This is a genomic window from Quyinboa ferrireducens (assembly GCF_042436675.1).
GTDB lineage: Bacteria > Bacteroidota > Bacteroidia > Bacteroidales > UBA5342 > JBHJHP01.
Genome location: NZ_JBHMVA010000001.1, coordinates 634,386 through 692,056, shown reverse-complemented (window position 1 = coordinate 692,056; position 57,671 = coordinate 634,386). Strand labels below are relative to the sequence as shown.

Sequence of the window (57,671 nt, the reverse complement as noted above, 5' to 3'; positions counted from 1 at the left end):
GCTTTTCAGTGGGCTAGAGAATATCACGATGGGGAATTCTGTGCGAATTGCAAAAAATGCCACAATATTTGCTACAAATGCAAAAGTAATTTTTGGGAATAAAATTGGGGCTGCGCCTAATCTTGCTATAATTACGGGGAATCACAGAATACACGATATAGGTCGGTTTATGTATGATATTACAATAAATGAAAAAGAAAAAGGTGATGATCAAGATGTTATCCTACAGGATGAAATATGGATAGGAATTAATGTTACTATATTAGCAGGAGTAACAATAGGCAGAGGAAGTTGTATTGGTGCCGGTGCAATTGTTAATAAAGATGTTCCCCCTTATTCAATAGTTGTAGGAGCTCCTGCGAAGGTCATTAAATATCGGTTCTCTGCTGAAGAAATAATTGAACATGAAAAAGCATTGTATCCAGAAGAAAAAAGACTATCTCGCGAATATTTGGATAAAATCATTTTAAAATAAATTATGCTAATTGTATGAATATACTTATTACTGCACCAAATCTTGATCCAAACAAAAATGTAAGTGGTGTATCATCTGTTGTTAACTTAATAATTAACAGTAACAGTTTACATCATTATTCCCATTATCTACTTGGAAGACCTGATAAAAAATTAACCAAATTATCTTGGCTGTATTATACTATTAAGCAAATATTATTATTCCCTTTTGCCATTAAAAAAAATAATATTGATCTTATCCATCAAAATTTGCCATTTAATTTAAACGGAGTTTTACGAGAAGTCTTTATTACTTTTTGGAGTTCTTTAATGAAAAAACCAATTTTTCTACATGTCCATGGGGGCTCATTTTTGATGGACGGGACAAAAAATATTCTTATAAACAAGATTTGTACATATATTTTAAAAAAGAGTAGTTTAATTGTTGTTTTAAGTGAAGTTGAAAAAAATTCTATTGAAAATAACTTTAATGTGAAAAATGTAAAAATATTAGTCAATTGTGTTGATACTAATATTTTCAAATTAAAAGGTAAAAAATCTTTTAATACTAAACCTAATATACTTTTCCTAGGTCGAACTCATGAGAGTAAAGGAATTCAAGATATAGTAGAAGCATTCAAACTGTTAAAGCAAAATACTGATTTTTCTTTTTCTTTATGTGGCAAAGGTCCCTTACTTGAATATTTTAAAACTGAATGTGATAAAATTCTAGGTGAAGACTTTAAGTATTATGGTGTAGTTTCAGGGGAAGATAAAATTAGTATTTTAGAAGACTCCGATTATTTTATATTACCATCCAGATATGGAGAGGGACTCCCTATAGCACTATTAGAATCAATGTCAATGGGACTTGTTCCTATTGTAACTGATGATGCCTCAATGAAGTACATTATACAAAATGAAGTAAACGGTATTATTATTCAAAAATCCAATCCTCAGGATCTATATGAAAAACTGAAAAAAATATTACTAAATATCCCGTTATCAAAAAGTATATCAGCAAATGCAGCTGAAACAATAAGAGGATCATATAATGTAAAGAATTATATTCTCAGTTTAAATTCTTTGTATTCATCCATAATTAGTTAGTATGAAATATAAAATCCGAAAATTATTAACCTACGTCATTCAGTCCCTTCGTTTTATGCTTTACAAATTTAAAGGATATGATATCCATTTTAGCACAGAAATGGAAAGAGGGTTAAATCTTGATAGGCTATGTCCAAAGGGAATTCATATTGGTAAAAACACAATTGTTGCATCACGTACCACAATTTTATCTCATAAACTGACAATGAATAAAGAATCTTATCCTTATATTCAGGTTGATACTTATATTGGAGATAATTGTTTAATAGGAGTAGGGGCAACAATTTTACCTGGAGTAAAAATAGGAAATAATTGTGTGATAGGTGCAGGTTCTGTAGTTACTAAAAACGTACCCGATAATACAATTGCTGGGGGGAATCCTGCCAAAATATTAAAAGAGAATTTCCTTTGGTCAAAGGATTTATACCTCTAATTATTTTTTATGAAAACTATAACTACATTAAACTTCAAAGTATTTTCCGATAATCTTGAATACATTTCAATCAATGATAAATCCAAAGATTGTAGGGTTATTAATACTATTAGTCCAAATTCTTATGGAATATCAACAAAGGATAAGGAATTTAAAAATGCTTTAAAAGAAACGGATTTTTTAGTCCTTGATGGAGTTTATTTTGCCTTTGCTTCCCTCTTACTTAATGGGAAGAATATAAAAAAGAACCAAGGTCCTGATGTATTCTACCATTTCATGGAAAGGTTAAATGCTGAACACAAAAAGGCATTTTTCTTAGGCTCCTCAGAGAAAACCCTTGAGATGATTAAAACAAACGCCAAATTTTCTCATCCAAACATTTTAATTGATTATTTTTCACCTCCTTTTAAAGATGAATTTTCTGAATTAGATAATCAAACTATGATATCTAAAATTAATATGTTTGAACCAGATATCCTTTTCATCGGAATGACCTGTCCAAAGCAAGAAAAATGGGCCATCAAACATAAAAAACTAATTAATGCCGGCTTAACTATATGCGTAGGCAATGTATTTGACTGGTTTGCCGGAACTCAAAAGGCTATTAAACCCATATGGTTCAAATTAAGGTTAGCTTGGTTAATAAGAATACTTATTCGGCCTGAAATATTTAAAAGAAACATAGGCAACCAATTGCTTTTTTTCTGGCATGTAATTCTAATATTTCTAAAATTAAAAAAATATGATTAAAGTAGCTCTAATTGGCCTGGGTAAAATGGGGTTATCTCATTTAGCAATCTTAGGTGCACATCCTGATGTTAAGGTATCTGCCATTTGTGATACCTCTTCAATAATTTTGAACGGATTCAAAAAATATAATCCTGACGTTAATCGATACGATGATTTCAAAAAAATGTATGAACAGGAAGATCTCGATGCCGTTTTTATTGCCACTCCAACCAAGATGCACTTTGCAATGGCAAAACCGGCAATAGAAAAAGGAATTAATATTTTTCTGGAAAAACCGTTCACCTTAACACTTGAACAGGGCATTGAACTTTCTGAACTTGCAACTAAACACGGTGTAATAAATCAGGTAGGATATCACAACCATTTCATCGGGACCTTCAGGGAAATGAAACGATTATTGACTGGAGGTATCATTGGAGAACTTTTACATTTTACGGGTGAAGCATTTGGTCCCGTAGTTGTTAAACCCAAAAGCGGATCATGGAGGGCAGTAGCAGCTGAAGGAGGAGGTTGTTTGTATGATTATGCATCACACGTATTAAATCTTATCCAGGAGGTAATTGGCTACCCTGAAAAAGTCAAAGGTACGATGCTAAAAAAATTCTACAGTAAAGAGGTCGAAGATGGTGTATTTTCTAATCTATATTTAAAAGGCGGGTTATCCGGAAATCTTTCTGTTAACTGGAGTGATGAGACTTACCGTAAAATGTCAACCAGCCTCATGGTATTCGGTTCTAAAGGGAAAATTATATGTGATGCGACTGAACTTAAAATATACCTTAAAGAAGAAAATCAATTAGAAGGGCTTCCTAAGGGTTGGACGGTAAAATATATAACGGATTTGGCTCTACCAATAAATTTTTATCTCAGAGGAGAGGAATATTCTGCCCAGATAGACTATTTTATTGCTAATGTAAAGAGTAAAATCAAAGGGGAAACAAATACATTTGAACAGGCCCTGTATACAGATAAAGTGATAGAAATGCTTATTAACGACGCAAAAAATTAAACTATGGATAAAGTACTTTTTGGAGATAATCAGTTCTTTGCTGTTAATCATTTGTCGGATGAAAAATCCAGACAGCAATCAATGCGATTTCGGGATGCAAAATCTATTATGTATGTGCTGGATCAGGCCATAGATCTGGGCATCAACACTTTTATGTGTACAACACATGATCGCATAGCGGACATAACAGATATTATGAGAAAGAATCCATCCAGATATCAGGATTTCAATATTTTCCCATGTATGCCTTACGCCCATAAATATGCGAATGCAGTAACCGAATTAGGTATGATGGGTGCGATGAAACAGTATATGCCTGGGAATATTTTTAGTGTGGCAGCAAAAGGTGGAATGGCATTTTTTAATAAAGATTACAGTAAATTTATGGAATTACTGATTGATGCTGAACTGAAAATGTTTAAAGGGATCAATACACCTGTCATATTTATTCAGAATGTTCTTGTTGATATGATTTTGGGACTTGGATTTTATGAAATATTTGCTGATTTCCATGCATATATTAAAAAGAAATATAATGCTGAAGCTGGTTTTATTACAATGAATCTTCCCAGGCTATATGATGTTCTCGAATCTCTTGGGATTGAGAATCCTGTAATTTGTGCCTCAATAAATAAGATTGGATTCAGGATGTCAGGGGGAAAAGACATTTATGAAGATTACCTAAAAAATAAAACCTTCAGGCCTGTTGCGATGCAGGTATTGGCAGCCGGAGCACTAGGACCTAAAGAAGCTATAGAATATTTAGGTCAGTTCCCAAAAATTGAATCTGTACTTTTCGGAGCAAGTTCCAAAGGACATATTGAAGAGACAAAAAATTTAATCGTCAAAAATTTACAATGAACCAACTATCATCAATCAGTATAATAGTCCCGTGTTATAATGAAGAAGCAATTATCAAAGCCAATGTTTCTGAAATTATATCTTATTTAAAGGAATCAGAATACGAAGATTGGGAAATATTAATTATTGATGACGGCAGTGCGGATAGAACTGGAGTACTAGCTGACGAATTAGCTTTAAAATGTAAAAAAATCAAAGTTGTTCATCATCCTGTTAATCTTAATTTAGGAAATGCTTTGCAGACAGGATTCAAACATGCAACAGGAGATATCTTTGTTGTTCTTGATATTGATTTAAGTTATTCTGTGGAACACATCACTAAGTTGGTTAACACACTTAAAATCACTTACGCTGACATGGTTGTTGCGTCACCCTATATGAAGGGTGGAAAAGTTACAGAAGTTCCATTTTTCAGAAGAATCATGAGTAGGTGGGTAAATCGCTTTATGAGGTTAGCTTCGCAAGAAAAGTTTTATACCTTTACCGGTATGGTAAGGGCCTATAAAAGATCATTTATACAAAGCATAAATCTAAAAACAAAAGATTATGAAGTTAATCCTGAAATTATGTATAAAGCTATGATTTTGAGAGCACGGATTGTTGAAATCCCTGCCCATCTTGATTGGTCCAAGCAAAATCAGTTTGGCGATGCGAGACAATCCGGAATTAAAGTTATAAGAGGTGTTTTCTCAGGAATAATGGCAAGCTTTATTTTTAGACCCTATATTTTTTTTCTAGCCATTGGCTTTGTCTTGATGCTTTTATCGATGTACCAACTGGTTTGGTTATTTTTTGATACGATTATTGATATGTCCATTTTCTCTGGAGAAGTTTCAAGATTTTCTCAAAGTCTCGCTCTGCAATTTTCAAAATCTCCGCATTCATTTTTAATTGGAGGTATTACACTCCTTGCATCATTACAATTTCTAGGCTTGGGGTTTATATCCCTGCAAAGTAAACGGTATTATGATGAACTATTTCATTTAGGAACATCTACTAGAAAAAAATTAAAATAATGTCACAGAAAATAGCTTTAATTACAGGTGTAACCGGACAAGACGGGGCCTATTTAGCCGAGTACCTATTGAAAAAAGATTATATCGTTCATGGCATGAAACGAAGATCTTCCTTGTTTAATACAGATCGTATTGACCATATATATCAGGATCCTCATGAGAATAACAGAAACTTTATACTTCATTATGGCGATCTAACGGACTCCATGAATATTACCCGAATCATCCAGGAGGTACAACCTGATGAAATATATAATTTGGCAGCCATGAGTCATGTGGCTGTAAGTTTCGAGACACCAGAATACACAGGAAATGCTGATGGTCTTGGGACACTCAGAATACTTGAGGCAGTTCGATTGTTAGGATTAACAGAAAAAACCCGTATTTACCAAGCTTCTACTTCGGAGCTTTATGGTTTGGTCCAAGAAGTTCCACAGAAAGAAACCACCCCTTTTTATCCTCGTTCCCCCTATGCTGTAGCCAAAATGTATGCATACTGGATAACTGTTAATTATAGGGAAGCCTATAAAATGCATGCCAGTAATGGAATATTGTTTAATCATGAATCCCCGATCAGAGGAGAAACCTTTGTTACCAGAAAAATCACAAGGGCAATCAGCCGAATTGCACTAGGCATGCAAAGTACGGTTTTTATGGGAAACCTTAGTTCCAAAAGGGATTGGGGACACGCAAAAGATTATATCAGAGCCATGCATTTAATCCTCCAGCAGGATCAACCTGATGACTATGTAATTGCAACCGGAATAACTACCAGTATCAGGGATTTTATTATTCTAGCAACAGGTGAATTAGGCTTAAAAATTGACTTTATAGGAGAAGGTAAAAATGAAAAAGGTGTTTTGAGTGGTATTGATGAGGACAAATTTGTACAAAATGTTGGCGAAGAATTTCTTAACAACATTAAAGTACGTGTTAGTAAAAACGAACATATCATTGGTGTGGATCCCAAGTATTTTAGACCAACAGAGGTAGATCTGCTTATTGGGGACCCTACGAAAGCACAGCAACAATTAGGTTGGAACCCTAAATATGACTTAAACGGATTAGTAAATGATATGATGCAGTCAGATATAAAACTTTTCAAGAAAGACGCATATTTAATTTCTGGAGGATTTAAAATATTAAATTATTTTGAGTAATTCTGAAAATAATAAAACAATTAACCTTCTTTGGACAGGTGGTTGGGATTCAACATTTCGGCTGTGTCAATTATTATTGATTAATCGCCAAAAAGTACAACCCTATTATCTTATAGATGAAGGAAGATTATCTCTTCGCAATGAGCTATTAGCTCAGAAACAAATTAAAGCTGAACTTTTCAAAAAATTTCCATTCACTAAAAAATTAATATTACCAACAAAATTTTTCACTATATCAGATCTTAAGTCAGATCCATTCATTACAAAAAAATATACTGAATTAAAACAAAAAGTTGGATTTGGCATACAATACAACTGGTTGGCTATATTTTGCAGAGATCATAATTTATATGATCTTGAATTAAGCTTTGAAAAGGCGGAAAATGGCAAGAAAGGAGACTTTTTAAGACCCCATATGGAGTCACTTATTGTAAATAATTATCCAACATTCCGAATAAAAAAAACCGCTATGGATTCTGCGCTCAACCACCTCTTTATATATTATTTATGGCCTTTATGGGAAACGTCAAGAGATGATATGATTTTTGAGTCAAAAAGATATAACTTCTTAGATATATTGAACTTAAGTTGGTTTTGCCATTCCCCTATTAAAAACAAAGCTTGTGGTGTATGTAATCCATGCAAAGATGTAGTTGAATATGGCATGAACTATAGGTTGAGCAAAAGAGCTATGTTCAGATATCATATGCGGCATTTTTCGGTTAAAAACTTAAAGCAAAAACTAACCTCAAAAGAAAAAAATGAGACCATCAGAATCTGATGCTATTAAACTTCTGTGGACAGGAGGATGGGACTCGACCTACAGATTATGTGAAATCTTGATATTATTAAAAAGAAATGTACAACCAATTTATCTCATTGACGAAGGTAGATATTCGACACGAGAAGAATTACAAGCACAAGCTGAAATAAAACTGAAACTAGGTCAAAAGTTCCCATATATAAAAGATCTTCTGTTACCTACTAGGTTTTATACTGTATCTGATATTAAAATAAGCCCGGAAATACATAAAAACTATACAGCGGTTCGCAACATAATAGGTTTAGGGTACCAATACCAATGGCTCGCAGGATTTTGTGAGCAGTATAATATATCCCACCTTGAACTAGGTTTTGAATGGACTCTGGGCAGTAGTAAACATGAATTCCTTTCAAAATATGTAATTAAAAGAAATGATGTAGACTATGAATCTTACATTCTGGATCCAATACATGAGAAGGATGCAGCTTATAATTTACTCCGTTTCTACGACTGGCCTATTTGGCTCAAAACAAGAGATAACATGGTAGAGATATCCCAAAAGTTCAACTTTTATGATATACTTCATTTAAGCTGGTTCTGCCATAAACCAATTAATGGGAAACCATGTGGAAGATGCAATCCATGCAAAGATGTAATCCACTATGGCTTTAAGTACAGGCTGGGCCAGAGAGCACTGATACGTTATAGGCTCAGAAACATATCATTATCTTCTGTTAAGAACGTATTACATCGTTATATATCTAACAATAATTAAAATGAATTTAAATAGTAAAATATATATTGCCGGGCATTTAGGACTAGTTGGTTCTGCAATAACTAAGAAACTTCGTGAAAGGGGATTTTCACATTTAATATTACGGTCAAGAGAAGAGCTCGATTTAATGGATCAAGATGCGGTAAGTAATTTTTTTCAACATGAGAAACCTGAATATGTCATTCTGGCAGCAGCCAAAGTTGGTGGTATAATTGCTAATACTACCTACAGGGCTCAATTTATATATGAAAATATACAAATTCAAAATAACGTTATCCACCAATCCTATCTAAATAAGGTGAAAAAATTATTATTTTTGGGATCGACATGCATATATCCCCAAAATGCCCCTCAACCAATGTCTGAAGAATGTTTATTAACAGATACTCTTGAGTATACAAATGAACCTTATGCAATTGCCAAAATAGCAGGTTTGAAAATGTGCGAAGCCTATAATCTGCAATATGGAACCAATTTTATTTCGGTAATGCCAACAAATCTTTATGGTCCAAATGATAATTTCAATTTGGAGACCTCACATGTCCTACCTGCAATGATTCGGAAAATTCATTTAGCAAAATGTTTTGAGAATAATGATTGGGATTTAATAAAAGATGATCTGGATAAAAGACCTATTGAAGGTATTAACGGGAGCGCCCCTGAAGATAATATCAGAAACATACTATTAAAGTATGGAATAGCCATTGATGATTTAAAAACGGTCAAATTATCTCTATGGGGTACAGGTAAACCTTTAAGGGAATTTTTATGGTCTGAGGATATGGCAGAAGCCTGCATTTTCCTTTTAGAAAACTATGATTTTAAGGATGTTATCAATTCCTTTGATCATAGTAAAACAAATAAGATTCGTAATACTCATATCAACATTGGCACTGGTAAAGAAATATCAATTATGGAACTCGCCTTTTCAATCAAGAAAAATATAGGATTTAAAGGTGAAATAGTTTGGGATAGTTCAAAACCTGATGGGACAATGAGAAAATTAACAGATCCTTCGAAGTTGCATAAATTAGGGTGGAAACACAAAACTGAATTAGCAGAAGGGATTCAATTATTATACCGTCACTACCTAAATAATTAATCTAAATACAATTAAAATATAACACGATTTTAATTGTTCGCGTATAAATCTAAAAGAGACTATACCGTAATTCTTTGAGTAATTGAAAAAATGAAAAAAAACACTCTTCTTGTTATCTTTATATCTATAGCCCATTTTTTACTTCTATTTTTCCTGGGAGAACATTGTTTTATTTGGTTAGATGAAAGCTTCTCATTATTCACTTCCGGATTATCTTTTAAAGACACTATTCACAGAGCGATTATTTTCGAAGGACAGCCACCTGTTTATTTTATGTTATTAAATCTTTGGAGGAATATCAGTACGACTTATTCTTTTGCTAGAATATTCTCCATAATGTGTACTACTATTTCCATACCTTTATTCAATAAAATAATAGGAAGCGTTGTAGAAAAAAGGAAGGGAATTTATACTGTACTTTATGCGATAAATCCAATACTAATTTGGGCTGGCCTCGAAATAAGAGTTTATGCATTAACCATATTATTAACATTGATTCTAATAATATTCTTTCAGATTATTTTTTTGGCAGAAAGAGATAATATATTTCATAAAACTTTATTTGTTATCCTTTCTATTTTATCCGTCCATACTACATACTATTTGTCATATGTACTTATTGGGTTTTCACTTTTTTTATTCTTATATAATAGAAAAAAAATTCTTGTCTACATCCAATTAATGCTAATCCCTGTTATTAGTCTAATAATATATCGCAATAATTTATTCTCCCAAATAAATATGCATATTACAAATGAGACGGGCTCAAATATCTTCTTTTTTTGGTTAAATACAATCAGATCCTTTTTCTTGCCCATTTATTCAACTAGTAATTTTTCCAGTTTAATCATTGGAATATTAGCTTTTTTTTCATTGATTCTAGCACTAATCTTGTTAATAAGTAAACTCCCAATTAAGTTATCATCATTTGAAAAATTAATTTGTACAAATATTGTATTTCTGCTTATTGCATTTTCATTTACTAGAATTATTATTGGTTACTCAAGTGTTGAGGCAAGGCATGCAATAATATTATTCCCTTTATTATTTATAAATTTAATTTGGTTAATAGAGCATACCAATAATAAGCTGTCCATTTACATAGTTATTCCATTTCTCTTATTGTTTTATATTTTGAATATCAAAAATAATCCACCATATCTGGATAAAGAATATTTATTAGTCAAAATAGATAATTATTTGCATGAAAAGAATCGAAATAATCATCCTATTCTATTTTATAGAGGCGAGGTAAGAAATATATATTATTATTTAAATACTGACACAAATATATATTCATTTCCAATGACAATACCTCTTGATATTCCATATAACCATAAGGATTGGTTTATTAAAAATAAAGAGCAAGTCGAAAATAGGTTCAATCAATTTAATTATTCAGATACTTTGTGGTTTGTGGATAATTCACTTCAAACAGAAGCCCGTAAGTACCTAGAAAAAAAATTTGGCACAAAATTAAACTATGATGTTTTGAATGGATTCATAAGCGAAAATTATTACGAATTGTCAGATACATCTTTTGGTAAAAAATACAGAGTACGAGAACTTATCAAAACCACAAACTAAGATGTGCGGCATTGTTGGGATATTAAATAAGTCAAATATGCCGGTTCAGGAGAGCATACTTCGGAAAATGGCTGACAAAATAGCGCACCGAGGTCCGGATGATGAGGGGTTTTATATCTCCAACAATGTTGGTCTGGGGCATAAAAGGTTATCCATAATTGACCTTAATAGCGGACATCAACCTATGACATCATTGGATCATACAATAATTTTCAATGGTGAAATATATAATTATATTGAGCTTAGGGAGTCACTTAAATATAAAGGTTATCGGTTTGAAACAGATTCTGATACTGAAGTGATTTTGAAAATGTTTGAGGAATACGGTACAGATTGTCTGAATTACCTTAATGGCATGTTTGCTTTCGTTATTTATGATAAAAGCAGGTCGACATTATTTATTGCCCGGGACCATTTTGGGATAAAGCCGCTATATTACTATAATTCAAAAGAATATTTTCTTTTTGGTTCAGAAATTAAAGCCTTGTTGACCCATCCTGCTGTCAAAGCAGAACCGAATTACAATTCGTTGCAGGAGTATCTGACATTTCAATTTGTAATGGGGCAAAATACAATGTTTGAGGACATTTATAAAATACTTCCTGGACATTATATGATAATGAACCTGCAAAATTATTCCGCGAACCAGGTTTCTTACTGGGAACCTGATTTTCAGGTTGACAAACATCACACTGAATTGTATTTCGTTGAGGAACTCAGAAGTCTTCTCGAGGATACCATAAAAATTCAATTGAGAAGTGACGTTCCATTGGGAACATATCTGAGCGGTGGTATGGACTCATCAATTGTTACACTTCTGGCTTCAAAATATTATCCCGGAAGGCTAAAAACGTTTACAGGAGCATTTAAAGAAGGAAAGGATTTTGATGAAACATCTTTTGCCAAAGATGTTTCAAAAGCTGTTAATGGTAAATATTACGAGACCTTCCCTACTCAAAATGATTTCACAGATACATTACATAAATTAATCTATCAGTTAGATGAACCAGTGGCCGGTCCCGGGATATTTCCTCAATACATGGTTTCAAAGCTTGCGAAAGAAAATGTTACTGTTGTACTGGGTGGACAGGGAGGAGACGAGATCTTTGGTGGCTATGCACGATATATGATTGCATATTTTGAACAGGCCGTTAAAGGGGCTATGTTTGAATCAACAGAAGAAGGTGAGCATATTGTATCACTGGAATCAATCATCCCGAATCTGCCTTATATCCACAGATATGTCCCGATGATGCGTGAGTTTTGGGAAAAAGGAGCTTTTGAGCCTATGGATCGAAGGTATTTTCATCTGTTAGACAGAAGTGGAAGCAGTTTATCATATTTCACAAAAGATTTTCAGCAAACCTTTAATAAGGAATCAGTATTTGAACGATTCCAGGAAATATTTAATCACCCTGAGACCCAATCCTATTATAATAAAATGACCCATTTTGACATGTTTGGCAGTCTTCTGGGACTTCTTCAGGTTGAAGACAGGGTTAGCATGTCTGTTTCTTTGGAATCGAGAGTACCTCTACTTGACAGAAGAATTGTTGATTTAGTTGCCAAGATGCCTCCTTCCATGAAATATAAAGGGGCTGGAATGAAGTATTTATTAAAGAAAGCAACACGCGATATATTACCTGAATCTATTTTAAACAGAAAAGATAAGATGGGCTTCCCTGTTCCGCTACACTTATGGGCAAAAAATGGCGCTTCAAACTTTATACGTGATATTTTGCTGTCTAAGAAAAGTAGAGAGCGAGGAATTTTTAATCATTCCAATATTGAAGATTTAATTGCATCTGAACGATCATTTGGGAGGTCACTTTGGGGACTACTATCACTTGAATTATGGTTTAATAACTATATTGATAATTGAAAGAGAGAAAGTACCTTTATTTACTGTTTTGTTGAATTAAATTTCTGAGAGAACACAATTAACGCTAATCTATTTTACTTAATAATAATTTTATGAAAGACTGGAATGTTGAAAAAATAGGAGTTGTAGGTCCTGGTATCGTAGGTATGCCCATGGCAGCTCTTCTTGCTAATGCAAAAATAAAAATAGGGAATAGTTCACCTGCAAAAGTTGTTGTAATCCAACGTAACTCTAAAAATTCCGGGTGGAAAGTTGATGCCATTAATTCCGGAAAATCAGTTATTGGAGGGATAGAACCAGGATTAAATGATATTGTAGAAAAAAGTGTCAAAGAAGGTATTTTGAGTGCTTCGCATGACTTTAATGATATCGCAGATGCTGATGTGATTCTGGTTTCAATACAAACAGATAAGAAAGGTCTTGAACCGGATTACGGCCCAATGTTTGGAGGATTAACCAGTCTGGCCGAAGCACTCCAAAACAAACCTGCACATAAAAAGCCAATTATTGTTTTTGAATCTACATTAGCGCCATCATCCATGATGACTGTTATGAAGGATCACTTTGCAAAATTTGGATTAATTGAAGGGAAAGATATTTTATTGGGAAACAGTCCTAACCGTGTTATGCCGGGTAGATTGGTAGAACGTGTTGCAGCCTCAGATAAATTAATCGGAGGTCTACAACCGGAAACGCCTCAAATGATTAAAGAAATTTATTCGCACATCGTAAAAGAGGGTACCTTATTTACTACAAACAGCCTTACTGCAGAGATAGAAAAAACACTTGAAAATGCGTATAGAGACGTAAGAATTGCTTTCTCTGCGGAGATTGTAAGATATTGCGACGATCACAATATAGACTTTTTCAGGTTGCGGGATAAAATTAATGAACGCCTTTCTCAATCCGATAATGCCACTACAGATCCAAATGCAGTTCCTTCAGGCGGTTTATTGATTCCAATGATTGGTGTTGGAGGACATTGTCTGCCCAAAGACGGCATACTTCTCTGGTGGAGAAAAATTGAAAAAGAACAGAATACAACTAATAGTCTGATTGTGGGTTCAAGAGCCATAAACGATGAAGCACCTCAAAAAAGTATAGAACTCGCAGAAAGAACATTTGGATCATTAGATGATAAAAAAATAGCTCTTTTAGGTGCCGCTTATCGCTTTAATTCTGAGGATACAAGGAATTCTCCCACACTTGAACTTGCTAAATTGCTGATCGAAAAAGGTTGTGATGTAAAAATACATGATCCATTTGTAAAGCCTGATGATCAAAACATTATGAAATACGGATTCGACAGCATTTTTACAAATGACTTTAATGCGGTATTAAATAATACCGACTATATATTTCTATGTACTTCGCATAAATATTATATGGACGATTCTGAAAAAATAATTCATAATAAGACTATTAAAGGAGTTTTTGACGGATGCAATATATACCATTCTGATACGGTCAGCAAAATTGAAGTACCTTATTGCGGCATAGGAAGAGGTGTGGAAGAGCCATCCGATGAATTTACTCAATTTGTTTATGATAGCTTTATGGCTTGTGAAAAAGGTGTGGCAAATGAGGTAAAATCTTTGATAGAATTTTTCAACGGGAACTACGCTCAAACTGATTTCAATAAAGCTAAATTTGAAGATGTACAACATCTCGCCTCGACATGTTCAACTGGTTGTGAAATTGTTAATCCTGGTCAAATTGAAAAGATTTATTCCTATAACGGATTTCAGTCAAAACTTGTAGAGTATGCATTTAATGCGCAAATTTTACCTGTAAACGAAACATTATAGTTACCACCACTCCCAATCACCTCCTGGTCAACAGGAGGAATAAAAGGAGAAAATCCTGGTTATGAAACAAAAAACTTTTGGAATAATTGGAGGAGGAATGTTAGGTATGACCCTTGCATTCCGTCTTTCTCAAAAAGGTTATAAAGTCACCCTGTTTGACGCAGCTCCCAACTTCGGAGGCCTGGCAAGTGCCTGGAATATTGATGGAATTACATGGGATAAATTCTACCATGTTATTCTTTTGTCTGATACCTATACCAGAAATCTTTTAAAAGATCTGAATCTTGAAAACGAAATGAGATGGGTAGAAACAAAAACCGGTTTTTATACAGAGGGGAAATTGTATTCGATGTCGAATACGTTCGAATTCTTAAAATTCCCTCCTCTTAATCTGCTGGATAAGCTGAGATTAGGCGGAACTATTTTCTACACTTCAAAACTTAAAAACTGGAAAAGACTTGAGAGAATAACAGTCGAAAAGTTTCTCAAACGCCTATCCGGTAAAAATACGTTTGAAAAGATCTGGCTTCCTCTATTACGTGCAAAATTGGGTGACACCTATAAAAAAACATCTGCAGCATTTATATGGGCAACTATACAACGTATGTATTCAGCCAGAAAAAGCGGCTTGAAAAAGGAAATGTTTGGTTATTTACCGGGTGGCTACGCAAGAATACTTGATGTCTTTATCACAAGGTTAAAAGCAGAAAATATTGAGCTAAAATCAGGATTTAAAGCTAAATCTATTTACAGAGACGATGATCAGGTGAACATTGAATTTACCGACGGTTCAAACTATAAATTTGACAATATTATTAATACAATTTCATCTTCGTTCATTCCCGGAATGGTGCCGGATTTAACTGATGAAGAAATTCAAAAACATAGTGATATTGAATATCTTGGGGTAATTTGTCCAAATGTAATTCTTAAAAAAGCTATATCACCTTACTACGTGACCAACATTACAGATTCGGGTGTTCCTTTCACTGGTGTTATTGAAATGACAGCTCTGGTAGATAAAAGAGATCTTAATAATAAACATCTAATATACTTGCCAAAATATTTACAATCTAATGACCCATATTTTGAAAAGACGGACAAAGAGATTTCAGATAAGTTTTTAGATTATTTATTAAAAATGTACCCGCACCTGCATCTCAACGACGTTGAACATGTAGAAATTGCCAGAGCCAGAAATGTATTTGCATTGAATAAAATAGGATATTCAAACAGTCTTCCTCCTGTAGAATCATCTGTAAAAGGTCTGTACTTGTTAAATTCCGCTCATATTACCAATGGGACATTAAATATTAATGAGACTATACAATTAGCAGAAAATAAATTAAGTGCCATCCTTTCTGGTATTAATGATGTAGAATAATAATTAATACCCTGATTAATTTTACTTCATTAAAAGAGATTGGTAAATAAATTTCGGATTCAGACAAAAAAGGATTGTTGTATTAAAATTCAATGTGAACTAAAAGCAATGTCTACCAACAAAATATCCTTACGATTTAATACAAAACTTATTCTACTTTATTTTTAAACAAGTGTAGCGTGTATTACGAAGAATACTCAAGAGGATTTAGTTTTAATATTTCAAAATATTTTGCAGAAGGCGAAAATATTATCAGGAATGGCGAATATTATGCCGGAATTCTTAATAAATATACTAACCCAGGCAAAATGCTTGATATTGGTGCTGCCGGAGGATTTTTTATGCAGGGTTTTTCAAACAACCGATGGGACGTTATCGGAATAGAATCAGACAAGAACATGACTGATTTCGGAATCAGAGAATTAAACCTAAGAATAATAAACTCTTGTTTCGAAATTTTTGATGTAAAGGGGAAGTATGATCTGATCTCCTTTATTCAGCCTGTCTCTCAATTTTTCAATTTGAAAAGTGCAATCTCCAAAATGTACAATATTATAAATCCAAACGGTTACGTACTCATTGAGAACTGGAATCTTGACAGATTTATTAATGGACATCTCAATGATATCGAAATCGATTCACACAATGATAACTTTCTGGGTTGGTTATCTCAGTCCACGCTGACCGAGAGCTTCTCTAATTCAGGTTTTAGTCTGATTGAAACCGGGTATACCAATAGTAATATCATGATTGATGTTGCTATTAATCTGCTGGAGAGGCACCATTCTGATAATGACTATATGCTCCGGTTAAAAGAAATGATAAGCCAAACTTTAAGCAAACCGTTTCAAACGTATGAAATAAACATTTCATGGAACCTTTTTCAAAAGATGAGTAATGATTTCACTACACCATAATCCATTATCTGCAGTTTCACAAAATCAGGAACATAAAAATGGAGAACGTGGCAACATTAAAACTCTTCAACATTAAAACATTCTAACATTGAAACACTCTGACAGTAATAAAAAACCAATAGCCAGTATATCTCTTGATCTGGATAACCAGTGGTCTTATATGAAGATACACGGGGATAAAGGATGGGAAGATTTTCCTACCTATTTGGACATTTTCATTCCGCATGTTTTAAAGGTTCTTGATGATCTCAATTTAAAGATCACGTTTTTTATCGTTGGACAGGATGCGATATTACCCAAAAATGAAAAATATCTAAAGATGATCACTGACCGTGGGCATGAAGTTGGCAACCACTCCTTTCATCACGAATCCTGGTTACATAAATACTCCAAAGAAGAGATCAGAAATGAATTGGTAAAAGCGGAAAAAGCAATAATACAAGCTACAGGAGAAAAACCGATTGGTTTCAGAGGACCCGGATTTAGCTGGAGTAATGATGTACTTGAAGTATTGAATGAAATGGGCTATATCTATGACGCTTCAACGCTTCCAACCTGGATTGGACCTTTTGCCAGACGGTATTATTTTATGACGGCTAAACTAACGAAAGAAGAAAAAAAGGACAGAAGTGACCTTTTTGGAAATCTGAAAGATGGATTCTATAAATTAAAACCTCACACCAAACATTTAGATAGCGGTAAGGAAATACTGGAGATACCGGTAACAACCATTCCATTTATAAAAGTTCCATTTCATTTGAGTTACCTGTTATATTTGAGTGGAATATCCAAAGCATTAATGCGATTGTATTTAAATATCGCTTTAATCTTGTGCAAAATAACAGGGACCCGACCCAGCTTTCTGCTTCATCCATTGGACCTCATAGGTGGTGATCAGATTAAACAACTAGCCTTTTTCCCTGGGATGAATATTTCCAGTGATGTTAAAGTAGATGTTTTTAAGGAAGTTATTCTGAAACTTGGCAAGCATTTTTCCCTTGAAAATATGAGTAATCATGCCATAACAGAGTTAAATGATTAGCATTAAGGAGCGTTACAAAAAACTTGAATGGATAACAGTTGCCAAAGCAATTGCAATTCTTGGTATCATATTGAACCATTTTGTTGAGGCATTAGGGTCCTACAACTGGTTCACAAATCCATCAGATAACTGGCCCGACCTGGCGACCAGATTGGGGAATATTCTGCCACAAGGACAGTTCCTTATTGAAAGAATCTTTTATCTCCTGGGATGGCTTGGAGATAACTTCGTAGGTGTCTTTATTCTTTTAAGTGGTTTATTACTGACGCTTTCAAGCCTTAGCAAACCACAGTTTCTGGTGTCAGATTTTTACAGGAAAAGGCTATTACGAATTTTCCCGGTTTATATCAGTATACATTTGATCGTTATATTTGGATCTTTGTTTTTTAAAAACAAGGCAATAGATGTAGGATCCCCTGATGTCCTGTTAAGTTTATTAGGCCTACGATTTTCAGAATCGCTTTTTTACTTTATTAATCCTTCGTGGTGGTTTATAACATTAATTCTGCAATTGTACGTCATATTTCCTGCTTTATTTATACTGCTAAGGCGAACAAAACCATTAATATTCCTAATGATTACAATCGGATTTACGATGCTGTCAAGACTTGTTGGAATTCTTGGATATTACCCCTTTGGTAACATGTACATGTGGATGAACGGTTCATTCTTCGGAACACGTTTAGCGGAATTTGCCATTGGAATGTTTATTGGACAATATATTGCCTCAGGTAAAGCATTACCCCAAGCTACATCCATATTATCAATGTCGATATTGAGTTATGTGCTTGGGTTTATAGGCTCAATATTTGTCGCTACAACACTCTTTTCAAACTTCTTAATAGCATTTGGCTTAACTGGTTTATGCTATTCCTTTTATGTATTTATATCAAAAAGATTTAGGACTCTGAATAAAATGCTTATTTGGATAGGAACATATTCATTCTCCATTTATTTAACCCACCAAATGGCTTTTGTCTGGGCTTATACTTTTAATACCCCTGAATCAATGATCATTGCAACAGTCCTAGTGTTTGTACTAATTATCGCCACTGGTATCTTTGTCGAATCACACATAACATCTCTGCGTCTTCCTCGTATAAATATAAAATCTCGTTTTACCTTATTTATGTTTATAATTTACTACTGTTTCTTAATACTTCTGTTCTATTTTCTTGAACCAAGAATTCAAACTTCTTATCAAACAGATATTTTTAATGCCTTTCTGGGAATAAACGGAATATTATTAATCTCAGTTATTAACCAAAATAAAGGAAACTACAAACTGGCTAATAACATTACAATTGCTTCATTTGTAACTATTTTCTATTCTTTGTTTTTTGTGGCTCCAGGGAATGGGAAAGCTATTTCTCTTTTTTTAATTCTAATCCTGCTAATTCTTTTAGTTCCTGGGAAAACACGAAATATCTGGACAAACAGTATAGTAAGTACTCTAATAGCGATTTTTATAATTGTAGGTGCAGAAAGTTGGATCAAAAAAAATTATCCGCTTGAAGCCGGATCTTGGGGAGAGCTTCCTGCACTGGAGGTTAATCCAACAAGAACATATAGTCTGATCCCAAACAAAGAAACACACCTGAAATATAATAACTATGATTATATACTAAAAACAAATTCGATGGGATTGGCATTCCCTGAAGAATTATTAAATCGAACTAAGGACAGTACATATCAAAATATTATTGTTCTGGGTGATGCATTTACCATGCCCGAAGCATTTGAATATGAGAACAGCTATGTTGGGTTATTGCAAAACAAACTGGATAGTACAGGTCTTAATTATAACATAATAAATGCTGGTGTAACTGGATATTGCCCTAATGAAGAGTTGGCACAGTTAAAAGAGTTAATACCTATAATTAAACCTTCGAAGGTGATTCTACAGTTCTTCGCCAATGAATTTATTGAAATTAATTTTACTCCGAAAGAACGATTATCCGAAATTGGTTTAATTTCAGAATCAGAAAATAGAGAAATAAAAAAATTAAACTTCCCTCAGTTAAGAGCCAATATTAACAATTCTATTTCAAAAATAAAAAAAATTGTAGACCCGTCATTCATCCCTCCATATAACTTTAGAAAATCATTCATGTTTCTTTATGAAGATACAGACTATTCCTACTATGCTGATTCTACATTATACAAAATTGCATTAGTACTAAAAAAAATGGATAACCTTTGTAAAAATATAAATGCTGAATTCTTAGTCTTATACACTCCATCTCAAATAGAAATATCCAAACCGCAAGATATAACTTTCTTCCCTTTCAATAATAGTAATGAATTAAACAATTTTAATCTTAATAAACCATTCCAAAAATTAGAAGAAATTTGTCAACAAAATAATATCCATCTCTATAATTTAAAACCAGTCCTTAAAGAGTATCCTAACCAGCTCCTATATTTTAAAAACTCCTGGCACTGGAATGAAAATGGTCACATCATTATTTCACGTGATTTATATAAACTATTATTCCCCTCTCAAACTCCCCCCTAAAGTAGAAATTAATTATACTTGTTAATAAATAACAAGAAGCATGGGCTCGAATCATTCTTTGAACACTCGAAATTCAAGTTGGTAATACACTGAGAGTTATCGGAACAATACAAGAAGAATTTTATAAAATGGTATCTACATTTTAGAAATTCTTCGAATCCCAGTTTTTCTAAGCCATAAGCAAAACGAATCAGAGAAACCTTCTATCACAACCAATTAAAGGCTCTTGTTCCAATTGGTAGAACCTGATATAATGGACAAAAATAGTTGGTAAAAACTTCTAAATTGTCAGTATTATCAATATTTAGAGAGAAGTTAATTGAAACACGTTTCAATTAACTTTTTTTGTTTTAAAAAGATGCCCAAAAAGTCGTGCTGGGCATGTGGTAGTTTGGATGTTATTCGCTGGGGGTTTCAATCAGGTAAGCAGCGATTTTTATGCAAAAATTGTGGTACTTATTTTACCAGAATCAACAAGGGAGTATCTGCATCTAATCGTTTTATATGGTTTCGGAACTTGTTTCTCCAAAAGCAAACACAGGAAATCATCTCAGCTGAAGGTGGGTATTCTGTGCGGACATTGAAGCGATACTTTGACGGATATTTATCATCGAACCCCAGGTTTTCTAAGCCATAAGCAAAAGGAATAAGAAAAGACTTCCATCACAAACGATGAAAGGCTCTTATTCCAATTGGCAAACCTTATTGCTGACAGGTTGCTCCTCCGCAGAGCCTGTTTCCTCTTTGGGTTTGTTCTCGTATTTTACAAATAATTTTTATCAATTCCACCAACTATTTTGGCCCAAGTATATTAATCTCATAACTTAAACAAACAGTAATAATATAATCTTTTTAATAATTTTGAAACTGGCAAACTGTTATAATATTGATCAAAATCCAAATTTATTTTGATAGTTACTTTATCCTATTTGTATAAATCTAAATCAAAATTAGAACGAGAGATTAAATCCATAAAGATCTATTCCCTTCAAGTATAACATACCTGCAAATTAATTATAAATACTTTATAGTCTGGCTAATTTTTTAGAATGCTCCTTTTATAAATATTATCATCAGTAACAATTCTTAAGATATATATTCCTTCTAACAAAGAACCCAAGTTATAAGAAATATGCAATTGGCTATTTACATTATGATATATTTCTGTAAACATAATATTCCCATTGATGTCTGTAAGATCAACACTAACTTTATCCGATCTAATATCAAGGTTTATATTAATATATTCCTTAAATGGATTAGGATAAATTAGTATATTATAATTATTAGTTATATCATTTTCGAAAGTCTGCTGTCCCCCATCAATCTCATTGTTTAACTTTGAAGATTTATTACTGATTCCCTGTATAATTGTTATCGTAGCTAAAGAAAATTTTACTGGTGTTCCATTATCTGTAACCTTAATAACCAAAATACCACTTAAGTTATCTTGAACTGGATCATATTTGGAGGTAGTATATAATCGTCCACTACTAGAACTTAACCAGAACTTACCCGTCTCATTACCCGTTTCTATAGAATAGGTTAAACTTTGCCCTTCATCGGGATCACTCGCAAGGATTGCCCCAATTAAATCACCTTGTCCTAACTGATCTATTACAAACTCTTGTTCTGATATTATAGGAGCTTCATTTGTAATTTGGCTTATTATTATATGTCCTGTTGTTGAAAGTACCGGGGTTCCGTTATCTGTAACTTTAATAACCAAAGTACCACTTAGGTTATCCTGAACTGGATCATATTTAGAGGTAGTATATAATCGTCCACTACTAGAACTTAACCAAAACTTACCCGTCTCATTACCCGCTTCTATAGAATAGGTTAAACTTTGCCCTTCATCGGGATCACTCGCAAGGATTGCCCCAATCAAATCACCTTGTCCCAACTGATCTATTACAAACTCTTGTTCTGATATTATAGGAGTTCCATTTGTAATTTGGCTTATTATTATATGTCCTGTTGTTGAAAGTACCGGGATCCCGTTATCTGTAACTTTAATAACCAGAGTGCCACTTAGGTTATCCTGAACTGGATCATATTTAGAGGTAGTATATAATCGTCCACTACTAGAACTTAACCAGAACTTACCCGTCTCATTACCCGTTTCTATAGAATAGGTTAAACTTTGCCCTTCATCGGGATCACTCGCAAGGATTGTCCCAATTAAATCACCTTGTTCTAACTGATCTATTACAAACTCTTGTTCTGATATTATAGGAGCTTTATTTGTAATTTGGCTTATTATTACATATCCTGTTGCTGAAAGTGCCGGGGTCCCGTTATCTGTAACCTGAATCAAAATAGTTCTGCTTAGATTACTATTGGAGTTATAGTTATTATTATTTGTGTATAACTTCCCTGAACTAGGGCTCAAATATAACTGCCAATCCTCATTCCCGCTTATAATTCTATACGTTAATGATTGATCTGATTCTATAGCACTTGCCTCTATTTGCCCTAAGTACTCACCTGGTGCAACACTATTCTCAATACTAATCTTATCTGTAAATATTACAGGAGGAACATTATCTATCCCATCCTTATTTTGAATAATTGCCACGTAAGCAGTATCAAATATGTCTGGATTTTCATTTAAATTTACTTTAACCAAAATTTCCCTACTCAAATCTTTCGTTGGATCATAATTATTATTATTAGTGTACAATCTACCAGTTACAGGATTTAAATATAATTGCCAATCACTATTCCCATCTTCAATTGTATATGTAATTGCTGCTCCGTCACTCTCCGTTGAAACATCAATCTGCCCAATAAAATCTCCGGGTTGGATATCTCCAACAGTAAAAGTTTGTTGATCTATGGTCACATAATTGGGATTCAGATTCAATTCTCCTTTTCTGTCAATCAGAACAATTGATGAATACGGTTGCAAAACAATTTGTGTACTATAAGTATTCCCGAAGCAGTCCTCTACCGGATATGGCACATAAATATTTTTTATATTATTTGAATTATTATATTCTAGCAAAATATTTTTTTCAATACTATTCTCAGTTACCTCAACTTCATATAACTCAAAGTTATCCCAATATATTGTTTGATCATTCTGGTTCCAGGTAAAATATAGGATACAATCATCAAACGAATCTGTAGGAGAAAAAACTATTTCATGTTCAGATCTGGTTTTATTTACTCTAATATTTCTTATCTTAGAAATTCTTTTGAAGGTACCGTATCTTTCTCTTAAGTTAACCTGTATTAGTCGCTCATCTACACTCCCAATTGTTGATACTCTAAATACGTACTTTTTGTTTTTATCAATAGCCCCTATCCGTACATTCATATGAGAATCCCCGGAAATATAACTCCCTGTAAAATATGTTTTTAGAACACCCCCATCCAAAGAATTATTATATTGCCATTCTTCAAAAGAATTAACTGATGTATTAACAGAAAAACCATCAATATTCGCATCTAAAGTTCCATTGCCTATTTTATTATTCCCAATAATACTATTTACTGTATAATCACTAAATTCAATATCTGCTAAATGAGAATTGGAATCATAGCCTTGGCTCTTCCAGTCATCAAAATAATAATATCCTCCTTGACCTACCCCATTATTATATATATACGTTTTAAAGTAATCTGGGCTACTGAAAGGAATAACATAGGTATTACTATCAATGACACCAAAATTTAGAATATTATCAGTATATCCATCTAAAAGCCTCACCGGCTTTTGTGATTCATCTGTAGTAACGACCAAATTTGAAAATATATCTACATCACTTACGTTAACTTCTGGTATTGTATTTACAATGGAAAAATGATTTGTTTTAATATCAAATAATGTATTATTTGATATTAAACAATTTCTGGCCTGATTTAAATGTATTCCCATAGTATTCATATGAGCAATTGTATTACCTGTAATTTGAAGATTATTTGCCATTCCGTCACTGTAAATCCCATTAGGCGTTGTTCCTTCTTTATTTCCATTAACAATTATATTATCTGTAATTTTGCTAGCCTCTTCTACTAAAGAAATATCTCCAAAATCCTGAAAAGTATATATTCCTCCTCCATCGTCTAAAATCCAACAAAAATCACTAATAAAATTATTTCTGATACTATTTCCTTCTCCTGCAAAATATATCCCCAGGTAACCAACATTTTTAATATAATTATTTATAATTTGCCCCCTATAACCATAAAAGAATATTGCTGAATATCCTCCCGTTTTGCTTCCCATACCTTGATAAATCCCGGTATTTTTTATCGTATTATTACTTATGACTGAATTATTGAACACACCCCATTTCCCAAAACTTAAAGCTTGTCCATTGGTCCAATAAATAACATTCTCACTAAAATTAAAATTTGGACAATCACCAACTCCTGAAATTGCATCTGTTCCTGAATATGAAACAGAACATTTTTCAATTTTCAGATTTTCACAATTCATAAATTCTATTGCCTTTTCATTAGCCCCTTGGAAAGATATATTCCTAACGGTAATATTGGGAGAATTTTTTATCACCAGAAAGGAATTAACATCAGATACTTTTATGTTAAAAAGATCTGGATTAATATCGCTAAATATGTATAAATAATTTGTTTCCTGATTATAATACCACTCTCCAAATTTGTCCAATGTTTTTATACTCCTTTGAAAGAAATAACCATAATCCGTTCCCACTCTAGGACTAACACCATCATTAATAGAAGGAACATAATAAATAGTATTATTTTCTATCTTGCTAATTTCATTTCTTGAATATGTCCAGTTATTTTCTTTAATTACTAATTCAGCATCTTGCCAGCTATTATCAACGGGCAACTCGTCATCTGTAATTGAAGTCTTACCATTCACCGATTCATATTTTAAGATATCACTATTTGGATATCTACCCACATGGTAAACAGAATCATCAATAGTAAGCAGATTCAAATTAGGAGCTGCAGCAATATTTGTTTTCCAGATACTTGAACCAACATATTCCCATGAATTACGAATTTCTATAAATCCTGAAATAACAGGCAAGTCACCCTCACCATATGAATCAATTATAACACCGGATGTATTATCACCAATTCCACTCAAATATAAAGTACCATGAAAAAGACTTCCCCTATTAAATAAAATTATGTCTCCAGGTTTTAAATCTAACAGATTAATTCGTGCTATAGTCTTGAAAGGTGTAGATGGACTTAAACCATTATTGGAATCCTGCCCACCATTACTAACATAATAAGTCTCTGAAAATAATCTGACTACAAAAAGGAATAATAATATATTTAATACTAATAATTTCCTAACAAAAAATCTACCGCTCATATAAAACTAACTATTGGTCAACAAAAACACATTAGTGACATTCAATAATTAATATATACGTACTATAAAACATCAAAAATTATTCCAAAATTAAATTACTATATGTGGCATTCAACTTTACTTCAGACACGTTATGAAGATTATCATTCAAAACATCACTGATCCATTGAGTTTCTGAATAATTAATATCATATATCTCTTGATCGATTAATCTTATTTTTTCTACTTTTTGTTCTTTCAATAGGCTTTTTAAAAGTACGACCTTGAATGTATCGTTATTTGCAAACGGCAAAATATTCCAACCCTTTTCAAGATTAATCTCAAAAGGATAATTATTAGTAGATTTAATCATCCCTTCATATTTTACCTTGACTGGTTCGCCAACAATAATTTTTAAAGTTTGGAAGTTCTCAAGTTCATTTGAAAATTCATTATATATCTCATTATCTACAGCATTCTCAAAAACCCGGCCCTTCTCATCCATAATCTTTAAACTTACTCCGGATTTAATTATATCTTTAAAAATTTCACTTAAATTATCATTCAATGAAATATTATCAAAACTAACATAATTTAAACCTTTCTTTAAACTCAGTGTATCTATCACAACTGTACCCGTTGAAATTGGTAACAGCAATAGTCCCTTAAAAGGATTTAACTTAACAGAATTATGATGCATGTCTCCATCTGGATCTACCATGTATCCTGCAAAAAATTTCTCCTTAATTATTTTATCATTGTTGTAAACAAGTTTTGGTTTTACTTCATATAACTTTGAATTCTTATCATAATTATATTTTTCACTCCAAACACTTAAAGAATATTCATTTGAAGTCTTATCAAATATGTCTCTAACATGAAATACATTTTGATTAATGGGTATAAAATAACTATTACTATCAATTATGCCAAATTGCTCAATTTTATCAATATTTTCTCCCGACTCTCTCCAAAATCTAAATCTGACAGCTTGATCACTAGCAAAAATAAAATTTCTCTTCACTACATTTCCTCTCATGGACCAGTCCTCAATATAATCTGATTGAGCGGATATCCCATATCTACAATTATAAACAATATTATTTTTTATTATATTTTTATTGGCATCGTGAATAAATATACCACCATTTGTTGCATTTGTAATGATATTATTTTCAACTATTATTTCGGTTGATTTATTGTCCAAATAAATTCCATGATTATAATGTTCTGTATTATATTTGTTGTCAATTTCTTCAGGAATATGTATTATATTCCCTAATACTCGTCTGTTATTTAGATTATTTATCGATGACCCACCACAATAAATTCCTCCTCCATCATTATTCCTAATGCAATAGTGGTTGACATAATTATTTTTTATTAAGATATTGTCGCCTCGAAAATGGATTCCTGACCAAGCAATACTATCAATATAATTATTTTCAAGAATACAATTAGGATAGCTATAAAATACAACTCCAGCAACACCTTCTTCTCCTGAAAATCTTGCCATTCCAGGGGATAAACCGGCATTGCAAATATAGTTACCTTTAACAATTACATTACTTGCATACACGACCAATGACCTATCATGTGTATCTCGTATTTTACAGTTAATGATCAGAGAATTATTGTTACTAATAGTTACACCATACCCTCCAGAAAATCTTATTTCACAATTCTCAATCTGTGCATTTAAATTACCATTCCCATTGATTATTTTATTATTAGCTCCTTCAAAGATTAAATTTTCCAATTTAATATTATCAGCACCTCCAAACTCCACAAGATTATTAACCACACTATATTTAACTCTGTGATTATACGGATCTTCGCTCCCGAAATACATGAATAATGTATCATTAGTAAAATACCATTCGCCTAATTGATCAAGTGTATTAATATGATTTTGAATAATAAATTTTTTCTCTCTGATATTTGTTCCCAAATTATCAAAATAAATTTCGTTATTACTATAAGCGGTAATTTTACTATTCATCATATACCACTCTTTTGCCATAACTGATATCTCGCCACCGTTAAAATTTAAACCTTTATTAATAGAATTAACGTAAATTTTATTATCATTCAATGAAGAATCAAAAGTGCAATAAGAATTATTTGGGAATTGGCCTATCCGCTGTAATTTATCATCAAATAATACACAATTTAAATCTTCAACTGTTTTTATTGTTGAAAAGTAAATACTATCGTTTAACTTTCCCCATTTAGATATTTGATTAAATCCACTAATTACAGGCTTTTCTTTGTCTTTATCACCATAAGAACTTAATACAATGGGATTCTCAAGCGTACCATCTTTTCCATAAAAACTCAACATTTCATTAAAATTATATGTAAAGATATCTCCACGCCTAAAAAAAACTGTATCTCCTGCAGATCGTTCATGCAGTTTATATCCTTTTAAGGATTTCCAAGGTGTTGACTCTATTTTACCACTATAATAATCATTACCAGCATTGCTAACGTAATAATTTATTGCAAAAGTTTCTTTTGCTATGAGAGCTAAAGCAACCAATATGATGATTTTAATCTTCATAGTCATATATAATGTAAATTATCAAACAAATTTATGTTAAATTATAGTAAATTCAAAGTAATTCTGCTAAATTAACATTAAAATTTCACTGATTCTTAACCAGATGTTTTTATAGTATATTATTTCTATACCTATTAATATTATTAGTAAGATGCTTAATGATACTATCAGAATAGAATGCATTTAACTAATCAATGAATTCCAAAAGATTTTTACAAAGATCACTTATTCCTTTTTCAAATTAATATAATGCATTATTCCCCAGCACGAAATAATGGTAAAGATTCCGTAATTACGTTATTTAAATCATCTTTAACATAAAGATAAATTCTATAGGGAACATTATCATCAGGCAACGTTAATGAAAAATCCGTTCTACCATATTCAAAATCAGATTCTGTAATCTTGTAAAATACTTTAGTTTTGTCAAAATAATGATCGGTATAAACAATATCAGTATATACAATCCATTTATACTGTAATTTCATACTATTAACATTTTTAACAGAAAAAGCTTCAACATCTACTTTATTCTTTATAGCATTATTAATGCGAGCATAAATCTTAAATTCAGATATCGGAAATTGATTTCGCAATTCTTCTTCGGATAAACTTGAATATGCTTCTTTTAAAGCATTGTAGGCTGGTTTTTTATTCCCAAAAATATCAATTATTCCATACCAGGTTGCAAGGTATTCATACTTATCCTGCCAACAGAATGCGACTCCCCCAAGATTATTTTTCCTGTCAGCAGCGATGATATTCCAACTTATAGCGTATTCATTTGCCTTTTGCATACTTGTTGGTTCTAAAATTCGATGATTAACATCAAAATCATTTAATTCTGTATTCCAATAACCTGTGTTCCCATATTCTGTAACTAAATAAGGCATCCCGTCCAGATTGCGCTGGGCCATCTCCTGTAACTTATCAATACTCCCATAATACGAGTTTATTCCGAAAAAATCAATTTGAGGGGCATATTCCGCAATAGAGTACATACTTGCAGAGATCTGGTTTTCAACAGTGTAAACTGGTCTGTCAGGATCAATTCGCTTTATTTCGGTTGCAAGCTCATTTATAAACTTAAAGTAAGATGTCCTAACTACATTCAAATAGGGCTGCCCAAACAACCTGTTCAAAAAATACCACGTTTCATTTCCCAACTCCCATGCTAAAATAGAAGGATTATTTTTATACTTTCTTACAGTTTTTAATATCTCCTGTTTTCTTTCTTCTAGTTTTAGTGTATCATTGAAATAGTTGATTGTACTAGCAAGAGAAAATCCATATAAAACATCAAGATCAAACTCTTTTACAGTTTTTAATATATTATAATTATAAATTGATTCATGTGATATCCTAATAGTATTGCACCCCATTTCATTGATCAACTCAAAATCTTTTCTCAATTTATTTACTGTCAGAGGTAATGTTGTACTATTGTTATTCCAACCATTTCCGGAATTATAAACTACCCCTTTAACATATTTAGTGACTTTTACCTCATCTCGTTCCTTTTCTTCTGGTCTCTTAAACACCTGAGTTAAATTGTAGGCTAATTTACCTGAGTGCTGATGTTCGGGTTGAAGTATGGCAACAACATTACCCCTCTTATAAATACTATTATTTAATTTATTTTCTTTATTTCTTAGAACATTTGAACCCTTTATCAACAATGGTTTTGTAATATTCGCTCTTTCCATTCCATAATAAATACTATCTGAAAAAGTAGCAACTTCATGGTCATCAAATATCCAGTCAATCATATTCTGATTATCTCTATTATTACAATAATATATTAACCTACTGTCTTCATCTATATTGCTCGAATGCCAAACCCAGGTAATTATAGTATTTATAGCCATTGAATCAGCCATAAAATAGGATTGTTTGAACATCCTATCATAAACTTCCGGTGATACTCCTTTCATGTTACGGTCAAACATAATAACTATTGGAAGGTAACGATATTTAATCTCATTATAAATTTGCTTTAAAGTCAGGATATTGCTATCTCCACCAGCAAACACTACATTTGATGTATCCACTGATAATGATAAAAACGGAATAATATTGTTAGAGTAGCAGCTATCAAGAAACTGTGTTAAAGAAGTTTTATTGTCCTGATTCAAATAGAACTCACTTTTAATAAATGCAACCGAAGAATCATAAAACCTAAGCCCTTTTTCGTTATTTATTCCATAATATAATTGTCCGTAATTTTTTTCATTTGTTGAGCTGTACTTTATTCCAATAATAGCCAAAGCCTTTTGCCCAATTTTAGTATCTACAATGAAGTAAGGCAATCTGGAAAACTCTACCTTTGAAATGGCAATATTGAAAATAACTAAAAAAAACAGGCCTCCAAAGACTAAATAATTCTTACTAAATATGTTATATGCATAATGCTTCACCTTAAATGTAAAGCGTCTTGTAGAACTGTTCTTTGTGATAAATGATCCCTTCAGCAAATTATGTACAAACACGATTTGTTTTTGCATAGCCATTAAGTTCCCAAAACTCAATATCAAAATATTTAAAAGGGCCAAAAAAGCCATAAACAAAGAAAAAGGAGTAAAGTCGTGGATAAGACCATAAACAATTGCAACGGATGACAAAACAATTATTGAAAAATTCGGAATCAGCAGCTTCCATGGTGTTTCAAGCCTGTTATCTTTTGGTGTAGGAATATAAGGAACCTTTCTTTTTATAAGAGAATAAATAAACCCAAGCATTGTGGCCCACCATGTGGATTTGAATAATATGCCGCCGAGAATTGCAGTCCCTTTTTCATGCTCTTCAAAATACCATCTTTGATGATAGAAACGGATAATCTGAGAAATCGCAAACAATGGGACGTAATAAATAAAAAAATCAAATACATGTAAATTAATCGGTATCAACCCTGCCAATAATGCAAACACTGGTATTAAGAAATCAAAAAGTGCAACAATACCAGAAAAGTAGAATAATGGAACGGTAAGAAAGGCCAATCGTTCAGCCCATGAAAGATTTTTTGCCACTTTTGGAAAAACGTTGAATAAAAGATCAAAAGAGCCCCTTGACCATTTAAGTTGTTGTAACGAATATCCTGAGTAATTCCAGGGAACCAGTCCTTTCGCAACAATTACCGGATCATATACAGATTTCCAGCCATTTGCCTTTAATCTTAATGCTGTATGCATATCCTCTGTTAGGCCAGGTGCATGACCTCCAATACTATCCAGAGCTGCCCTTCGAAAAGTACAGTTTGCACCTATTGCCGGAACAGCACCATAGCTATTTAAAGTCATCATAGCAGGTCCATAAAATTGATATGTCTGCTCTGCTGCTGCCTTAGCAATTATTGTTTCATATTGGTTATAGTAGGCCTGAACTACCTGAACAAACCCCATTTTCTCATCTTCAAAATATGGAAGAACTTCATCCAGGAAATTAGGATAGACAACATGGTCAGGATCAAGAATTAAAACAATATCACCTTTTGCAACTGTTTGTAACGCATTATTTATATTCCCGGCTTTTGCGTTTATCTTCTTTTCACGCGTTACATGATGTATATTGTGTTCAGCACAAAATTCCTTTAGGTCAGGATCATCGGCCTCATCACACAAAAAGGTTTCATGAGGATAAGTTATTGATTTAATTGCCAAAAGGGAGTTCCTAACCATGTCTTTGGGTTCCCCTTTTACGTAGGTTGTTAGCACATCAACAGTGAAATCTGTTTTTAATGCCGGCTTATCAGGAATTGACGGGTGCCAGATTAAAAACCATTCAATAACTAATAAAGTAACCTTATATGCAAAAGACAAAATGATAATAACATATAGGAAATTATTCTGTCTGAACGAAGCATCCATCAACCATATCATAAAAAACACAGCAGAGTATATCCCAAATATTATCAGCAATTTAGAGATTATAAGCTCTTTAATTTTTGGTTTAACCTGCCTGTTAACCTTGTTTGTCATCATTATATTAAAAAACAAATCCTATACAAAAATCAATATTTTATGAACTCATTGTGCAAATCTACGAACAAATATTGCAGCGAACGTTCCTGATACATTCTATGTCTTTCATTTAAGATCACCTCTTAAAACCTCAATAAAATGGTGAAACGATTCAGCGCTTATACTCCAATCCGGTGGTTTGATATCTCCCCATGCTTTTGGAGTATCAGACATGTTAAAATAATTTATTCCAGCTATCTGAGGATTATCCCGAATTACTCTTGCTGCTCCTTCCAACCATTTCGTTTGATAATCTTCCGGCCCTTTTACGCCAAATTCAGTAATAAAAAGTGGCTTATCTATAGACCGAAGACGCCAGAATTTTCGGTTAAATATAGCTGAAAAGGTCTCCTGTTTTTCCGGATCCGTAATATTCTTATCAGGAAGACCATATATTGCAATACTCAAAAAATCAACGACATCATTACCCGGATACCATTCAATTGATCCTCTATCACCTGCCGGTCCCCATACCCTTTTTATATTATCTGGAAAAGGATTCATAAAATTCATAAAATATCTGAAGGAATGGATATAATCAACCGGATTCTGACTTTGCCATGGATATCGTGTAATCGGAATTTCCATTTCATGCGCATACCTCAAATAGACACGTGCTTTCGTTTGTGTCAGAATACTATAAAGATGTTCTATCTCTCTGTCATATCTACCTATAGTAATATTTTGGAGTACATTCAAATCAGTTTTACCATCAGGAAATCGGAATGGCTCAAACGTTACAATTACATTATGCCCTCTTTTTATGACTTTCTGAAATTCTGATTCAAACTTTCCATTATCAAGGCTGCCAAAATCAACAAATAGGTGTTCCACAGTAACATGCTCATCTGTATTTAACAACGCTTGAGGATCATACAGGCCAATCTCAAATTTTTCAAAATTACCTTGTGCTTTATCAAAAGCATGTTGATTAAAATTTACATTGGAATAAACAACGTCGCGTTCCTTATTAATAATATTTGATATGTTATAAATCAATTCCCAATTAACTGAATCGCTCATATATTGCTTCGAACCAATTATGTAAACAGGTTTATCAATAAACCTAAGCCTGTGTAACCTCCGAAAAATATCGTATTGATCCGGATAGTTTTTGGGATATACATTAAGAAATTGTTCTGAATCACTTTTCACAGTCACACTTGTTACATCTACAACATCATCACCAGGATAGAATTCCATGCTACCCGGATATCCCGCTGGCCCCCAAACTATTTTAACCTGTGGAGAAAACAGTTTACATTGCTTCGTAAAATAACGAAACGCATTAATATACTCTCCCGGACCCTGAAATTGCCATGGAAAGTATTTTACAGGCACTTCCATTTCCGGATCAAACCGGATATACACATTTGACCTTTTACCAATTAACTCTTTGCAGAAACTTTGTATAGCTTTGTTATAGTCCCCTTTTACCAATTTACCCAAAGGAGAAGAATAATGTGTTATTGTTCTATTTCCACCCCAGGTTTCAACAGTAATCATAACAGGAATGCTATCTGCGAATTCCGTAAGAAGGGTATCATTATGTTCCCATTTCCCATTATCTGTTAAAATCACCTTTATGTGCGAAAAAGAACTAATAAGTTGATTTTGAACATCACCGTTAAATGAGAATACAGCCAAAACGGGTTCGGATGTGTTTAGTTCAATAGAATTTGCTTGCTCTTTTTGTAAAAGATAATATACATATCTCCGGTTCTTATACCCCAATAAAACCACTAACGATAATCCAATAATAATTATATAATAAATAACCTTTTTTTTCATCAAGCTAATAACTTTCTTCTTTTTATCTGATGTCACCTTTAATAACCTACTTTATAGTATGCAATTTACTTTTAAAGAAGGCATCCTGATATTGAACCCAGGCTGCTACACGGTTTCTAGCATACTCAACTTCAGGATATAAATCCTGATCAATTAGATTTAATTCTTCTTTGGGATCCAAATTCAGATCATATACTTCAACCTGATTCAGGCTTTCATTAAAAACAAATTTCATATTGTCCTTGCGATAACCAAAAAGATAATCGGACCACGGAGCAAAGAAAAAAGATTCATCAGAAACTGTATTAACCAAATTTCTACCCTGCCATTCATTTGGGACATCAACTCCAATTATTGAAAGGGAAGTAGTTGCCAAATCCTTTAACGCAGCAATGTCATCCTTCTTCTGTCCACTAAAAAGTTCACCACTAATAAAATAAAGCGGTATTCTTAGATTTTCCTCATATAAAGCAGTTCCATGCCCATATTGCCCATGTTGTCCAAATGCCTCTCCATGATCACCAACGACAACAACCAATGTGCTTTTATCCAATTCTCTTCTTTCAAGTTCACGCATTACTCGCCCTAACAATTCATCATTGTGTCTCAAGGAATTGAGATAACGGTTAAAGTTAATATCCTGAACACCAAAATCTTCTTCTTTTCCTGCAAAAAAATATGGATAATGTCCCTGAACGGTCCAAATCAGAGAGAAAAAGTTTTTGGTCGTATCTTCATCCAACCATGACGTTAAACAATCCACTAAACACATATCATCAATACCGTCTCCCTCAGTATAATTATCGCTATCAAGGTTAAACTTCTCACCACAGTCAATCATAGAAAAGTCTAATATTTGATCAAAACTACGATAGGATAAAAACTCCCGGCAATTTTGAAAATTGAGATTTGCAGATGAAAAAAAAGATGTTCTGTAACCTTCCTCCTTTAATACGGAATTTATTGTTGGATGTTCAAACTGAGGACTTTCCTGTGTTAAACTTTTATACGATAAATATGGATAAATCGAGCCTAAAATTGAAACCAGCGAACGGTTTGTTGCCGGGGCATGCGCATAAACCGTTTTGAATGTTAGTGCGTGAGCACCGTACCGGTTTAAATTCGGGCTTATGTTAAAGGCGCCACCATAATCATCAAAATATAAGGCCCCTGCCGACTCAAGTATTACAAACAGAATGTTTTTTACTCTATGATTTTTCGGAATCGAAACAGAATCTAAACCAACAATTCCTTTCGGGTCAAATGATTTCATATCATCTGGTAATGCCATTGTAAAAAAGGAAGAATTCGAATTAATGTCAATGATAGATTGCACCATACACAAAATTGCATTTTCCGATTGCCCCCTAGTCCATGTAGTATTCGCGGTTTTTGACTTAAATCCAATAATAATGGTAAATAGTAAAAGAATCGAATAAATAATATATTTCACTTTTTTTTGTGATCCTAATAATCTGTTTATTCTTGTAAGGATACCAGAAAGCAATAGCATCGAAACACAAAACGAAACCATATTTGCTACAGTTTTTAGCGATAAATTAGCAGAAACAGCAGATTTTGAATCATCGCTAAGCAGGAAATCAGAATAATAAAGCCACTGATAATTAAAAGGTTTCCCAAGATAAATGACGGTTTTAATATTAGTAAATGCTATTAATGTAGAGAATATTACCAGAAACATAAACATTCCATAAATCCATGTGCTTAGTCTATGATTCCTAACAAACAAAAAGAACAATAAAAAAGGAATGACGAGATAACCCAAATATAAGTAGTCGCTTATACTGGCTTTTATAAGTTTTGTTAAAATAACAGGATTATGTATAACGTTGAAAGGATAAATGCCCAGTATTTCCGAACGAGCGAGTGCCTGAAAAATTGCAAAACTAATACCAGTGAAGATTACTTTTTCAAATTGTGATATCCTTTCGTTATTATTTATCTTTCCTTTATATAGTTTCAGTACAATCCAGTATATGAAAACTATAACCAATAAAATTAACCAGCTTTTATTGGTTATATAAGTGATTCTTCCCGTTTCTTTTTTCGAATAAACCGCATCTTTTATGATTGTACCGTCAAATTCAACAACAATTTTTCCACTGGATTGAAGATCCCAAAGATCCTGATAATGTCCTTTTTTGCTTTTAGTTATCCAGAAATAGTATTGCAGAACTGAACCTTTTGGAAGATTCAAATGTAGAATAAAAGTATCACCCTGGGCAACCATCGGCGTATAAAGCAATCCGTCATTAAGTTTTGTATCATTTATCCAATTAACTGCATTTTCCAATTCATAATTCTCTACTTTCCATACAAGGTAAACACGATCTGAATATGGAGCAATATATCTGATTTCCTGATCAATAAATGAATCACATAATAAAGTATCTTTTAAACCACTATCTCTGTTATAATGCTCATACTGAATTTCAACATCATTTTGGGAGTTACTATAGTCCTGTGCCGCTTTAACACCCTGATTCAGGGCAATAACAATTAATATAACTACTACAATAAAAAATTGCTTCCCCCTCATATTTGTTTATCGTTGTAATTTATACTAGCAACACACTAAATTAACAAAAATATATTAAGTTAATCTTCTATATAATAGGTTGAATATTACATAAAAGCAGGTTTACTGAAATCTAAATAATCAATTTTCAGTACTATTGGCAGATCATTCATTTTGTATTGCTTCGAAATAAAAAAACATTTTTGCCTGGTTTATTGTTCTATAAAGTCAGAATAACAATTTATTAAGATAATAATGTTGAACGGGTGCTGTTCCCCAAAAGGGAAAATCTACTTCATTTTATGTCACTAATTTCAGTTCTTACAAAAACGTGTGCTTATAAATTGTAGTATTTCATATTTCTTATACGACCGAATACAATAATATGATTATTTTGTTCTAATTTTATTTTTACGCATTAGGTTAAGATAATCATGTAAAAGGAAGTTGACTAAAGAAAAATATTTAGAGACTCCTTGTAAATTAAAACAACTAATAGAATTTAAATTGGAATTATCTAAACAAAAATCTTAATTATGAAACGTATACTTGTTACAGGAGGAGCTGGATTTATTGGATCCCATCTTTGCGAAAGGCTATTAGATGAAGGAAATGATGTTATTTGTCTTGACAATTTCTCCACTGGTTCAAAACAAAACATTCTTAAATTAATTAATAATCCTTATTTCGAGGTAATAAGGCATGACGTTACGTCCCCATATGTGTCAGAAGTTGATGAAATTTATAATCTGGCCTGTCCTGCCAGCCCTATTCATTACCAATTTGATCCCATACAGACAATTAAAACTTCAGTTATGGGAGCGATAAATATGTTAGGATTGGCAAAACGCTTAAATGCAAGAATTTTACAGGCCAGCACCAGTGAAGTATACGGAGATCCCTTGGTTCATCCTCAACCTGAAAGTTATTGGGGGAATGTAAATACTGTTGGGCCCCGTTCCTGTTACGATGAAGGTAAACGTTGTGCAGAATCTCTGTTTATGGATTACCATATTCAACATAAAGTAAAAATAAAAATCGTTCGCATTTTTAATACCTATGGCCCTAATTTACACCTAAACGATGGACGTGTTGTTTCCAACTTCATTGTTCAGGCATTAAAAGGAAATGATATAACCATTTTTGGCGATGGAACACAAACACGTTCATTTCAATATGTTGACGATCTGATTGAAGGCATGATACGCATGATGGATAGTCCCGACAGCTTTACAGGTCCGGTTAACCTGGGAAATCCAAATGAATTCACTATGCTTGAACTGGCACAGGAAATAATCAAAATAACTGGCTCAACCTCCAAACTGATATTTAAGCCCTTACCTCAGGATGATCCTAAGCAACGGAGACCTGACATATCTCTTGCAAAGGAGAAGTTAGATAAATGGGAACCTAGAATACAATTAAATGAAGGATTGACTAAAACTATTCAGTATTTTGAAAAGCAACTTCAATCAAAATAAAAATCCGTAAGAGCACACTAGCCCTTACGGATTTCTCAGCCAACTGCCGAAATTTCGTTATTAAGTATCAAACAAATCGGGTTGAAAAAACTTATGAATTAACAACCGGTTCGTTCTGATATATTGAATTCTCCTTTACTGTGCTTTCAGTAAAACTAATTTTTCTGAAAGCATCTCTGACCATTAATCTAAGTCCCAGATTAAACAACAAAAAATAGCTCACAAACTTTTCCCGTGTTCCCCTCTGATCCCAAATAATAAGCTGACGTTGTTTTTGATTGTAAATCATGATCTCTTGTTTTAATGTTAGCAAAAGTGTTATTCCCTCAATACAAAAAATTAAATTCTTAATAATAAAAACACATTTAAATCCTAATACTAATTAATAGTTCTTTAAATGTTAATTCAAAGATAAATATAAATTTAATATAAACAAAATATTTTTTTATTATTACCCCTTTCGTTCAGTATTTAAGACAACATACCAGAAAAAAATGCGTACTTTTTACACTATAAATAACGCAAAAGTGTTGTAGAACATATAATTACTCGCCTTAAGACTATAAATTCCCATCCGGTTTCTATTTACATTCTCACTAAAAGATATGTTATAAAACATGATTTTATTTATATTCATTTTACATAGACGAAAGCTTATAATAATTATTTCACCAATTTATGTTGTAACCAGGGCAATTACTGAATTACAAAGTATATTAACAAAAACATTATACACAATAGAGGATACTTGCACATAAGCACAAGCCTCACTTGCGAAAGGTTTTCATACAAACGACCAATACAGGTATCTTTTAGAAAAATCTTCACGAATGACACTGTTAATAATAAATTTGAGTTTGAGGGCGAGTATTGAGGGAAAAAGCAAGAGCGTGATCACTCTCGTTCTCACGCTCTTGCTTTTTTGTGGGCCCACCTGGGCTCGAACCAGGGACCACCTGATTATGAGTCAGGTGCTCTAACCAACTGAGCTATAGGCCCGTTTAGTAACATTTTATGCTTCAGGTTTTGATTTATACTGACCACCTGTCCCGAATATTCGGTAAAGTCAGTCCCGATAGCTATCGGGATAACCAACTGCCCCGAACTTTCGGGGATAGGCCCTAAATTTTCATTGAAAATTTCGGAGTGCAATATTACAGAATTAGCCCAAATTTACCAAATAAAACATGCACTATTGATTGGCTAATAACTGAAAATCCAGCTGTTTCTTTTCCAGGTTAGCGCTGGCGACCTTAATCCTTACCGCATCTCCCAAACGGTATGTCTTATTTGTTCTTCTTCCGGTGATACAATAATTGGCATCATCGAACACGTAAAAATCATCATCCAGGTCACGCAACGGAACCATCCCCTCACATTTATTCTCTTCCAGTTCTACATATATCCCCCATTCGGTAACGCCTGAGATAACACCGTCAAACTCTTCCCCAAGCTTGTCTTTCATAAACTCCACCTGCTTATATTTTATGGAAGAGCGTTCAGCCTGTGCTGCCAGTTGTTCCATATCGGAACTGTGCTGGCACATGTCCTCATACTGTTCTTCATTTACACTACGCCCACCATTCATGTAACGATCCAGAAGCCGGTGAACCATCATATCCGGATAACGCCGGATGGGTGAGGTAAAGTGTGAATAATACTTGAATGCCAGTCCGTAATGCCCTATATTGAATGTAGAATACTCAGCCTTTGCCATAGAACGGATCGCAATGGTTTCAATCAGATTTTGTTCCGATTTACCTTTTACCTTAATCAGTACCTCATTTAATGAAGCAGATATGCTTTCCTCACTGGCTGCATTAATTTTGTAACCAAACTTCTTTATAAACTGTCTGAAGGTATCAAATTTATCCGGCAAGGGTTTGTCGTGAATCCTGTAAACAAATGTTTTGGCCTTCTTCCCTTTCGGAACTTTACCAATAAATTCAGCGACAGTCCGGTTTGCCAGCAGCATGAATTCCTCTATTAACTGATTGGAATCTTTGGGCTCCTTAAAAAAGACCCGCAATGGTTTACCATGTTCATCAATTTCGAACTTCACCTCGGATCGTTCAAAATTAATGGCACCATTAGCAAATCGTTTACTCCTTAATTTCTTAGCCAGACTGTTCAGGATCTTCAACTCCTGTTCAAAATCACCCGGTTTTCCCTCGAGGATATCCTGAGCCTCTTCATATGCAAAACGGCGATCCGAATTAATAACGGTTCTGCCTATCCAGCTATCTTTCACTTCGGCATTTTCGTCCATTTTGAACACAGCTGAAAAGGTCAGTTTCTCTTCATTGGGCCGGAGGGAACATATGTTATTGGATAAGCGTTCCGGCAGCATCGGGACGACCCTGTCTACCAGATAAACAGATGTTGCTCTTTTATACGCTTCATTTTCCAGTAAGGTTTTGGGTCGGACATAATGTGTAACATCAGCAATGTGAACGCCAACTTCCCATAAACCATCTTCGAGTTTCTTAATTGAGAGTGCATCATCAAAATCCTTGGCGTCCCATGGGTCGATCGTAAACGTAGTGGTCTGTCTGAAATCCCGTCGTTTCTTTATTTCCTCCTGTTCAATCTGATCACTGATCTTTTCTGCGGCCTGAATAACATTTTCGGGATATTTATGCGGTAATCCGTATTCAGCAAGAATAGCGTGCATCTCCGCATTGTTGTCCCCTACATTTCCAAGCACTTCAATAATCTTCCCAATCGGGTTTTTAGCTTTTTGCGGCCAGTCCACAATACGGGCTATGGCCTTTTGTCCCTGCTTCGCTTCACCCAACTTATCCAGCGGAATAAAAATATCGTATCCCAGGCGTTTGGTATCCGGAACTAAAAAAGCGAAATTATGCGATACCTCCACTACTCCAACAAAATCGTTTTTACCCCGCTTGATGATCTCAACAACTTCACCTTCAGGCAGGCGGCGCTTACGTCTGGCGTATACCACAACCTTCACAGTATCGCCGTTCAATGCTTTATTTAAAGCATGATCCGGGATAAACACTTCTTCTCCTCCTTCATCAGGAACCAGATATGCAGCACCACTTCCATCGCGGGAGAGTGTCCCGGTAATAAAAGCACCCTGATTGTTAAGCCTGAATCGGCCGGTTGAGATTTCATTTAAATGTCCGGCATCAGCTAGTTCTGTTAGTACAACATTCACCAGTTGCTTTTCAGACATGCGTTTCAGATCCAGCTTTTTAGAAAGCTGCTTGTAATTCATAACCTGCTTAGGGGTCTCAATGAATTCATTCATGATTAACCCTGACAGGTTGCGTTTATTAATTTTGGGCTTTTTACCTTTTTGTTTTGGCATAATGTATATTTAATGTATAGTAGCGGAGCAGAAGAAGTATTGCTAAAGATTACATTCCTGAAGCACACATGGCTTCCACTTCCTCAACAGTTATCGGAATACGTTCACCAAGCAGCTCGCATCCGTTTTCAGTCACCAGAATATCATCTTCCAGCCGAATACCACCAAAATCGCGGTAGGAATTGATTTTATCGAAGTTCAGAAATTCCGCGTTGGTTCCATCTGCCTGCCAGGCATCAATGAGATGTGGTATAAAATAACACCCGGGCTCATTGGTGATCACATAACCGGTTTCCAGTTTCTTTCCTAAGCGCAGACTTTTTAAACCAAACTGCTGGCTGCGCTCTATGGTTTCATCATAACCAACCAGGTTCTCTCCATAATCTTCCATATCATGCACATCAAGCCCCATATGATGGCCCAGTCCATGAGGGAAAAACAGTGCATGTGCACCTGCTGCCACAGCATCGTCCACATTGCCTTTCATCAATCCCAAATCCTTTAGTCCGGATGCAATAGTTTTAGCTGCAATCAGGTGACATTCCCTGTAATATACACCTGCACTGGTCGCCTCTCTTGCAGCTTCATTTGCGTTCAGAACAATCTGGTATATCTCCTTTTGCTTTTGAGTAAACTTACCACCAACAGGAGTTGTACGTGTATGGTCTGTTGCATAATTCAGAAATGAAGAACAACCGGCATCCACCACCATCAAATCGCCCTGTTTAAGCTCATTCGGATGAACGTGATTATGGAGAATATGCCCGTTCTTTGTTAGAATTATGGGAAACGAAATCCCTGCCGCATCACTGGCAGCAATGCCCTCAATACGTCCTGCTATTTCACGTTCAAACAATCCCGGTTTAGCCATCTTCATGGCAGTTGTATGCATGGCATAGGCAGTTGGCATGGCACTCCTGATTTCCTCTATTTCGACTGTTTCCTTAATGGAACGCATTTTAATACATGCCTTCAGCAGCTTTTCTGAAACAAAAGTCTCCACTTTATTCGGATGAACATTTAGCAACTCTCCCAGCCAGATTTTACGATCGGCACGGTAAGGTGGTAATATATGAATGCGTTGTCCTTTTTTTAATGCGTTGGCTATCAGCTCCCCGAATGCTTTCATCGGCATATGTTTGGCACCAACTTTCTGTGCTTTTTCTGCCATGGTTTCCTGCGATCCCATCCACAGAATCATCGTAGAAGTGAATTCATCGGCAAAGAAGATATCCTCATTATTGTCCACATCTATTGCGGCTGTAAGTCCGGCCTGATCATGCCCAAAGAAATACAGAAAAGTGCTGTCCTGCCTGAATCTGTAGGTGTTATCCTCGTAATTCATTGGCATTTCGTTGTTCCCTGGAAGCAGAATTAAACCGCTACCCATCATTTTTTTCAATTGTTCTCTTCGGTTAACATACACACTTTTCTGAAACATAACTTTATTTTTTTAGCATTTTAAACATATTCAACTCTTGTTCGGTAAGGAAACGCCATTTACCACGTGGCAGGTTTTTCTTTGTCAGTCCGGCAAAATATACCCTGTCAAGTTTAACCACATCGTACCCAAGATGTTCAAACATGCGCCTTACGACCCGGTTTCTTCCGGAATGGATTTCAATTCCAATCTGCGATTTATCCTCGGGATGGGCATAACTCACCACATCGGCAGCAATAAAACCATCCTCAAGTTCAAAGCCATCCGCCAGTTGCTGAAGATCATTCTTCGTTACATCCTTATTCAGGAACACGTGATATATTTTTTTGTGGTTGTACTTTGGATGCGTTAATCGCGCAGATAAATCACCATCGTTAGTCAGCAACAACACGCCGGTTGTGTTTCTATCCAGCCGTCCGACCGGATAAACGCGTTCCTCACAGGCATTTTTAATCAGGTCGTATACGGTTTTTCTGGCATTAGGATCCTTTAAGGTAGTTACCGTATCCTTCGGTTTATTCAACAATATATACACCTTTTTTTCCGGCTTGATCCGGGTTCCGTCTACCCGAACCTCGTCAGACGGATTGACCCTGACTCCCAGTTCTGTCACCAACTTTCCATTGACTTTTACAAGCCCCTGCTCAATCAGTTTATCTGCCTCACGACGAGAGCAGATTCCTGCCCTTGCAATGTATTGGTTCAGCCTAAGATCCGATTTAGGCATTTTTTTGACAGAACGACTTTTAAAACCACCTTCTCCGGCATCTCTACGAGGTTTATCGAATCCTCCTTTTCTTTTATATTCTCTGCCGGGAGCTCCTTCTGCCCCGTCTTTCTTCCTGTAATCCCTTTTAGGAGCACCACCCTTACCTTCACTGCGCTGAAAATCCTTTTTAGGTGATCCGGCTTGTCCTTCTTTTTTTCTGAAGTCCTTTTTAGGAGAACCATCCCGGCCCCCTTTTCTGCCTCTGTCTGAATAATTTTGTTTCATGGTGCAAAGGTGATAAAAAAACACCAATAAAAACAGATACATAAATCAGGTTAGCATATTAAAAAGATTTAATTATTTCATTCTTAGAACTATCAGGACTAAAGTCCATTTTTATACTTATCACATTGTAACACGGGGCTTAAGCCCCGTGTTACCTGAAAGACATTAACGTTGGACTTTAGTCCAAATTGAAAAGGAAGTTATTATGCTTTTCAAAAAGCAGTTATCTTTGTTCTTACAGTTTTAAACATGAAGTTGTGATAAAAGTAGAATCCATAACAAAAACATACGGCAAACAGAAAGCTCTTGATGAAGTCTCTTTCTTTATAGGGAAAGGTGAAATTGTTGGCTTTCTTGGTCCCAATGGTGCCGGAAAGTCCACGATGATGAAAATACTAACCGGATATATTCAAATGGATTCCGGACGGGCTGAAATATCAGGAATTGAGGTAAACAAGGATGATATTGCCTCCCGGTATAAGATTGGATATCTCCCTGAGAATAATCCGCTTTACACAGATATGTATGTGAGGGAATACCTGCGCTTTGTCGCCGGTTTCTATCCGGTTGATCATATTAATGCGAGGATAGAAGAACTGATTGAGATCACAGGACTGACTCCTGAAAGCCAGAAAAAAATTGGAGCTTTATCTAAAGGCTACCGACAGCGTGTAGGCATCGCTCAGGCTCTTATTCCTGATCCGGAGGTACTGATTCTGGATGAACCAACCACTGGTCTTGATCCAAACCAGATTGTTGAAGTCAGGGATCTGATAAAGAACCTGGGGAAAGAGAAAACCGTTATGCTTTCTACCCACATTATGCAGGAAGTACAGGCCATTTGCGAACGAGCCATTATAATAAACAATGGCAAAATTGTAGCGGATGCTCCGGTAAGCCAGTTAAGTCAACAATTAAACAAGAGTTTCAACATCAGGGTAGAATTTGAAGATCCCATTGATGAGGCAAAACTTCGGGCAGTTGGCTCTGTTCTGCAGATAGAAACATCCGGATCTGTATATAAGATTAAAGCCAGCAACGATATCCGAAAAGAAATATCGAGACTGGCTGCCGACAATGACTGGCTAATTCTGTCTATGTCGCTTGAGAAATCTTCCCTGGAGGATGTTTTCAGAGAACTGACGAAATAAAAACACGGTTTACTTATCCAACCGTACAAGGTTAGCCTCCAGCGACACTTTAACGTCTTTACTTATGGCCTTTGAAACGGGACAATTCTCCTTGGCTTCGTTGGCGTATTTTAAAAACATCTCAAGCGCCAGCTCAGGAACATTTCCCATCGTTGTCAGAACAATTTCCTTGATAGCAAAACCATCGCCTTCTTCCTTCAGATTAACCGATGCAGTGGTTTCGATGCTAGCAACTTTATAACCGTGAGATGACAAAATATTGCTTAGTGCCATAGAAAAACAACCGGCATGAGCTGCACCAATCAGTTCTTCAGGAGTGGTTCCTGAACCTCCCATAAACCTGGAATTAAATGAATACGGTGATATGTGCCCTGATGATTCCAACCGGATCAACCCGCTTCCCTTTTTCAAATCTCCTTCCCACTGTGCAAAACCTTTACTTATCATTACTTTTTGTTTTAGGTTAATAATATCAAATACTTACTTTAAGTAAAACAATGCAAAGACATATACCTTTCATTGCATTAACAGTTATTTCATTTGTTTAACAGCTCCTTTTCAATTATTTGATCCTAATTGTTTTAACTTGATACTTTCAAAATAAGGGAGTTGAGTGAACCAATAATTTTGGTTTACAGATTTCCGTTATTCCACATTCCATTATGTGAATGTGTTTAATGTTAAACTTAAAAATATTGTATTATGCAACCACTTTATGAGCAGAATTGTATTCATCGCGCAGACTTACTGGAAGAGGATAAAATAACCACGTATTATTCCATGCTTTCTCCCGGTTGGGTGATTGAAGATAAGACTAAACTGGTAAAAACGTATCCATTCACGGAATACGCTCCCTCTGTTGTTTTTGTAGATAAAATCGCAGAAATTGCGCAACAGCAGAATCATCATCCCGATATTCTTTTGGGGTTCAAGAAGGTAACAATAAGCTTAACAACCCATAGTGCGTCCGGATTAACAGCCAATGATTTCATTATGGCTGCAAAGATTGACAGAATCTGACAGGATCGCTTTAAATTTTGGCCCAACCGATATTTTACAGCAAAAACTGTAACAAAAAATGTTTTTGTACGTACTAACTTTACAAGCCCACGATTAATTATTTATTGAAATGTTATGAAACGAACTTGAACTTCTTTAATCAAAAACACTCCATAACATGATTAAAATAAGTTCATGCGAGAGGAGGAACGGTTATCCCGACACATCGGGATTCCCAAATTTTAAAGTATTAATGAATTTAACTTGAAAATTTTAATCGGATGAAAACATCGTTAGCTATAGTTTTTGTTGTGGCAATTTTTATAGTAGGAAACTATGCTACAACAGACAATGTAATGAGTCAGCAGATTGACGAAACATTTAACAACATTAGTGCTGTAGAGATAAACGGATCCTTTATGAATGTGGAAGTTGAAAGCCACGATGCGAATAATGTGCATCTTTGGGGTGAGCTAACGACAAAAAAAGCCGGTGACGATTCAAAAATCCTGTATGAAGTAAATGGCGGAACCTTGTCTGTTTGGGTGGAAAAAGATAACAAGATGTTTAATAACCTTTCCGGGCACCTGAAACTTGAAGTCCCTAAGTATATTCGTGTAAAGGTCAACAACTCATCCGGAAGTATTACTGCAAGAAACCTGAAAAACGACAAACTGGGCTTAACCTCCAGTTCGGGAAGTATTCATGCTGAAGGCCTTCAGGGCAAGATGAATGTTTCGGCAAGTTCCGGCAGCATTTCACTTTCAGGTATTGAAGGAGAACTTGATGTTACAACCAGTTCCGGGAGCATTAAAGTATACGATGCAGAAGGTAATATCAGCGCCAGATCATCCAGTGGGAGCCAGGTATTTGAAGACATAGAAGGGAAAATAAGAACCAACGCATCGTCCGGTTCTCTACGGTTTAATTCCGTTGAAGGAAAGATCAGCGCGGTGACAAGTTCTGGAAGCATTCGAGTAACTGATTTCGAAGGTGCATTGAATCTGACCTCGTCAAGCGGCAGCCAATCCGGACAAAACGTTCAACTTAAATCAGATTCAGAATTCCATTCTGTTTCTGGAAGTATAACCATGAACCTTGATAACAATGCCGATGATTTTACATTTGATTTGAGAGCCACATCAGGAAGTCTGAAAGCTTTTGGTAGCAGCGGTAGTAAAACCCTTAAAACCGGTAACGGTGTCATAATGATACGAGGTTCAAGTTCATCGGGATCACAGCGGTATAATTAGAACCTACTTAAGATTTAAATACTGAACGTTAGTGCTCGTATTCACGAACACAATACTTTTTTATTTGCCCTATTTAGGGCAAAATTCCCCTATATTTGTACAACAACACAAATAATAAGACGCTTATGATCTCAACTCTCGTTCATGTTTGGGTTAAGAAAGAGCATTTAGAAGCATTTCTGAAAGCCACTAAGGCAAATCATCTTGCTTCAGTTAAAGAAAATGGAAACATACGGTTCGATATCCTGCAGGACAAAGCCGATCCGCTTAAATTTACATTTTACGAAGCCTATATTTCGGAAGAAGCTGCTGCAGCGCATAAAGAAACAGAACATTATAAAACCTGGCGCGATACCGTGGCTGACTGGATGGCAAAACCCCGCGAAGGCTTTAAACACACGATTTTATTTCCTGAAAATACATAAGCCTTATGATCGATCCTTTTGTATTTGCCAAACTTCCAAAAATATTATTCGGACCGGGAAAGCTGGCCGAACTTAAGAAGGTGATTGCACCATTCGGTTCACACATCCTGTTTATTACCGGTGGAAAATCCTTCCACGCCTCAAAACAATATGCCGGACTTATCGCTCCTATTCTGAAAAGCAATTCAGCATACCTTGAACCAATATCCGGCGAACCATCCCCGGCGATGATAGATGCAATTACAGAGGCTTATACCGATAAAGACATTCATGTTGTTGTTGCCATTGGTGGTGGAAGTGTGATGGATGCAGGAAAAGCGATTTCAGCCATGCTTGCGGTCAACGGGAAAATAACAGATTATCTCGAAGGTGTGGGCCATCTGAAACCCGAAGGGAAAAAAATACCATTCATTGCCGTTCCAACCACCTCAGGTACCGGAAGTGAGACGACTAAAAATGCTGTGATTTCACAGATAGGGAAGGATGGTTTTAAAAAGTCGCTACGCCATGATAATTATGTGCCTGATGTAGCCATTGTTGACCCTGAGTTGATCCTGACCTGTCCTCCAAACGTAACTGCTGCCAGTGGAATGGATGCCTTTACGCAACTTTTAGAAGCCTATCTGTCACCAACGTGCGATGAAATGACATCTTCACTTGTGCTTTCCGGCTTAAAGGCCATTAAGCGCTCCCTTATTGCTGCATTTACGGATGGTGAAAATCTGAAAGCCAGAACCGATATGGCTTATGCGGCTATGATATCAGGTATTGCTTTGTCCAATGCAGGACTGGGTACCATTCATGGCTTTGCATCTCCTATAGGTGCTTATTTTGACATTCCGCATGGCGTGGTTTGCGGAACTTTAATGGCAGCCAATAATAAATTTACCGTTGCCGAATTACGGGCAGAAAATAAACAGGATGCGCTTAAAAAATATCTTACAGTTTCAAATATCTTCGTGGATTCCAATGCTCCAACAGACAAAAAGATTGACCTGTTCATTGAACAGCTTTACGCCATAACAGAACAGCTGCGGATTCCAACGCTTGGTGGATTTGGAATCACAACCAATGACATTGAAAAAATTGTGGCCGGATCCGGGAATAAAAATAATCCCGTAGCTCATAGTAAGGAAACAATGGCATCCATATTACGGGAACGCTTATAAATTAAGCTGCCCTTTCAGGGCGCACTATCATGCGATCTACTAACCCAATGCGACATTTTCGCAAGCTCAAACTCTGCATTGGGCTAAATTAATCTGCCACTTCGTGGCGCATAATAATGAAATAGTTTTTATAAATGATTTTGATTTTCAAAAATTAGAATTGTAGATTTATTTCTGGCAATTCGGGCTGAAAGCCCAACTTATTTCATCCCAAAGCAAACAGAGTGGCGCTTTGGGTCAGAATAAACAAGATTGTAGAGCGCCCTGAAAGGGCAGCTTAAAAAGGTTATAACGTATAACGCAACAATTCATCCAGTTTAGTATAAAACTCAGGAGTCTCACCTAAAAAACGGGCCACTATTCTTTTATTCTTATCAAGGATAATTTTTGAAGGATAACCTCTTACGCCATAAAGGATTGAAACGTTGTGTTCAATGTCACTTTTATTAATAAGCTGAATCCATTCAAGACCATTTTCTTCAACAGATCTCCTCCATGCATCTTCTTTATCATGACAAGCAATGCCAACTATTTCCAGTTTGTTTTTGTATTTCCTGTAATATTCTTTCATTTCAGGGAATCCCTTAATGCACCATCCACACCAACTACCCCAGAAATCAAGAACAATATATTTGTCTTTAATAGAGTCCAGTGAAAAATCAGAACCAGAGAACGACGTTAAAACAAATTCAGGAGCTAAGGTTCCGGATGATACCTTCTTTTCATTTTCCACCGTTAAATTAAACCTCAGGATATGCTGATAATGGTAATCCAGCATATTTTTGAAAGTTCCTTCACGGATATCTGGAGTGAGTTTCGGATAATACTTTTCAATGGTATCATAACCCTGTGAAACCAGATAATATGCGGATAATTCTTTATCCGGATTATTTTTCACATAATCTAATCTGTCAATTTCAAGAATACTATCCATCCTGTCAATCTCCCTTATCAGGCTATCAATGATGTGTTTTTTAGCAGTATCCAAGCGTATGAAATTGAATTCCTGAAGAATTTTAGATAATTTTATTATGGTATCTTTCTGATTAAACCTGATTTGGCCGTAAATCTCATTAAACTCAGATCCGAAGGCTTTATAATCCAGATAATTCGCTTTTAGGTCTCCTTTAACCTTAATGTTATCATTAGGTTTAATTAGCAATACTACTTCTTTTTGAGGTACTGAAAACAAAGATCCATCCGGTCGTTTAAACCTTCCTTTAGCAGAACTAAATTCTACGAAAACTGGTTCAGTAGTTTTACTATTATAGTAAAAAACATTCTGTTTAGAATAAACGGTATCTTTTGCCCACTCCGAGCTATAATATTGTGATATTGGAACATATCTGACAAAAACCGTATCATCTCCTAATCCACTAATATTCAGTACGGCATTATGATTCTCTTTGCATGAATACCAGCTAAATATAAAGACGAAAAACAGGACAAGGGTAAAAGTATGCTTCATAAATTTATAATTAAACAGAGTAAAATGAAGTGCCAATTTATAAAAAAAACTCATCCGTTGGTCTGATTCCAACGAATGAGCCATAAATCTACGTACCTAATATTAATCCTTCTTCTTTTAATTCAAGACAAAATTTATTGGTAACATAAAGCTGACCCGAACCGGCTTGCCTCTCTGAATGCCCGGTTTCCAATTTGGCATCGCTTTTATAACCCTAACGGCTTCTTTGTCGAGTAATGGATCAACACTTCTTTTAACTTTAATATTGCTCAACGATCCATCCTTTTCCACGATATAATTAACATATACTCTTCCCTGGATACCATTTTTTTGAGCCTCATCAGGATAATTAATATTATCCGACACGTATTTCATCATAGCTTCTTCACCCCCGGGAAACTGAGGCATATTTTCCACAATCTGAAACACCACATTCTCATCCACTGCAGGTTTGTCCTCAATAATGGTCAGTTTTTCACTCTTTGATTTTCCATCGTTTAAAACAAAATTGATGGGCAACATGAAGCTAACCCGAACCCTCTTTCCTCTCTGAACGCCCGGTTTCCATTTTGGCATCGCTTTTATAACCCTTACGGCTTCCTTGTCCAATGACGGATCAACACCTCTTTTAACTTCTATATTAGATAAAGATCCATCCTCTTCAACAATGAAGTTTATATAAACCCGTCCCTGAATACCGTTTTTCTTGGCAACATCAGGATAGTGAATATTCTGACTCAGGTATTTCATCATAGCGGCTTCTCCCCCCGGAAACTGAGGCATTTTTTCAACAACCTGGAAAACAACTGGTTTGCCAAGTGCAACCACTTCTATTTCATCCATTTTGTTTCCGTTACTCTCTAAGTCTACAGTCACAGTTTTTAACCCTACAAAACTAATAACTACTGCTTTATCAGATTCTTCCAAAAGATTTGATTTGATCTTTAAAATAAACTGACCTGTCATGTCAGTTACGGTACCCAACGTAGTTCCTTTTAAGATTACTGACGCTCCGGGTAAGGGATTATTCTTATGATCCAAAATTTTGGCACTTACAGTTACTCCATCCCCTGTTTTCTCTATTTTTTCATCCTTTACAATCATATCTCCGGCAACTACATTTGCTCCATCGGTCACCTCTTTCTTACCGTTATCCAAAGCGAAATTTATGGGCAAATTATACGCCACATTCACAGCTTTACCTCTTTGTTCACCGGGAGTCCATTTCGGCATCCCCTTGACAATACGTACAGCTTCTGCATCCAGTGCAGGGTCAACACCACGAACAACTTTTACATCGCTGACTTCGCCCTTTGTGTTAATGATAAAATTCACATACACGCGGCCCTGAATGCCCTTTTCTTGCGCTGTTGTTGGATATTTAATGTTCATTGATAAATATTCCATCATGGACTTTGCGCCACCAGGATATTGGGGCATTTTTTCCACAATCTGATATATCTGCCGCTCATCATTCTGTTCATACGGAGTTGCAGCCGAATTGTCAATATTATTTTCGCTTATCAATGGCGCTACTATATCATTTACCGATAATTCAGATGCAGCCACAAAAAATATTCCGGAGAAAAGCATCAGGCTCAACAGAGCACTAACCAGTACACCTTTCTTATTCACTTTAGTTTTCATCATTTTAAATCGTTTTTTTGTTAAGGAATAACTGAAACCAGTCCCCAGATCAAACCTGGTCCCCATAACCTGGTACAAAAGAGATCGTTGATAATCAGCCACCGAAACGCCGCCTCTAAGGACAGCACGATCGGCAATAAATTCATGATTTTCAACAATGGCTTTGCGAAGTAACCATACGAACGGGTTAAACCATTGAACCAGCAATACCAGTTCCAGAAGAATAAGGTCGAATGTGTGTTTTTGTTTGACATGAATGGATTCGTGCTGTATTATGCTTTGTATGTCATCGTTCTGCATAAAGCTTTTAGGCACAAATACCGTATTCAGAAAAGAGAATGGCTGGAATATCTTCTCACTCTGTATCAGGTTAATCCCCTGCACTTTTTGCATCATCGTTTTCCGTTGAAGGATCCCGATTTTAGACAGTGCAAAGATTAACCGGATAACAAGCAAGGCTAATCCAACCATATATAACCAGTGAAGACCTGAATGTTGCTGAACTGCAGGAACAACATTCTGCTTCATTAAAGTTCCGTATATATTAACCATATCGAGCATAAAACCGTAATATACCGGCTCTTTTACCGTGGCCATTTCAGGTCGCATCAAGGTGATATGAAACAAGGGCAAAACCGAAGTAAATACTAAGGCTACCAGCAGAAACCAACGGTTAAAGCCCGGAATATTCCTGTTGCGCAAAAACCCGTAATAAAACAAAGTCAGAATTCCCAGGCTTAAAGCCGATTCAACGATATAATTAATTACGATATTCATACTCATATATTTTAAAGTATCAGGATCAAGAATCAGGTAACATGACTTGCTCAGATTAAATAAAAGCACTGTATACAAGGTTCTTGCTGATTAACGCGGAAATCTTCGCTGATTTTCGCAGAAAAATCATCTTGCGTCTTGTGTCTTGATTCTTGTGTCTCAAATCTTTACTTTAATTCCTTTTTGATCTCTTCCATCATCTTCTCAAATGTTTCCAGATCCATTTTATCTGTTTTTGCAAAAAATGAAACCATGTCTTTAAACGAGTTGCCAAAATAGTTGCCAATGAAGTTCTTCATAAACTTTTTGGTGTATTCTGGCTTTGTTATCAACGGAAAATAAAGATAACCTCTGCCAAAAGGCTCATGATCCACAAATCGTTTCTTCTCCAGAATTCGTACTATGGTTGAAACTGTATTGTAAGCCGGTTTTGGTTCCGGTAAATCTTCCAGCACATCATTTACTGTTAGTTTCCCCTTCTCCCAGATGACCTGCATTACCTGTTCTTCTGCTTTTGTTAGTTCTTTCATTTTTAATAGAATCAGGAATCAAGATAAAAGAATCAAGACAGAAAAATTGCTTCTTCTGTTGATTCAAATACAGATTCAAATTTTACATTGTGTCATTCATTAATAACGTTACAACTTTCTGTAACTGTTTCATTAAACACTCAACTAAATTCTTAGTTCAAATATACAACTAAATAATTAGTTGCAAAATTTTTCAACTATTTTTTTAGTTTAATTATGTTTTTTTGCTGTAAATCATAATTCAGCTTATATTTATAAGAAAAACGATGAATGACTTTATTCTGTATATCTGGCAGAGTTTTTATGTGACAGTATTTACATTTCTCTTAGCATTTGGGATTCCACTTTTTCTGGCTTTTATTCAGAATTTTATATCCGGTACCAGCGAAAAGCTGAGCAATGACATTTTAGGTGGAACCATTTATAAGGTTTTTGTGGCCAGCATCGGTGTCCCTATACACGAAACAGGACATGCCATTTTTGCGCTGATATTTGGCCACAAAATCACAGAAATCAAGCTGTTCAAAAGAGATACGTCTGATGGACGATTGGGTTATGTAAATCATTCCTACAACAAAAAAAACATATACCAAAACATTGGTAATTTTTTTATAGGAATAGGGCCGGTTATATTCGGAACGCTCATTTTGTATATCCTTTCACGTATTTTATTTTCATATGACCTGAGTGAAAAATTCAGTTCTGACCTGAGTATTTTTGACCAGGTGCGTTTGATTTTTAAAGGAGCTTTTGGCCTTTTGGCAGGTGTCTTCAGTTCCGGTTCATTCTGGAAATCCTTTATCTTTCTTTACCTGGTGTTCGCAATCGGGAATAACATAACATTAAGCAAAGCCGATTTAAAAGGGACGTTCGGAGGCTTATGGATATTGCTTCTTGTTTTATTTATCATCAATTTTGCAACATTATGGCTCACCGATTTTGCTTCGGAGTTTTTGCTTGTTGTTGGTCGTCTGGCCTCAGGATTTTCCCTCATCCTGGGCATTTCCATTGTGTTAAATCTTGTATTTCTGGGTTTGCTGATCGTTTTAAAACGGCTGTTCAACAAATAGCTTAAGGCTTCGTCTCAAAAAACGTATACCCATCGTATGTTGGTTTTACAGCTATGTTGGCTATTCTTGAAAAATCATCAGATTTAAACTTATGTTCTTCATCCACCGTTATAACAGCAGGATTTGACTCCAGCACCATTCCAGTGTATAGGTTGCTGATTTCGGGAGTTGTTGTTTTAATTCCGGATGAATAAGAATACATACATTGGTGATAAACGGGATTAACAACCTCAATATCATCTATACCATTCATATCAAACACGGTTTTCACATGGAGGCCTTCGAGTAAAAAAGTAAAATAGCGTCCAATAACATCAATCGTAGCCGGATTAATAAATTTGTAGACCGTTATTTTTTTGGGTTCCCTTATAATGAATAAATATGGCGTATAATTTTTACTGAAAACATCATAAACCAGATTCACCCTGTCTGTCTGAAGACTGCGGTCGTTCAACCTGTTCTTGTCTTCCTGGCTCAGGGGTTTTTCGTAGCTGCGTTTGCTCAGCATTCCTAAAAGTTCATAATCCAGATTGCCCAAAAATTCAAGCCGCTGGTTTCCGTGTCGGTTCAGCATATCATAAGTACCACTCATTAACCGGGGTTTAAACTCAGGAAAATTACAGTGCAGAAACTGATAATCCTTATTTATCTTCTCCTTCCCATTTCGCTTAATCTCAATTGTCTTTTGCACATTGACCCATGCAGAATAGGTCATTTTCGACTGGCTGTTTGCTGATCTGTTATGCGACAAATCAATGAAATATGCAAACTCCTTAACTTCATAGGCCAGCTCATTAAGCATTGCCTTGGTATTCTGTATTATTGATATATAATTGGGATTAGGACTCGCTATTACCTTTGTATTTATGAAATAATATTCCCCTTTACGTACCGGCTCTCCAACATTTACCTGAAAGTTATACGCAATAGGGAAAGGCTTTAACGGATCAACACTAAATATTTTTTTTGCCAGGGAAAACTCATCCTCTTTTGCCTTGTCCCATGCCTGTAGCTGAGCAAACATTCCGGATGTTTGGTATGCCACTTCAACACCTGTGGCTTCCAACTTTTCTATGAGTTGCTTTTGCGTGATAATAGCAGCTACTGTTACTTTAAAATCACCATCATCTTTTTCTTCGGAAAGCTTTTTATAGGTTTTAATAAAACCTTTGCTATATGATAAAACCTCATCTTTTACGATTTCATCATTTTCAATTTTTGTCTCGCTGGAAATTAGTGCTCCAACGGCTTCCTCCACGGCATTTCTCAACGCATTTTCCATGGCTTTATCTGAAGTTTCTCCATACGCCGATGTAATAATTTTCTTTTCTCCTTCACCCGCAACCAAACGTTCACCTTCGATATCTTCGGTTTCAAGATTGGAAGGGACCTTAAGCTGAGCATACGAAAGAACCGTTACAGAGATAAAGAATACGACTAATAAAAATCTTCTCATAATTTTTGTTTTAATTGTTACTTATAACCTCAAATGACCATTTATCGCACGTTATGTTATTAAGTAAATACGTTTTTAATTGTTCTGTTTTATTATAATTGAGCGCTTTAAGCGACAAATACAGGTTTCCGGGAACATAATCTGTGTCAATCCCATTGAATGCACTTATGACAGACATAATAAGTGACTTTTGATAATCTTTTTGTATGCGGTAAACTGCAGCGGATAAAATGATTTTTTCCAGCGTAACTCCGTTAAAATTCACAGCATCGCGTATACTGATAATGGCACTGTCCTGCTTGTTGTCATTAAATAGCAGTAATGCTTTTTTGTAAATCACATCATTTGAACCAGAAAACAGATGCAGATTTAAAGCTCCGGGATAACGTTGTATGGCACTAAATGCATCAAAAGGTTCCTCTCCTTCGGCATATTCGGATGCAAACAACAAAATATCATCCCAAAGCTCGTCACTTTTTTCAATGTTACTAAGAAATTCTGTGTAATATGCGTCTTTGGCTTCAAACCCATCTGATACTGCTATTAGATCCATTAGAATCAAGCGCTTTGAAAACTGACCGGCTACCTCCTTTTCGGCCAGGAGTTCATATACCAATTGGCTTCCAGTCTCACCTGATCCGAACAGGGTAGATTCAAAAACAGTTCCCGGCTCCAGACCGTAACATTTTGCCATTACCGGCAAAGGAGCGTTTTGTCTGGAAAGAAATCCGGCATTCATTCTAAGCTGATCCGCAGGAGAAACCGGGCAATATGAAATATACCTTTCAGCAGAATAAATATCCCTGGAATTCCTGTATTCCTTTTCGCATAAAGAGTTCAGATCCGGCAAATCTGCCATATCAATTTCTGAAATTTCATATTTTTTTACCGGGCACTCAAATCTGATTTTACGGGCATCACTGTCACCTGTAATTCTTTTAGTTATCAAATCTGAAACTTCAACATTAAATCCCTTTCCGTAATATTTAACGAATAGGGGAAACAGGTCCTGGGTTTTTTGATCCTGAGTATAAGAACGACTAAAGATCAAATACAAACCCATCAGTTCTGCCGACTTTAACCGTGCCTGACTGATTTGTGCAGTAAGCACCCGTGATGAACTAACCGGATCATTAAATACTACATCCGAAAACAACATCGTCCTGCTACTACTAAGCGCATAGGTAACACCGTTGTACTCATAATTCAACTGCCCGGTAATTACCGGGCAATTAAAAAACAATAGTAAATATAATATGCTATAACTCTTCCTCTTCACCAGTTACAGTGTAGTTGCTTTTCTTGGTTTTTTGAGGTTGAGCCTGTTGATTGTTACCGTTGGCAGGTTCCGGTTCTGTAAATGTTTCCTTTAATTCATCTGCCCTGGCTGCAATAGTAGGTGACCACATAACCACTACCCCTGCAACATTTTGTTTTGAAACCGGATGAATACCTTTCCACTTCCTTACCATGGTTGTAGGTAAATTCAGTGTGGTTGATTTTGACTGTACCGCCTGTGACCATTTCTGCTGTGAAAAATAGGAATCAGTACCATCTGCATATTGCTGAAATTTTTCAGTTGTTTCACTTACCTCATCAGCAATCATATCTTCTGCCACAAAATTTTTAATGTTATTTACAGCCGAAAGTCTTGCTTTACTGTAAGCTCTGGAGAATTCAGCAGAAGCTCTGGTA

Annotated in this window: 42 protein-coding genes and 1 tRNA gene (2 of these 43 cut by a window edge); 26 read left to right on the top strand and 17 right to left on the bottom strand. The window is 35.0% G+C overall.

All coding sequences use genetic code 11. The annotated features are described in order from the left end of the window. The 19 genes from ACE01N_RS02590 to ACE01N_RS20675 form a co-directional block, all read left to right on the top strand. A protein-coding gene (locus ACE01N_RS02590; protein WP_380584511.1) for an acyltransferase crosses the window boundary here: on the top strand, window positions 1–475 show its 3' portion. It extends 128 nt beyond the left edge of the window; 475 of the gene's 603 nt are visible here — the last part of the coding sequence; its start codon lies off the left edge, out of view; it ends in the stop codon at window positions 473–475. A gap of 14 nt (window positions 476–489) precedes the next feature. Continuing rightward, the gene (locus tag ACE01N_RS02585) at window positions 490–1,563 is read left to right on the top strand and encodes a glycosyltransferase family 4 protein (RefSeq protein ID WP_380584509.1); all 1,074 of its coding nucleotides are present in this window, start codon (window positions 490–492) and stop codon (window positions 1,561–1,563) included. Window position 1,564: 1 nt separating this feature from the next. Further along, on the top strand, window positions 1,565–1,996 hold the full coding sequence (locus tag ACE01N_RS02580; protein ID WP_380584507.1) for an acyltransferase: 432 nt from the start codon (window positions 1,565–1,567) through the stop codon (window positions 1,994–1,996). 9 nt (window positions 1,997–2,005) lie between these two features. Next, complete coding sequence (locus tag ACE01N_RS02575; protein WP_380584505.1) at window positions 2,006–2,746, top strand: WecB/TagA/CpsF family glycosyltransferase; 741 nt, start codon at window positions 2,006–2,008, stop codon at window positions 2,744–2,746. Further along, a complete protein-coding gene (locus ACE01N_RS02570) occupies window positions 2,739–3,755 on the top strand; it encodes a Gfo/Idh/MocA family protein (RefSeq protein ID WP_380584503.1) in 1,017 nt (338 codons plus the stop codon). The genes ACE01N_RS02575 and ACE01N_RS02570 overlap by 8 nt, the downstream gene beginning before the upstream one ends. A 3-nt stretch (window positions 3,756–3,758) precedes the next feature. After that, window positions 3,759–4,616, top strand: a complete 858-nt coding sequence (locus ACE01N_RS02565; RefSeq protein WP_380584501.1) for a hypothetical protein — start codon at window positions 3,759–3,761, stop codon at window positions 4,614–4,616. Next, on the top strand, window positions 4,613–5,632 hold the full coding sequence (locus ACE01N_RS02560; protein ID WP_380584499.1) for a glycosyltransferase family 2 protein: 1,020 nt from the start codon (window positions 4,613–4,615) through the stop codon (window positions 5,630–5,632). Before ACE01N_RS02565 ends, ACE01N_RS02560 begins: the two co-directional genes overlap by 4 nt. Beyond that, window positions 5,632–6,792 (top strand): GDP-mannose 4,6-dehydratase, encoded by a 1,161-nt coding sequence (gene gmd / locus ACE01N_RS02555; RefSeq protein WP_380584497.1) that lies wholly within the window; start codon window positions 5,632–5,634, stop codon window positions 6,790–6,792. The genes ACE01N_RS02560 and gmd overlap by 1 nt, the downstream gene beginning before the upstream one ends. After that, window positions 6,785–7,573, top strand: coding sequence for a hypothetical protein (locus tag ACE01N_RS02550; protein WP_380584495.1), 789 nt, complete (start codon window positions 6,785–6,787; stop codon window positions 7,571–7,573). The genes gmd and ACE01N_RS02550 overlap by 8 nt, the downstream gene beginning before the upstream one ends. Further along, window positions 7,554–8,330 carry a hypothetical protein gene (locus ACE01N_RS02545; protein WP_380584493.1) on the top strand — a complete coding sequence of 259 codons (777 nt, stop codon included), beginning with the start codon at window positions 7,554–7,556 and terminating at the stop codon, window positions 8,328–8,330. The genes ACE01N_RS02550 and ACE01N_RS02545 overlap by 20 nt, the downstream gene beginning before the upstream one ends. 1 nt (window position 8,331) lies before the next feature. Continuing rightward, window positions 8,332–9,432: a GDP-L-fucose synthase family protein gene (locus ACE01N_RS02540; protein WP_380584491.1), complete on the top strand. Its 1,101-nt coding sequence runs from the start codon at window positions 8,332–8,334 to the stop codon at window positions 9,430–9,432. Between the two features lie 90 nt (window positions 9,433–9,522). Beyond that, entirely contained in the window at window positions 9,523–11,019 is a 1,497-nt protein-coding gene (locus ACE01N_RS02535; protein ID WP_380584489.1) for a hypothetical protein, read from the top strand. Window position 11,020: 1 nt separating this feature from the next. After that, a complete protein-coding gene (asnB, locus tag ACE01N_RS02530) occupies window positions 11,021–12,901 on the top strand; it encodes an asparagine synthase (glutamine-hydrolyzing) (protein WP_380584487.1) in 1,881 nt (626 codons plus the stop codon). Window positions 12,902–12,993: 92 nt separating this feature from the next. After that, window positions 12,994–14,709, top strand: coding sequence for a nucleotide sugar dehydrogenase (locus ACE01N_RS02525; protein ID WP_380584485.1), 1,716 nt, complete (start codon window positions 12,994–12,996; stop codon window positions 14,707–14,709). Between the two features lie 61 nt (window positions 14,710–14,770). Next, window positions 14,771–16,093, top strand: coding sequence for an NAD(P)/FAD-dependent oxidoreductase (locus ACE01N_RS02520; protein ID WP_380584483.1), 1,323 nt, complete (start codon window positions 14,771–14,773; stop codon window positions 16,091–16,093). A gap of 179 nt (window positions 16,094–16,272) precedes the next feature. Next, a complete protein-coding gene (locus tag ACE01N_RS02515; protein ID WP_380584481.1) occupies window positions 16,273–17,010 on the top strand; it encodes a methyltransferase domain-containing protein in 738 nt (245 codons plus the stop codon). Window positions 17,011–17,098: 88 nt separating this feature from the next. After that, window positions 17,099–18,052 (top strand): polysaccharide deacetylase family protein, encoded by a 954-nt coding sequence (locus tag ACE01N_RS02510; protein ID WP_380584479.1) that lies wholly within the window; start codon window positions 17,099–17,101, stop codon window positions 18,050–18,052. Further along, on the top strand, window positions 18,045–20,570 hold the full coding sequence (locus ACE01N_RS02505; RefSeq protein WP_380584477.1) for an acyltransferase family protein: 2,526 nt from the start codon (window positions 18,045–18,047) through the stop codon (window positions 20,568–20,570). Before ACE01N_RS02510 ends, ACE01N_RS02505 begins: the two co-directional genes overlap by 8 nt. A gap of 358 nt (window positions 20,571–20,928) precedes the next feature. Continuing rightward, window positions 20,929–21,207, top strand: coding sequence for an IS1/IS1595 family N-terminal zinc-binding domain-containing protein (locus ACE01N_RS20675; RefSeq protein WP_438826940.1), 279 nt, complete (start codon window positions 20,929–20,931; stop codon window positions 21,205–21,207). Window positions 21,208–21,606: 399 nt separating this feature from the next. Here the strand turns inward: ACE01N_RS20675 and ACE01N_RS02500 are convergent, their stop codons facing one another. The 5 genes from ACE01N_RS02500 to ACE01N_RS02480 all read right to left on the bottom strand — a co-directional run bounded on the left by ACE01N_RS02500 (window position 21,607) and on the right by ACE01N_RS02480 (window position 36,802). Continuing rightward, window positions 21,607–25,893, bottom strand: a complete 4,287-nt coding sequence (locus ACE01N_RS02500) for a right-handed parallel beta-helix repeat-containing protein (protein ID WP_380584475.1) — start codon at window positions 25,891–25,893, stop codon at window positions 21,607–21,609. 79 nt (window positions 25,894–25,972) lie between these two features. Continuing rightward, window positions 25,973–28,435 (bottom strand): right-handed parallel beta-helix repeat-containing protein, encoded by a 2,463-nt coding sequence (locus ACE01N_RS02495; protein ID WP_380584473.1) that lies wholly within the window; start codon window positions 28,433–28,435, stop codon window positions 25,973–25,975. A 254-nt stretch (window positions 28,436–28,689) separates the two neighbouring features. Continuing rightward, entirely contained in the window at window positions 28,690–32,427 is a 3,738-nt protein-coding gene (locus ACE01N_RS02490; RefSeq protein ID WP_380584471.1) for a glycosyltransferase, read from the bottom strand. A 90-nt stretch (window positions 32,428–32,517) separates the two neighbouring features. Further along, entirely contained in the window at window positions 32,518–34,242 is a 1,725-nt protein-coding gene (locus ACE01N_RS02485; RefSeq protein WP_380584469.1) for a glycoside hydrolase family 26 protein, read from the bottom strand. Window positions 34,243–34,288: 46 nt separating this feature from the next. Further along, the gene (locus tag ACE01N_RS02480) at window positions 34,289–36,802 is read right to left on the bottom strand and encodes an LTA synthase family protein (protein WP_380584467.1); all 2,514 of its coding nucleotides are present in this window, start codon (window positions 36,800–36,802) and stop codon (window positions 34,289–34,291) included. 515 nt (window positions 36,803–37,317) lie between these two features. Between ACE01N_RS02480 and ACE01N_RS02475 the strand changes: the two genes are divergently transcribed. Next, window positions 37,318–38,262 (top strand): UDP-glucuronic acid decarboxylase family protein, encoded by a 945-nt coding sequence (locus ACE01N_RS02475; protein ID WP_380584465.1) that lies wholly within the window; start codon window positions 37,318–37,320, stop codon window positions 38,260–38,262. Between the two features lie 91 nt (window positions 38,263–38,353). Here ACE01N_RS02475 and ACE01N_RS02470 read toward each other — a convergent pair whose 3' ends face one another. From ACE01N_RS02470 to ACE01N_RS02450, 5 genes are all read right to left on the bottom strand, one after another. After that, a complete protein-coding gene (locus tag ACE01N_RS02470; RefSeq protein ID WP_380584463.1) occupies window positions 38,354–38,551 on the bottom strand; it encodes a hypothetical protein in 198 nt (65 codons plus the stop codon). A 636-nt stretch (window positions 38,552–39,187) separates the two neighbouring features. Continuing rightward, window positions 39,188–39,261: transfer RNA gene (locus ACE01N_RS02465), tRNA-Ile, on the bottom strand. Window positions 39,262–39,454: 193 nt separating this feature from the next. Continuing rightward, a complete protein-coding gene (gene rnr / locus ACE01N_RS02460) occupies window positions 39,455–41,596 on the bottom strand; it encodes a ribonuclease R (RefSeq protein ID WP_380584461.1) in 2,142 nt (713 codons plus the stop codon). Window positions 41,597–41,645: 49 nt separating this feature from the next. Beyond that, window positions 41,646–43,037 (bottom strand): aminopeptidase P family protein, encoded by a 1,392-nt coding sequence (locus ACE01N_RS02455; RefSeq protein ID WP_380584459.1) that lies wholly within the window; start codon window positions 43,035–43,037, stop codon window positions 41,646–41,648. 4 nt (window positions 43,038–43,041) lie between these two features. After that, a complete protein-coding gene (locus ACE01N_RS02450) occupies window positions 43,042–44,031 on the bottom strand; it encodes a pseudouridine synthase (protein ID WP_380584457.1) in 990 nt (329 codons plus the stop codon). Between the two features lie 257 nt (window positions 44,032–44,288). Between ACE01N_RS02450 and gldA the strand changes: the two genes are divergently transcribed. Next, complete coding sequence (gene gldA / locus ACE01N_RS02445) at window positions 44,289–45,182, top strand: gliding motility-associated ABC transporter ATP-binding subunit GldA (protein WP_380584455.1); 894 nt, start codon at window positions 44,289–44,291, stop codon at window positions 45,180–45,182. A 9-nt stretch (window positions 45,183–45,191) separates the two neighbouring features. On the opposite strand, the gene ACE01N_RS02440 is transcribed toward gldA, so the two are convergent. Then, window positions 45,192–45,629: an OsmC family peroxiredoxin gene (locus tag ACE01N_RS02440; protein WP_375727738.1), complete on the bottom strand. Its 438-nt coding sequence runs from the start codon at window positions 45,627–45,629 to the stop codon at window positions 45,192–45,194. 255 nt (window positions 45,630–45,884) lie between these two features. On the opposite strand from ACE01N_RS02440, the gene ACE01N_RS02435 reads away from it, so the two are divergent. From ACE01N_RS02435 to ACE01N_RS02420, 4 genes are all read left to right on the top strand, one after another. Further along, complete coding sequence (locus tag ACE01N_RS02435; protein WP_380584453.1) at window positions 45,885–46,202, top strand: 4a-hydroxytetrahydrobiopterin dehydratase; 318 nt, start codon at window positions 45,885–45,887, stop codon at window positions 46,200–46,202. Window positions 46,203–46,462: 260 nt separating this feature from the next. Then, complete coding sequence (locus tag ACE01N_RS02430; protein ID WP_380584451.1) at window positions 46,463–47,434, top strand: DUF4097 family beta strand repeat-containing protein; 972 nt, start codon at window positions 46,463–46,465, stop codon at window positions 47,432–47,434. A gap of 125 nt (window positions 47,435–47,559) precedes the next feature. After that, window positions 47,560–47,859 (top strand): antibiotic biosynthesis monooxygenase, encoded by a 300-nt coding sequence (locus tag ACE01N_RS02425; RefSeq protein ID WP_380584449.1) that lies wholly within the window; start codon window positions 47,560–47,562, stop codon window positions 47,857–47,859. 5 nt (window positions 47,860–47,864) lie between these two features. After that, the gene (locus tag ACE01N_RS02420; RefSeq protein WP_380584447.1) at window positions 47,865–49,028 is read left to right on the top strand and encodes an iron-containing alcohol dehydrogenase; all 1,164 of its coding nucleotides are present in this window, start codon (window positions 47,865–47,867) and stop codon (window positions 49,026–49,028) included. A gap of 286 nt (window positions 49,029–49,314) precedes the next feature. Here ACE01N_RS02420 and ACE01N_RS02415 read toward each other — a convergent pair whose 3' ends face one another. The 3 genes from ACE01N_RS02415 to ACE01N_RS02405 form a co-directional block, all read right to left on the bottom strand. Beyond that, window positions 49,315–50,496, bottom strand: coding sequence for a TlpA family protein disulfide reductase (locus tag ACE01N_RS02415; RefSeq protein WP_380584445.1), 1,182 nt, complete (start codon window positions 50,494–50,496; stop codon window positions 49,315–49,317). Window positions 50,497–50,613: 117 nt separating this feature from the next. Continuing rightward, entirely contained in the window at window positions 50,614–52,920 is a 2,307-nt protein-coding gene (locus ACE01N_RS02410) for a TonB family protein (RefSeq protein WP_380584443.1), read from the bottom strand. 167 nt (window positions 52,921–53,087) lie between these two features. Continuing rightward, complete coding sequence (locus ACE01N_RS02405; RefSeq protein ID WP_375727748.1) at window positions 53,088–53,450, bottom strand: BlaI/MecI/CopY family transcriptional regulator; 363 nt, start codon at window positions 53,448–53,450, stop codon at window positions 53,088–53,090. A gap of 266 nt (window positions 53,451–53,716) precedes the next feature. Between ACE01N_RS02405 and ACE01N_RS02400 the strand changes: the two genes are divergently transcribed. Further along, entirely contained in the window at window positions 53,717–54,520 is an 804-nt protein-coding gene (locus tag ACE01N_RS02400; protein ID WP_375727749.1) for a hypothetical protein, read from the top strand. 1 nt (window position 54,521) lies between these two features. Here ACE01N_RS02400 and ACE01N_RS02395 read toward each other — a convergent pair whose 3' ends face one another. The 3 genes in view from ACE01N_RS02395 to ACE01N_RS02385 are tightly spaced (at most 10 nt apart) and all read right to left on the bottom strand, a layout consistent with a single transcriptional unit that may run on beyond the window. Further along, on the bottom strand, window positions 54,522–55,976 hold the full coding sequence (locus ACE01N_RS02395; protein WP_380584440.1) for a hypothetical protein: 1,455 nt from the start codon (window positions 55,974–55,976) through the stop codon (window positions 54,522–54,524). 10 nt (window positions 55,977–55,986) lie between these two features. After that, window positions 55,987–57,255, bottom strand: a complete 1,269-nt coding sequence (locus tag ACE01N_RS02390; RefSeq protein ID WP_380584438.1) for a hypothetical protein — start codon at window positions 57,253–57,255, stop codon at window positions 55,987–55,989. Beyond that, on the bottom strand, window positions 57,236–57,671 hold the end of the coding sequence (locus ACE01N_RS02385; protein WP_380584436.1) for a DUF6844 domain-containing protein. It continues 872 nt past the right edge of the window; only the last 436 of its 1,308 coding nucleotides appear in the window; its start codon lies beyond the right edge, outside the window; it ends in the stop codon at window positions 57,236–57,238. Before ACE01N_RS02385 ends, ACE01N_RS02390 begins: the two co-directional genes overlap by 20 nt.

What these genes read in the sequence shown, in the direction of transcription:
- ACE01N_RS02585 (WP_380584509.1), top strand. Translation starts at nt 490, where the DNA reads ATGAATATACTTATTACTGCACCAAATCTTGATCCAAACAAAAATGTA.
- ACE01N_RS02580 (WP_380584507.1), top strand. Translation starts at nt 1,565, where the DNA reads ATGAAATATAAAATCCGAAAATTATTAACCTACGTCATTCAGTCCCTT.
- ACE01N_RS02575 (WP_380584505.1), top strand. Translation starts at nt 2,006, where the DNA reads ATGAAAACTATAACTACATTAAACTTCAAAGTATTTTCCGATAATCTT.
- ACE01N_RS02570 (WP_380584503.1), top strand. Translation starts at nt 2,739, where the DNA reads ATGATTAAAGTAGCTCTAATTGGCCTGGGTAAAATGGGGTTATCTCAT.
- ACE01N_RS02565 (WP_380584501.1), top strand. Translation starts at nt 3,759, where the DNA reads ATGGATAAAGTACTTTTTGGAGATAATCAGTTCTTTGCTGTTAATCAT.
- ACE01N_RS02560 (WP_380584499.1), top strand. Translation starts at nt 4,613, where the DNA reads ATGAACCAACTATCATCAATCAGTATAATAGTCCCGTGTTATAATGAA.
- gmd (WP_380584497.1), top strand. Translation starts at nt 5,632, where the DNA reads ATGTCACAGAAAATAGCTTTAATTACAGGTGTAACCGGACAAGACGGG.
- ACE01N_RS02545 (WP_380584493.1), top strand. Translation starts at nt 7,554, where the DNA reads ATGAGACCATCAGAATCTGATGCTATTAAACTTCTGTGGACAGGAGGA.
- ACE01N_RS02540 (WP_380584491.1), top strand. Translation starts at nt 8,332, where the DNA reads ATGAATTTAAATAGTAAAATATATATTGCCGGGCATTTAGGACTAGTT.
- ACE01N_RS02535 (WP_380584489.1), top strand. Translation starts at nt 9,523, where the DNA reads ATGAAAAAAAACACTCTTCTTGTTATCTTTATATCTATAGCCCATTTT.
- asnB (WP_380584487.1), top strand. Translation starts at nt 11,021, where the DNA reads ATGTGCGGCATTGTTGGGATATTAAATAAGTCAAATATGCCGGTTCAG.
- ACE01N_RS02525 (WP_380584485.1), top strand. Translation starts at nt 12,994, where the DNA reads ATGAAAGACTGGAATGTTGAAAAAATAGGAGTTGTAGGTCCTGGTATC.
- ACE01N_RS02520 (WP_380584483.1), top strand. Translation starts at nt 14,771, where the DNA reads ATGAAACAAAAAACTTTTGGAATAATTGGAGGAGGAATGTTAGGTATG.
- ACE01N_RS02505 (WP_380584477.1), top strand. Translation starts at nt 18,045, where the DNA reads ATGATTAGCATTAAGGAGCGTTACAAAAAACTTGAATGGATAACAGTT.
- ACE01N_RS20675 (WP_438826940.1), top strand. Translation starts at nt 20,929, where the DNA reads ATGCCCAAAAAGTCGTGCTGGGCATGTGGTAGTTTGGATGTTATTCGC.
- ACE01N_RS02500 (WP_380584475.1), bottom strand. Translation starts at nt 25,893, where the DNA reads ATGAGCGGTAGATTTTTTGTTAGGAAATTATTAGTATTAAATATATTA.
- ACE01N_RS02495 (WP_380584473.1), bottom strand. Translation starts at nt 28,435, where the DNA reads ATGAAGATTAAAATCATCATATTGGTTGCTTTAGCTCTCATAGCAAAA.
- ACE01N_RS02485 (WP_380584469.1), bottom strand. Translation starts at nt 34,242, where the DNA reads ATGAAAAAAAAGGTTATTTATTATATAATTATTATTGGATTATCGTTA.
- ACE01N_RS02480 (WP_380584467.1), bottom strand. Translation starts at nt 36,802, where the DNA reads ATGAGGGGGAAGCAATTTTTTATTGTAGTAGTTATATTAATTGTTATT.
- ACE01N_RS02475 (WP_380584465.1), top strand. Translation starts at nt 37,318, where the DNA reads ATGAAACGTATACTTGTTACAGGAGGAGCTGGATTTATTGGATCCCAT.
- ACE01N_RS02470 (WP_380584463.1), bottom strand. Translation starts at nt 38,551, where the DNA reads ATGATTTACAATCAAAAACAACGTCAGCTTATTATTTGGGATCAGAGG.
- rnr (WP_380584461.1), bottom strand. Translation starts at nt 41,596, where the DNA reads ATGCCAAAACAAAAAGGTAAAAAGCCCAAAATTAATAAACGCAACCTG.
- ACE01N_RS02455 (WP_380584459.1), bottom strand. Translation starts at nt 43,037, where the DNA reads ATGTTTCAGAAAAGTGTGTATGTTAACCGAAGAGAACAATTGAAAAAA.
- ACE01N_RS02450 (WP_380584457.1), bottom strand. Translation starts at nt 44,031, where the DNA reads ATGAAACAAAATTATTCAGACAGAGGCAGAAAAGGGGGCCGGGATGGT.
- ACE01N_RS02440 (WP_375727738.1), bottom strand. Translation starts at nt 45,629, where the DNA reads ATGATAAGTAAAGGTTTTGCACAGTGGGAAGGAGATTTGAAAAAGGGA.
- ACE01N_RS02435 (WP_380584453.1), top strand. Translation starts at nt 45,885, where the DNA reads ATGCAACCACTTTATGAGCAGAATTGTATTCATCGCGCAGACTTACTG.
- ACE01N_RS02430 (WP_380584451.1), top strand. Translation starts at nt 46,463, where the DNA reads ATGAAAACATCGTTAGCTATAGTTTTTGTTGTGGCAATTTTTATAGTA.
- ACE01N_RS02425 (WP_380584449.1), top strand. Translation starts at nt 47,560, where the DNA reads ATGATCTCAACTCTCGTTCATGTTTGGGTTAAGAAAGAGCATTTAGAA.
- ACE01N_RS02420 (WP_380584447.1), top strand. Translation starts at nt 47,865, where the DNA reads ATGATCGATCCTTTTGTATTTGCCAAACTTCCAAAAATATTATTCGGA.
- ACE01N_RS02415 (WP_380584445.1), bottom strand. Translation starts at nt 50,496, where the DNA reads ATGAAGCATACTTTTACCCTTGTCCTGTTTTTCGTCTTTATATTTAGC.
- ACE01N_RS02410 (WP_380584443.1), bottom strand. Translation starts at nt 52,920, where the DNA reads ATGAATATCGTAATTAATTATATCGTTGAATCGGCTTTAAGCCTGGGA.
- ACE01N_RS02405 (WP_375727748.1), bottom strand. Translation starts at nt 53,450, where the DNA reads ATGAAAGAACTAACAAAAGCAGAAGAACAGGTAATGCAGGTCATCTGG.
- ACE01N_RS02400 (WP_375727749.1), top strand. Translation starts at nt 53,717, where the DNA reads ATGAATGACTTTATTCTGTATATCTGGCAGAGTTTTTATGTGACAGTA.
- ACE01N_RS02395 (WP_380584440.1), bottom strand. Translation starts at nt 55,976, where the DNA reads ATGAGAAGATTTTTATTAGTCGTATTCTTTATCTCTGTAACGGTTCTT.